General features: G+C 57.5%; 52 protein-coding genes (2 of these 52 cut by a window edge). 34 read left to right on the top strand and 18 right to left on the bottom strand.

Annotated features, from left to right (window positions below; translation table 11 throughout):
• The 11 genes from ACLI1M_RS06410 to whiA form a co-directional block, all read left to right on the top strand.
• Window positions 1–1,179, top strand: partial view of an RsmB/NOP family class I SAM-dependent RNA methyltransferase gene (locus ACLI1M_RS06410; protein ID WP_023021484.1) — the 3' portion only. It extends 375 nt beyond the left edge of the window; only the last 1,179 of its 1,554 coding nucleotides appear in the window; its start codon lies beyond the left edge, outside the window; its stop codon occupies window positions 1,177–1,179.
• Between the two features lie 19 nt (window positions 1,180–1,198).
• The gene (gene rpe, locus ACLI1M_RS06405) at window positions 1,199–1,867 is read left to right on the top strand and encodes a ribulose-phosphate 3-epimerase (protein ID WP_034655367.1); all 669 of its coding nucleotides are present in this window, start codon (window positions 1,199–1,201) and stop codon (window positions 1,865–1,867) included.
• Entirely contained in the window at window positions 1,867–2,889 is a 1,023-nt protein-coding gene (gene ribD, locus ACLI1M_RS06400) for a bifunctional diaminohydroxyphosphoribosylaminopyrimidine deaminase/5-amino-6-(5-phosphoribosylamino)uracil reductase RibD (protein ID WP_248098436.1), read from the top strand. Before rpe ends, ribD begins: the two co-directional genes overlap by 1 nt.
• 35 nt (window positions 2,890–2,924) lie before the next feature.
• Entirely contained in the window at window positions 2,925–3,539 is a 615-nt protein-coding gene (locus tag ACLI1M_RS06395; RefSeq protein WP_248098433.1) for a riboflavin synthase, read from the top strand.
• Window positions 3,540–3,550: 11 nt separating this feature from the next.
• Window positions 3,551–4,813 (top strand): bifunctional 3,4-dihydroxy-2-butanone-4-phosphate synthase/GTP cyclohydrolase II, encoded by a 1,263-nt coding sequence (locus ACLI1M_RS06390; protein ID WP_023021488.1) that lies wholly within the window; start codon window positions 3,551–3,553, stop codon window positions 4,811–4,813.
• Window positions 4,814–4,853: 40 nt separating this feature from the next.
• Window positions 4,854–5,333, top strand: coding sequence for a 6,7-dimethyl-8-ribityllumazine synthase (ribH, locus tag ACLI1M_RS06385; protein ID WP_248098429.1), 480 nt, complete (start codon window positions 4,854–4,856; stop codon window positions 5,331–5,333).
• Window positions 5,334–5,406: 73 nt separating this feature from the next.
• The gene (locus tag ACLI1M_RS06380) at window positions 5,407–5,955 is read left to right on the top strand and encodes a PH domain-containing protein (protein WP_023021490.1); all 549 of its coding nucleotides are present in this window, start codon (window positions 5,407–5,409) and stop codon (window positions 5,953–5,955) included.
• 3 nt (window positions 5,956–5,958) lie between these two features.
• Window positions 5,959–8,034, top strand: a complete 2,076-nt coding sequence (uvrC, locus tag ACLI1M_RS06375; protein ID WP_248098419.1) for an excinuclease ABC subunit UvrC — start codon at window positions 5,959–5,961, stop codon at window positions 8,032–8,034.
• A gap of 40 nt (window positions 8,035–8,074) precedes the next feature.
• Window positions 8,075–8,956 (top strand): RNase adapter RapZ, encoded by an 882-nt coding sequence (gene rapZ, locus ACLI1M_RS06370; RefSeq protein ID WP_248098834.1) that lies wholly within the window; start codon window positions 8,075–8,077, stop codon window positions 8,954–8,956.
• A gap of 23 nt (window positions 8,957–8,979) precedes the next feature.
• The gene (locus ACLI1M_RS06365; RefSeq protein WP_200287481.1) at window positions 8,980–9,975 is read left to right on the top strand and encodes a uridine diphosphate-N-acetylglucosamine-binding protein YvcK; all 996 of its coding nucleotides are present in this window, start codon (window positions 8,980–8,982) and stop codon (window positions 9,973–9,975) included.
• A 171-nt stretch (window positions 9,976–10,146) separates the two neighbouring features.
• Window positions 10,147–11,136: a DNA-binding protein WhiA gene (gene whiA / locus ACLI1M_RS06360; protein ID WP_023021494.1), complete on the top strand. Its 990-nt coding sequence runs from the start codon at window positions 10,147–10,149 to the stop codon at window positions 11,134–11,136.
• A 130-nt stretch (window positions 11,137–11,266) separates the two neighbouring features.
• Here whiA and ACLI1M_RS06355 read toward each other — a convergent pair whose 3' ends face one another.
• Window positions 11,267–12,913: an L-lactate permease gene (locus ACLI1M_RS06355; protein WP_200287483.1), complete on the bottom strand. Its 1,647-nt coding sequence runs from the start codon at window positions 12,911–12,913 to the stop codon at window positions 11,267–11,269.
• Between the two features lie 541 nt (window positions 12,914–13,454).
• Between ACLI1M_RS06355 and gap the strand changes: the two genes are divergently transcribed.
• From gap to secG, 4 genes are all read left to right on the top strand, one after another.
• The gene (gene gap / locus ACLI1M_RS06350; protein WP_200287485.1) at window positions 13,455–14,462 is read left to right on the top strand and encodes a type I glyceraldehyde-3-phosphate dehydrogenase; all 1,008 of its coding nucleotides are present in this window, start codon (window positions 13,455–13,457) and stop codon (window positions 14,460–14,462) included.
• A 130-nt stretch (window positions 14,463–14,592) separates the two neighbouring features.
• On the top strand, window positions 14,593–15,810 hold the full coding sequence (locus tag ACLI1M_RS06345; RefSeq protein ID WP_411706473.1) for a phosphoglycerate kinase: 1,218 nt from the start codon (window positions 14,593–14,595) through the stop codon (window positions 15,808–15,810).
• Between the two features lie 37 nt (window positions 15,811–15,847).
• Window positions 15,848–16,630 carry a triose-phosphate isomerase gene (gene tpiA / locus ACLI1M_RS06340; RefSeq protein ID WP_411706472.1) on the top strand — a complete coding sequence of 261 codons (783 nt, stop codon included), beginning with the start codon at window positions 15,848–15,850 and terminating at the stop codon, window positions 16,628–16,630.
• Between the two features lie 183 nt (window positions 16,631–16,813).
• Window positions 16,814–17,047 (top strand): preprotein translocase subunit SecG, encoded by a 234-nt coding sequence (gene secG, locus ACLI1M_RS06335; RefSeq protein ID WP_005324856.1) that lies wholly within the window; start codon window positions 16,814–16,816, stop codon window positions 17,045–17,047.
• Between the two features lie 151 nt (window positions 17,048–17,198).
• On the opposite strand, the gene pgl is transcribed toward secG, so the two are convergent.
• The 5 genes from pgl to tkt all read right to left on the bottom strand — a co-directional run bounded on the left by pgl (window position 17,199) and on the right by tkt (window position 23,771).
• Complete coding sequence (pgl, locus tag ACLI1M_RS06330) at window positions 17,199–17,960, bottom strand: 6-phosphogluconolactonase (protein WP_023021499.1); 762 nt, start codon at window positions 17,958–17,960, stop codon at window positions 17,199–17,201.
• Between the two features lie 41 nt (window positions 17,961–18,001).
• Window positions 18,002–18,937, bottom strand: a complete 936-nt coding sequence (locus tag ACLI1M_RS06325) for a glucose-6-phosphate dehydrogenase assembly protein OpcA (RefSeq protein WP_023021500.1) — start codon at window positions 18,935–18,937, stop codon at window positions 18,002–18,004.
• 14 nt (window positions 18,938–18,951) lie between these two features.
• Window positions 18,952–20,484: a glucose-6-phosphate dehydrogenase gene (zwf, locus tag ACLI1M_RS06320; protein WP_023021501.1), complete on the bottom strand. Its 1,533-nt coding sequence runs from the start codon at window positions 20,482–20,484 to the stop codon at window positions 18,952–18,954.
• Between the two features lie 99 nt (window positions 20,485–20,583).
• Window positions 20,584–21,669, bottom strand: a complete 1,086-nt coding sequence (tal, locus tag ACLI1M_RS06315) for a transaldolase (protein WP_411706471.1) — start codon at window positions 21,667–21,669, stop codon at window positions 20,584–20,586.
• Between the two features lie 29 nt (window positions 21,670–21,698).
• Window positions 21,699–23,771, bottom strand: coding sequence for a transketolase (gene tkt / locus ACLI1M_RS06310; RefSeq protein ID WP_248098833.1), 2,073 nt, complete (start codon window positions 23,769–23,771; stop codon window positions 21,699–21,701).
• Window positions 23,772–24,118: 347 nt separating this feature from the next.
• On the opposite strand from tkt, the gene ACLI1M_RS06305 reads away from it, so the two are divergent.
• Window positions 24,119–25,063: a heme o synthase gene (locus tag ACLI1M_RS06305; RefSeq protein ID WP_248098407.1), complete on the top strand. Its 945-nt coding sequence runs from the start codon at window positions 24,119–24,121 to the stop codon at window positions 25,061–25,063.
• Window positions 25,064–25,153: 90 nt separating this feature from the next.
• On the opposite strand, the gene ACLI1M_RS06300 is transcribed toward ACLI1M_RS06305, so the two are convergent.
• The 5 genes from ACLI1M_RS06300 to mptB all read right to left on the bottom strand — a co-directional run bounded on the left by ACLI1M_RS06300 (window position 25,154) and on the right by mptB (window position 30,788).
• Window positions 25,154–26,143 (bottom strand): quinone oxidoreductase family protein, encoded by a 990-nt coding sequence (locus ACLI1M_RS06300; protein ID WP_248098391.1) that lies wholly within the window; start codon window positions 26,141–26,143, stop codon window positions 25,154–25,156.
• 64 nt (window positions 26,144–26,207) lie between these two features.
• On the bottom strand, window positions 26,208–27,236 hold the full coding sequence (locus ACLI1M_RS06295; RefSeq protein ID WP_248098379.1) for a COX15/CtaA family protein: 1,029 nt from the start codon (window positions 27,234–27,236) through the stop codon (window positions 26,208–26,210).
• A 69-nt stretch (window positions 27,237–27,305) separates the two neighbouring features.
• Entirely contained in the window at window positions 27,306–28,070 is a 765-nt protein-coding gene (locus tag ACLI1M_RS06290; protein ID WP_248098376.1) for an ABC transporter permease, read from the bottom strand.
• Window positions 28,071–28,127: 57 nt separating this feature from the next.
• Window positions 28,128–29,057 carry an ABC transporter ATP-binding protein gene (locus ACLI1M_RS06285; protein ID WP_248098373.1) on the bottom strand — a complete coding sequence of 310 codons (930 nt, stop codon included), beginning with the start codon at window positions 29,055–29,057 and terminating at the stop codon, window positions 28,128–28,130.
• A 6-nt stretch (window positions 29,058–29,063) separates the two neighbouring features.
• Window positions 29,064–30,788 (bottom strand): polyprenol phosphomannose-dependent alpha 1,6 mannosyltransferase MptB, encoded by a 1,725-nt coding sequence (gene mptB, locus ACLI1M_RS06280; RefSeq protein WP_411706470.1) that lies wholly within the window; start codon window positions 30,786–30,788, stop codon window positions 29,064–29,066.
• A gap of 268 nt (window positions 30,789–31,056) precedes the next feature.
• On the opposite strand from mptB, the gene ACLI1M_RS06275 reads away from it, so the two are divergent.
• The 9 genes from ACLI1M_RS06275 to ACLI1M_RS06235 all read left to right on the top strand — a co-directional run bounded on the left by ACLI1M_RS06275 (window position 31,057) and on the right by ACLI1M_RS06235 (window position 40,402).
• Entirely contained in the window at window positions 31,057–31,794 is a 738-nt protein-coding gene (locus ACLI1M_RS06275; protein WP_239203998.1) for a helix-turn-helix transcriptional regulator, read from the top strand.
• Complete coding sequence (gene sufB / locus ACLI1M_RS06270) at window positions 31,791–33,230, top strand: Fe-S cluster assembly protein SufB (RefSeq protein ID WP_282439125.1); 1,440 nt, start codon at window positions 31,791–31,793, stop codon at window positions 33,228–33,230. Before ACLI1M_RS06275 ends, sufB begins: the two co-directional genes overlap by 4 nt.
• Before the next feature lie 5 nt (window positions 33,231–33,235).
• The gene (gene sufD, locus ACLI1M_RS06265) at window positions 33,236–34,390 is read left to right on the top strand and encodes a Fe-S cluster assembly protein SufD (protein WP_023021512.1); all 1,155 of its coding nucleotides are present in this window, start codon (window positions 33,236–33,238) and stop codon (window positions 34,388–34,390) included.
• Between the two features lie 29 nt (window positions 34,391–34,419).
• Window positions 34,420–35,178: a Fe-S cluster assembly ATPase SufC gene (gene sufC, locus ACLI1M_RS06260; RefSeq protein ID WP_023021513.1), complete on the top strand. Its 759-nt coding sequence runs from the start codon at window positions 34,420–34,422 to the stop codon at window positions 35,176–35,178.
• A gap of 45 nt (window positions 35,179–35,223) precedes the next feature.
• Window positions 35,224–36,471 (top strand): cysteine desulfurase, encoded by a 1,248-nt coding sequence (locus ACLI1M_RS06255; protein WP_248098359.1) that lies wholly within the window; start codon window positions 35,224–35,226, stop codon window positions 36,469–36,471.
• Complete coding sequence (sufU, locus tag ACLI1M_RS06250) at window positions 36,468–36,920, top strand: Fe-S cluster assembly sulfur transfer protein SufU (RefSeq protein WP_023021515.1); 453 nt, start codon at window positions 36,468–36,470, stop codon at window positions 36,918–36,920. The genes ACLI1M_RS06255 and sufU overlap by 4 nt, the downstream gene beginning before the upstream one ends.
• Window positions 36,921–37,328, top strand: coding sequence for a metal-sulfur cluster assembly factor (locus ACLI1M_RS06245; protein ID WP_023021516.1), 408 nt, complete (start codon window positions 36,921–36,923; stop codon window positions 37,326–37,328).
• Window positions 37,329–37,441: 113 nt separating this feature from the next.
• Entirely contained in the window at window positions 37,442–39,073 is a 1,632-nt protein-coding gene (locus tag ACLI1M_RS06240) for an ABC-F family ATP-binding cassette domain-containing protein (RefSeq protein ID WP_023021517.1), read from the top strand.
• A 6-nt stretch (window positions 39,074–39,079) separates the two neighbouring features.
• Window positions 39,080–40,402 (top strand): DUF2254 domain-containing protein, encoded by a 1,323-nt coding sequence (locus ACLI1M_RS06235; RefSeq protein WP_248098357.1) that lies wholly within the window; start codon window positions 39,080–39,082, stop codon window positions 40,400–40,402.
• Window positions 40,403–40,426: 24 nt separating this feature from the next.
• Here ACLI1M_RS06235 and ACLI1M_RS06230 read toward each other — a convergent pair whose 3' ends face one another.
• Window positions 40,427–41,791, bottom strand: coding sequence for a PFL family protein (locus ACLI1M_RS06230; protein ID WP_248098354.1), 1,365 nt, complete (start codon window positions 41,789–41,791; stop codon window positions 40,427–40,429).
• Window positions 41,792–42,061 (bottom strand): ACT domain-containing protein, encoded by a 270-nt coding sequence (locus tag ACLI1M_RS06225; protein ID WP_023021520.1) that lies wholly within the window; start codon window positions 42,059–42,061, stop codon window positions 41,792–41,794.
• Window positions 42,062–42,164: 103 nt separating this feature from the next.
• Between ACLI1M_RS06225 and ACLI1M_RS06220 the strand changes: the two genes are divergently transcribed.
• The 5 genes from ACLI1M_RS06220 to ACLI1M_RS06200 all read left to right on the top strand — a co-directional run bounded on the left by ACLI1M_RS06220 (window position 42,165) and on the right by ACLI1M_RS06200 (window position 46,538).
• Window positions 42,165–42,839, top strand: coding sequence for an NAD(P)H-binding protein (locus tag ACLI1M_RS06220; RefSeq protein ID WP_023021521.1), 675 nt, complete (start codon window positions 42,165–42,167; stop codon window positions 42,837–42,839).
• 21 nt (window positions 42,840–42,860) lie between these two features.
• Window positions 42,861–43,826: a nucleoside hydrolase gene (locus ACLI1M_RS06215; RefSeq protein ID WP_248098352.1), complete on the top strand. Its 966-nt coding sequence runs from the start codon at window positions 42,861–42,863 to the stop codon at window positions 43,824–43,826.
• 146 nt (window positions 43,827–43,972) lie between these two features.
• On the top strand, window positions 43,973–44,719 hold the full coding sequence (locus ACLI1M_RS06210) for an ECF transporter S component (RefSeq protein ID WP_396335104.1): 747 nt from the start codon (window positions 43,973–43,975) through the stop codon (window positions 44,717–44,719).
• Complete coding sequence (locus ACLI1M_RS06205; RefSeq protein WP_248098350.1) at window positions 44,719–45,411, top strand: energy-coupling factor transporter transmembrane component T family protein; 693 nt, start codon at window positions 44,719–44,721, stop codon at window positions 45,409–45,411. The genes ACLI1M_RS06210 and ACLI1M_RS06205 overlap by 1 nt, the downstream gene beginning before the upstream one ends.
• A complete protein-coding gene (locus tag ACLI1M_RS06200) occupies window positions 45,402–46,538 on the top strand; it encodes an ABC transporter (protein WP_248098347.1) in 1,137 nt (378 codons plus the stop codon). The genes ACLI1M_RS06205 and ACLI1M_RS06200 overlap by 10 nt, the downstream gene beginning before the upstream one ends.
• 74 nt (window positions 46,539–46,612) lie before the next feature.
• On the opposite strand, the gene ACLI1M_RS06195 is transcribed toward ACLI1M_RS06200, so the two are convergent.
• Both ACLI1M_RS06195 and can read right to left on the bottom strand, forming a co-directional pair.
• A complete protein-coding gene (locus ACLI1M_RS06195) occupies window positions 46,613–47,188 on the bottom strand; it encodes a TetR/AcrR family transcriptional regulator (RefSeq protein WP_049378160.1) in 576 nt (191 codons plus the stop codon).
• 190 nt (window positions 47,189–47,378) lie between these two features.
• A complete protein-coding gene (gene can, locus ACLI1M_RS06190) occupies window positions 47,379–50,192 on the bottom strand; it encodes an aconitate hydratase (protein WP_248098344.1) in 2,814 nt (937 codons plus the stop codon).
• 327 nt (window positions 50,193–50,519) lie between these two features.
• Here can and ACLI1M_RS06185 point away from each other — a divergent pair, with 327 nt between their 5' ends.
• The 3 genes from ACLI1M_RS06185 (at window position 50,520) to ACLI1M_RS06175 (ending at window position 55,266) form a co-directional block, all read left to right on the top strand.
• On the top strand, window positions 50,520–50,993 hold the full coding sequence (locus tag ACLI1M_RS06185) for a DUF6676 family protein (protein WP_345791522.1): 474 nt from the start codon (window positions 50,520–50,522) through the stop codon (window positions 50,991–50,993).
• Window positions 50,994–52,706: 1,713 nt separating this feature from the next.
• Window positions 52,707–54,161 carry an NlpC/P60 family protein gene (locus ACLI1M_RS06180; RefSeq protein ID WP_248098324.1) on the top strand — a complete coding sequence of 485 codons (1,455 nt, stop codon included), beginning with the start codon at window positions 52,707–52,709 and terminating at the stop codon, window positions 54,159–54,161.
• A 31-nt stretch (window positions 54,162–54,192) separates the two neighbouring features.
• The gene (locus ACLI1M_RS06175) at window positions 54,193–55,266 is read left to right on the top strand and encodes a ferrochelatase (RefSeq protein ID WP_248098322.1); all 1,074 of its coding nucleotides are present in this window, start codon (window positions 54,193–54,195) and stop codon (window positions 55,264–55,266) included.
• On the opposite strand, the gene ACLI1M_RS06170 is transcribed toward ACLI1M_RS06175, so the two are convergent.
• Window positions 55,263–56,036 (bottom strand): hypothetical protein, encoded by a 774-nt coding sequence (locus ACLI1M_RS06170; protein WP_248098320.1) that lies wholly within the window; start codon window positions 56,034–56,036, stop codon window positions 55,263–55,265. The genes ACLI1M_RS06175 and ACLI1M_RS06170 overlap by 4 nt on opposite strands.
• Before the next feature lie 33 nt (window positions 56,037–56,069).
• Between ACLI1M_RS06170 and ACLI1M_RS06165 the strand changes: the two genes are divergently transcribed.
• Window positions 56,070–56,909, top strand: a complete 840-nt coding sequence (locus ACLI1M_RS06165) for a DUF3097 domain-containing protein (protein WP_248098312.1) — start codon at window positions 56,070–56,072, stop codon at window positions 56,907–56,909.
• Here ACLI1M_RS06165 and ACLI1M_RS06160 read toward each other — a convergent pair.
• Complete coding sequence (locus tag ACLI1M_RS06160; protein ID WP_023021534.1) at window positions 56,906–57,484, bottom strand: hypothetical protein; 579 nt, start codon at window positions 57,482–57,484, stop codon at window positions 56,906–56,908. The genes ACLI1M_RS06165 and ACLI1M_RS06160 overlap by 4 nt on opposite strands.
• Window positions 57,485–57,538: 54 nt before the next feature.
• Window positions 57,539–57,671, bottom strand: the final stretch of a protein-coding gene (locus ACLI1M_RS06155; RefSeq protein WP_248098308.1) for a TVP38/TMEM64 family protein. The gene runs 584 nt beyond the window's last position; only the last 133 of its 717 coding nucleotides appear in the window; the start codon falls outside the window, past its right edge — the gene reads right to left on this strand; the stop codon is at window positions 57,539–57,541.

Here is a 57,671-nt window from a genome sequence, read left to right as displayed (position 1 = left end):
ACCCTCCGCACCCTCGGCGTAGTAGATGCCGTCATCGCAGAATGCTCCTCGCGCAGCCTCGAAGCCATTTCTCCAGCTGTGGTTGATGCCTTGCGCTTGGGCGCGTATCAGGTTCTCTATACCCGCGTGGAGGCCCATGCGGCGGTTGATACCACCGTGCGCTTGGTGGAAGCCAGCGGTGAGGTCAAGGCCAAGGGTTTTGCCAATGGCATTATGCGCACCATTACCCGCACGTCGGCCAAGGCGTGGCTGGACAAGCTTGCCCCGGAGGGAGAAATCGCCGGCATTGCCTTCAAACATGCCCATCCCACCTGGATCGCGGAATCGTTTAGTCGTGTGCTGGGGCTGGGCGAGCTAGAGGCCGCCCTGGCTGCGGACTCCGATAGGCCTGCGGTGCATCTGGTGGCCCGTCCCGGGGAAATCTCGGCCGAAGAATTAGCACTTGTGACCGGCAATGAGGAAGGGCGCTTTTCCCCCTACGCCGTGTATATGGAGTCCGGCGATCCCGGCCAATTGGAGCCGGTACGTCAGGGTTTGGCTGCAGTCCAAGATGAAGGCTCGCAGCTTATCGCCCGCGCGGTATGTGAAGCGCCGGTGGAGGGCGAAGACACTGGTCGGTGGCTGGATCTCTGCGCCGGTCCCGGCGGTAAAGCGGCCTTAATGGGTGCGCTTGCCCGCATCGACTCCGCGCACGTGGACGCGGTGGAGGTATCCCCGCACCGTGCGGCTCTGATTGAAAAAACGGTAAGTGATTTACCTGTGGACGTTCATGTGGCAGATGGACGCAATCCGGGCGTGGGTCAGGGGTTTGACCGAGTGCTTGTCGATGCCCCGTGTTCCGGACTCGGCGCACTCCGTCGCCGCCCCGAGGCGCGGTGGCGCAAGTCTGAGTCCGACATTGCCGAGCTTACTCAGCTGCAATTTGAGCTTTTATCCTCGGCCTTAAACCTGGTGCGCCCAGGCGGTGTGGTCATTTATTCCACGTGTTCGCCAGACTTGCGCGAGACTCGTGGCATCGTCGACCGCGCCGTACGCGAGCTCGGTGCCACAGAGCTAGACGCACATGGGCTCATTCCTGATATGGGCGATGTGGGGCACGAAAAATCCGTGCAAATGTGGCCACATCGGCACGGTACCGATGCTATGTTCTTTGCGGCTCTGCGCCGCGCTGCTGACTAATCGCGATAGACTAGTGGGCATGTCCGCACCGATTATTTCCCCTTCCATCTTGGCCGCTGATTTTTCTCGCTTGGGCGAGGAATTAGCGGCGATTGAAACCGCAGACTGGGTCCATGTGGACATTATGGACGGGCACTTCGTGCCCAACCTGTCCTTCGGCCCGGATATCACGGCAACGGTCCATCGGCTTACCAATAAACCATTGGATGTCCACCTCATGATCGAGGAACCCGAGCAATGGGTGGAGACCTATGCCAAGGCGGGTGCGCATACCATTATCTTCCACGTGGAGGCTGTCGCCGATGAGCAGGCGGCGGTGGATGTGGCGCAGAGCATTCGAGAACTAGGGGTGCGTGCTGCCTTTTCCATTAAGCCGGGTACGGCTATCGAACCGTGGCTGGATAAATTGCATCACTTTGATGAGGTGCTCGTGATGTCCGTGGAGCCTGGTTTTGGCGGGCAGAAATTCATGCCAGAGATGCTGGAAAAGGTCCGGGTGCTGCGCCAAAGCATTGATGAGCAGGGGCTCGACACCGTCATCGAGATTGATGGCGGAATTTCGCCAGACACCATCGCCCAAGCCGCCGCGGCTGGGTGCGATGCTTTTGTAGCTGGCTCGGCCGTATTCAAGGCAGAAGATCCCGCCGGGATCGTACATCAGCTGCGTGAATTGGCGGCTGGTGCCTAGTGGGCGCGGAGCTAGAGGAGAGTACCCTTTCCGCAGCGCTGTCTCGGGCAATGGCCGCGGGAGCTGAGGTGCGTGGAACCACGAGCCCCAACCCGCCAGTGGGCGCGGTCATCGTGTCCACTGCCGGTGACATCGTGGGCGTCGGTGCTACGCAGCCCGTGGGAGGCGCGCATGCCGAGGTCATGGCGTTGCGCGAGGCTGGCGATAGGGCGCGAGGAGCCACCGCCGTGGTCACCTTGGAGCCGTGTGCGCATACCGGTCGCACGGGTCCGTGCGCACAGGCGTTTATCGATGCCGGCGTGGCTCGCGTGTACTACCTTCATGCAGACCCCACTCCGCAGGCCGCCGGTGGAGCGCGCGTGTTGGCGGAGGCTGGGGTGGACGTCGCCAAGCTGGAAAAGCCCCCGCACGCCGATGATGCGCTCGTGCCTTGGCTCTTTGCCATGAAAGCACGCAGGCCGCACGTAACCTTAAAGTTCGCCCAGACGCTGGATGGCTTTACTGCCGCAGCGGATGGGTCAAGCCAGTGGATTACGGGCGAAGCGGCGCGCGATTGGGTGCATGCAGATAGGGCTCACCGCGACGCCATCATCGTCGGCACCGGCACTGCGCTTGCTGATAACCCGTCACTTACCGCGCGGTTTAGCGACGGCAGTTTGCGGGAACACCAGCCGCGCCGCGTGATTATTGGCAAGCGAGATTTGGAATCGGCAGGCGATGCGGCAAGCAACCTACGCGAGTTGGGATATGAGCACTACGACAGCATCGAGGAAGCGTTATACGAGCTCTACGCCAGCGGGGCACGCGACGTCCTTGTAGAAGGTGGCGCTGGGCTCGCCAGTAGCTTCCTCAAGGCCGACTTGGTCGATGCCATCTCTGCCTATATTGCTCCGCTGCTGCTGGGGGAAGGCCGTGGTGTGCTCGCCCATCCCGTGACCCAGACTCTGGCAGGGGCCACCCGATTCCAGCGCGTGGGAATGAAGGCGCTGGGTGATGACGTTCTAATTGAATATGTGCGCTAGGCGCTCGGATTAGCAGATAACGAGAAAGGCTGGATGTGTTTACTGGGCTAGTACAAGAGTTGGGCACCGTAGCCGGTATGGAACCGCACGCGGACGCCTTGCGCTTGAGCATTCGCGCCCCGCGCACCGTCGCGGAGGCGGCACTGGGGGATTCCATTGCTATCGATGGCGTATGCCTCACCGTGGCGGATTTATCTGGAGATATATTTTGCGCAGATGTGATGCAGGAGTCCCTTGACCGGACAGCTTTGGGCCGCCTAGCTGAGGGCGATTCGGTCAATGTGGAACCGGCATTGCTGCCTACCACCCGGCTAGGCGGTCACATCATGCAAGGACACGTGGATGGCACCGCGACGCTGCAGAGCCGGACTACCTCCGAGAACTGGGATATCCTCCGGTTTAGCTTGCCCGCCGAGCTTGCCCGGTACGTCGTAGAAAAAGGCTCAATTGCCGTTAGCGGCACCTCGCTGACTGTTAGCGCCGTGGGGCCGGACTGGTTCGAAGTATCCCTTATCCCCACCACTTTGCGGGACACTATTCACGGTGCATTGCCAGTTGGAGGAGAAGTCAACCTCGAGGTGGATGTGCTGGCCAAGTACGTAGAAAAGATGCTTCACCCCGAAGCGCTAACCCCCGAGGGCAAGGACTAGACTGCTACCTTATGAGCGCGAGTGATAATTGTATCCGTCTTGATTCCATTGAGCAGGCCATAGCGGATATCGCCGCTGGTAAGCCGGTAGTTGTTATCGATGACGAGGATCGCGAAAATGAAGGCGACCTGATTTTCGCCGCTGAGCTAGCCACCCCGGAACTGGTGGCCTTTATGGTGCGCTACTCTTCTGGATATATCTGCGCACCATTGTTGCCAGAAGATTGTAACCGCCTGAATCTACCGCCGATGTTGGCGGTCAACGAGGATGTGCGCGGCACCGCTTATACGGTGACGGTGGACGCAGCTACGGGTAGTACCGGTATTTCTGCGACCTCGCGGGCAGCAACTATTCGCCGGCTAGCAAACCCTGATACCACGCCGGGCGAATTCACCCGCCCGGGTCACGTGGTGCCGTTGTGCGCGCGCCCTGGTGGTGTTCTAGAGCGTGATGGCCATACGGAGGCTTCCATTGACCTTGCCCGATTGGCGGGCCTGCGCCCAGCCGGTGTGCTGTGTGAGATCGTTTCTGAGGATGACCCCACGGACATGGCACGGTCGCCAGAGCTGCGCCGCTTCGCAGATAAGCACGGCCTGTCCATGATCTCTATTGCACAGCTCATCGAGTGGCGCCGCCATAATGAGAACCAGGTCATTCGCCAGGTAAGCACCCAGCTTCCCACCGAGTATGGTCATTTCACCGCCATTGGCTATCGCCATGAAATAGATGGACAGGAGCATGTCGCGTTGGTGGCAGGCGATCCCGCCGAACTGCGCGGCGCGCGTGAGGTCATGGTGCGAGTCCATTCGGAATGCCTGACCGGTGATGCCTTCGGCTCGCGGCGCTGCGATTGCGGTCCGCAACTACATGAGTCCATGCGCCGTATCAGTCAGGAAGGCAACGGCGTGGTTATCTACTTGCGCGGTCAGGAAGGCCGTGGCATTGGTCTGTTGCATAAGTTGGAGGCATACCGGCTGCAGGATTCTGGCATGGACACCGTCGATGCCAACCTAGAACAGGGCCTGCCCGAAGACGCACGCGAGTATTCCGTAGCCGGCCAGATCCTGCGTGATCTTGGCATAGAGTCCGCGAACCTGCTGACTAATAACCCACATAAGGGCGAAGGCCTGAGCGGTTTTGGTGTGGATGCAGGTCATCACACCCCGCTAGCAACCCCGGCGCATGCGGATAATATTGAATATCTGCGTACGAAGCGCGACCGCATGGGCCACGATCTTCCGCAGGTTGCCCAGTGGGATGAGGCGCATAAGTAGATCTTTAGTAGCTCTGTGGAGATCACGCGAAAGGAAAGAAATGAGTAAAGAAGGCCTACCCGAAATTGCTCAGGTAGATGGCAGTGGACTGCGCGTTGCCGTGGTGACTGCGACATGGAACGCGGAGATCTGCGATCAGCTCCACGCCCAAGCGGTAGAGACCGCTACGGAAAATGGCGCCGAGGTTGCCGAGTACCGCGTAGTTGGCGCCTTGGAACTTGGCGTTGTTGTCCAGGCGGCCGCCCGCGCATACGATGCGGTGGTGGCATTGGGCTGTGTTATCCGTGGGGGAACACCGCATTTTGACTACGTCTGTGACTCGGTTACCCAGGCGCTTACCCGCATCGCGCTCGATGAATCCACCCCGGTAGCGAACGGCGTCCTTACCGTCAATGATCAGCAACAGGCCATTGATCGCGCCGGCTTTGCAGACTCGGCAGAAAACAAGGGCGCCGAGGCAATGATGGCGGCTTTAGATACCGCCCTGCAGTTGCGTAGACTAAACGCAGCAGAAAAGTAACCTTTAGCAATGCGTCAGCGCCCCACGCTAGACCACCTCGGTGGACTATGGGGCGTTCCAGAGGAGTATGCACATGAACGAGGCGCAGGCCCCAAAGAATCCGCAGCGAAGCCGGCAGCTTAGCGACGCCGAAGTATTGGCCTATACCAGTGCCGATCCCTTTGCCCAAACAACGTCTAAGCCGTGGGAGTTTAAGGCGACCTCGCCCTTTTTGCGTAAGGTGGCAATCGGCTGGGTGATCCTCGTTATGGCTATCCATATCTTCATGGGAATCACCTTGGATGTGTCTTTTACCGGCGCGCATGTCACCACCATTGATAAATTCGCCTTTCCCGGCGTGGGCCTCCTTATTTCCATTTTGTCGTGGGTTGCCCTTAACCGGCCACGGCTGCGCGCCAATGAGGATGGGGTAGAGGTCCGCAATATTGTGGGGACCCGCTTTTATCCCTGGCAGGTAGTCTATGGGCTGTCCTTCCCCGTGGGCCAACGTATGGCGCGCCTTGAGCTGCCCGAGTTCGAGTTCGTTCCCGTCTGGGCTTTGCAGTCTGGTGATAAAGACACCGTCATCGACAACGTCCGCCGCTTCCGCGACGTGGAAGCTAAGTACATGCCACAGGATTAACAATTGGCTGACCCCACTACCTACCGCCCGGCTCCGGGAACCATTCCCACTGACCCGGGCGTCTATAAGTTCCGCGATGAAAACCGCCGCGTAATCTACGTGGGCAAAGCCAAGAATCTGCGCGCGAGACTATCGAACTATTTTCAGGACATTACTCAGCTGCACCCGCGCACACGCCAAATGGTGCTCACGGCCAATTCCGTGGAATGGACGGTAGTGGCCAGCGAGGTAGAAGCCTTGCAGTTGGAGTACACGTGGATCAAGCGCTTTGATCCCCACTTCAACGTCATGTACCGCGACGATAAAACCTATCCTATGCTCGCGGTTTCGGTCGGAGAAACAGTTCCTCGCGCCTTTTTCTACCGCGGCCCTCGCCGCAAGGGCGTGCGCTACTTCGGCCCGTATTCCCATGCTTGGGCCGTGCGCGAAAGCCTAGACCTGCTCACCCGCGTCTTTCCCATGCGCACCTGTTCCAAGGGCGTTTATAACAGGCACGAGCGCCTTGGGCGACCGTGTCTATTGGGCTATATCGGCAAATGCGATGCGCCCTGCATCGGCCGGGTAAGCAAGGAAGAACACCGGGATACCGTCAATGAACTCGTTTCATTCATGAATGGAAACACCGGTGCAGTCCGCCGCAAACTCACCCATGACATGGAGCAGGCCGCCGAGAATCTAGAGTTCGAACGCGCCGCACGCCTGCGCGATGACTTGGGCGCTATTGACAAGATCATGGAGCAACAGGCCGTGGTTTTCACTGACGGTACAGATGCCGATCTCATTGCTTTTAACTCTGATGAACTCGAAGCAGCGGTGCAGATCTTCCATGTGCGTGACGGACGCATTCGCGGGCAGCGCGGGTGGGTAGTAGAACGCGCCGGTGACCAAGCTAGCTCTGAGCCCTTGGAAGAAGGCCAGCCTGATCCCGCGCTGCCGGCATTGGTACAAAATTTCCTCATCCAGTTTTATTCGGATGCAGTGGAGCGCGAGAAGCAGGAGGCGCGCGAGGACGCCGCGCTTGCTGCGGACGTAAAACGGCGCGGGGTGGACCAGGAATCGCACATGAAGTCCCGCCGTGTCCAAGTCATCCCACGCCAAATTTTGGTGCAGGCCCTGCCGGATGAACCTGATCAGGTCGTCGCCCTTTTAGAGGAACTGCGCGGTGCCCAGGTGGACCTGCGCGTTCCCCAGCGCGGCGATAAAAAACAGCTCATGGCCACGGTGGAGAAAAACGCCAAGGAGCAGTTGCGCCAGCACAAGCTCAAGCGGGTGGGAGACCTCACCGCCCGGTCGGCGGCTTTGCAAGATATTCAAGAGGCTTTGGGCATGGAGCAAGCCCCATTGCGCATCGAATGTACCGATATCTCCCATATTCAGGGCACAGATGTGGTTGCTTCTTTGGTGGTTTTTGAAGATGGCTTGCCCAAAAAGTCGGACTATAGGCGCTACCGCATTAAAGAGGCAGCGGGCGATGGCCGCTCTGATGACGTCGGATCTATCGCAGAAGTCACTCGCCGTCGGTTTAAGCGCCACAAACAAGATAAGTTGGCGCATCCGGATGAGGAAGTAGAAGAGTCCTCCTTCGCGGAAGAAAAAGTGGCGGAAGAGTTTGCCGAGGCAGGCCGTCGCTTTGCGTATCCACCGCAGCTTTTCATCGTGGATGGCGGCGCACCCCAGGTTGCCGCAGCTCAAGAGGTATTCGATGAGTTAGGCATTGTGGATGTGACCTTGGTGGGCCTGGCCAAGCGCCTCGAGGAAATTTGGGTTCCCGGCGATGATGAACCGGTCATTTTGCCGCGAAACTCGCAAGCTCTTTTTCTCCTGCAGCAAATTCGCGATGAAGCGCACCGTTTTGCCATCACTTATCACCGGCAACAGCGCTCTAAGCGAATGCGCTCTTCAGTACTCGACTCCGTTCCGGGCTTAGGTCCGCAGCGGCGCACCGACTTGGTGAAACATTTTGGCTCGGTGAAAAAGCTCAAGGCCGCCACGGTGGAAGAGATCTGTGAGGTAGATGGCTTTGGGCCAAAGCTAGCCCAGACCGTGTACGAGAATTTGCACGATTCTACGGGTAAATAAGGGGCATACTCCTAGAGACGGCGAATCTTGAAGCGCTAGACTGAGGGGCATGACGCATTTCGAAACTCCACCCATTTTGATAACCGGCATGTCCGGCGGCGGGTTGAGTTCCGCTGCCAAAGTATTTGAGGATAAGGGCTACTATGTGGCCCATAATATTCCGCCTCGCGCCATTGTGGATCTGCTTAAGCTGTGCAACCAGGAAGAAACTCCGGTGGGTAAGGTTGCTGCCGTAACGGATGTGCGCTCGCGCATGTTTCCAGGGTCTTTGCTAGAGATTATGGAAGAACTCACGGAATTGCATATGAAGCCCACTGTGCTCTTTTTGGATGCGCGTGATGATGTGCTCATTCGTCGTTTTGATTCAGTACGGCGCACCCACCCATTGCAGGAGGGCGACACCCTCAAGGTAGGCATTCAACGCGAGCGTCAAGCAGTAGCAGACGTGCGTGCTCATGCGGACATCATTATTGACACCACCAACCTATCCATTCATGATCTCCGGCGTGCTATTGAGGCGGCGTTTGGTGAGATGCAAAATGAAAAGCAGCATGTGACCGTTGAATCCTTTGGTTTTAAAAATGGTTCACCCCGCGATGCAGACTTGGTGGTTGATGTGCGTTTCCTACCCAATCCCTATTGGGTACCAGAGCTGCGTAGATACCGTGGCACGGATGAGCCGGTTGCTCAGTATGTGCTCTCACAGCCAGCGGCACAGGAATTCGTGGATAATTTCATAAGGATGTTTTCCACCATGCTGGATGGTTACCGGCACGAAGGGAAGAATTTCATAACTTTAGGCGTGGGCTGTACGGGTGGCCATCACCGCTCCGTTGCCGTAGCAGAGGCTATTGCGGCACGGTTGCGGGACAATGACACTTTGGACGTCAGCACCTTGCACAGGGATATTGCTCGAGGCTAGAGCGCAGGAGTTTTAACGCTTTTATGACCAATCCTTCACACATGGTCTGCCTAGGCGGCGGCCATGGACTTTATCAGACTCTTTTGTCCGCCCGATTGAGCGGAGCAGGCGACATTTCCGCCATTGTTACTGTTGCAGATGATGGTGGCTCCTCCGGCCGATTGCGCCGCGAGCTAGAAATAATCCCGCCTGGAGATCTGCGCATGGCGCTAGCTGCGTTGGCTAATAGTGACCCGGTGGGTGACCTCTGGGCGCGTACCTTGCAGCACCGTTTTAGAGGCACCGGTGCAATGGCGGGGCATGCGGTGGGCAATCTAATGATTGCAGGGTTGACCGAGGTGCTCGGTGATTACCAGGCCGCGTTAGATACCATCGCAGAGCTTACTAATTCCCAGGGCCGGGTATTCCCTGTGGTCAACCAAGCCTTAGAGATTGAGGCGGAAGTAGCCGGGCTTGACGACGACCCCCGTGTCATGCGCCAAGTCCGGGGGCAGGTCGCGGTTGCCTCCACACCGGGGCAAGTCCGGCGTGTGCGTATCGTGCCGGAAAACCCCAAAGCAAATCCGGATGTCCTCGATGCCATTGAGCGCGCGGACCTAATTACTATTGGCCCGGGTTCTTGGTTTAGTTCGGTATTGCCACATACTCTCGTGCCTGAGGTCGTGGAAGCCATTTCTGCGTCTGATGCGCTGCGCGTAGTTGTTTTAAACCTTTCCGCCGAGCCGGGCGAAACGCATGGTTTTTCCGCAGAGCGCCATTTGCATGTGCTTTCTCAGCACGCCCCGGATTTGCGCATTGATCGCATTCTGGTGGACGGGGCGGCTTTGCCTACTGATAGTGAGCGCGTGTATATCCAGCGCGCCGCCCAGTCCCTTGGTGCCCGTGCCACGTTCGCGGATGTGAGCGAAGTTGATGACAATGGCCGGAGCATCAATAAACACGATCCGGAGAAGCTGTCTGCGGCACTCCTCGACCTGTATTCGGACTATCGCAACACTGGCGATCCCAACCGGAGCTGATACATCTCGGCAAAGTCCCATCGCTCGCGTCGTTCGGGTTCGGCCGACTGCGCGGTGCCTGAGCGCGCGCGGTATGATGGCAGAAATCCTTTCACCGCACCGGGCCTTGCATAGTGGCCCTGGCCTGTGCGTATATCTTGTGACTGTGAGAAAAGAAATGGGGCGAACTAGGTGACCACACCATTGACCGACCAGGTCAAAGAAGAATTGACGGCTGTCGTTGTGCCACGCCAGTCCGCTCGCGCTGCCGAACTAGCCGCGATGCTGCGATTCGCCGGCGAGCTAGATATTTCCGGCGACAACATGGCCTATGAGTTGGAATTAGAAAGCCACGCTATTGCGCGGCGCGTGATCGCTGCACTCGATGAGCTTTATGGGATTTCCGCTGATAGTCACGTAGCGGGCCCAGCAGGAACCACGAAGAAATCCCGAGTTACGGTGCGCATTTCCACCGGGGCGAAGGAACTTACGCGCCGTCTCGGCCTTATTACCCGCTCCGGCCATGCGGTAGTGGGGCTTCCTCCGCAGGTTATTTCCGGCACCGTCGCTGATAGCGAAGCAGCGTGGCGCGGAGCCTTCCTAGCCCATGGCAGCCTCACGGAGCCGGGTCGTTCTTCTGCGCTTGAAGTTACGTGCCCGTGCCAGGAGGCGGCATTGGCCCTAGTGGGTTGCGCCCGCCGCTTGGGCATTTCTGCCAAAACTAAGGAGACCCGCGGGGAAGACCGCGTCGTTGTCCGCGATGGCGATGCCATTGGGGCACTGTTGACCCGTATGGGCGCGCAAGAAACGCGATTAAGCTGGGAAAAGAAGCGCGTCAAGCGAGAGGCGCACGATACGTCCCGGCGCTTGGACAATTTCGATGATGCAAATCTCCGTCGCTCGGCTCGTGCTGCAGTCACCGCGGCGGCCCGCGTTGACCGAGCGATGGAGATCCTTGGTGATGACGTCCCCGAGCACCTTGCTGATGCAGGACGCCTGCGCGTGCAGCACCGTGAGGCCTCGCTGGAAGAATTGGGCCGCTTGGCTGAGCCTCCCATGACTAAAGATGCGGTAGCCGGGCGTATTCGCCGCTTGCTTTCTATGGCCGATAAGCGAGCGGAAGAGCTTGATATCCCCGATACTAACCAAGCGATCACCGACGACCTCTTCAAAGAGTCCTAAACGCCGCAATCACCGGCACATACACAACTCCCCGCAGCGCGGATACCTGAGCGGTAGCCGTCACTGTGGGGAGTTTTCTCTGTGATAGCTAGCTGGTGGGGAAACCAGCTAGCCAGGGAGAGCTAGATGCCTAGGGAACGAGGAATCCTAGGGCGTTGGTCATCAAGAATACGATGATGCACACAACGGCCAAGAAGACCACGGAGTAGCCCACTACGTTTTTCAGGATGACAGACTCCTTGCCTTCCATCTTTACAGCGGTGGCCGCAATAGCGAGGGACTGCGGGGAGATCATCTTGCCCACAACGCCGCCTGCGGTATTGGCGGCCAGCATGAGGTCCGGGTTCACGCTGATACGCTCGGCCGCTGCTACCTGCAGGTTGGCGAAGAGGGCATTGGCAGAGGTATCGGAGCCGGTGACCGCGGTACCAATCCAGCCCAGTACCGGAGCGAAGAGTGCGAAGATGCCGCCTGCAGAAGAGACGAACTCACCAATAGCAATCGTTTGGCCGGAGTAGTTCATCGTATAAGCCAATGCCAGCACCAGAATGATGGTGAGGGCCGAGAACTTCATGCGGCTGGCGACGTCCCCAAAAGCGCTGACCGGCTGCCCGAAGCTGAGACTGTAGCGGCCATTTTCATTAAAGAAGTGGTAGACAACCGCAACGATAATGCCCGAGAGCAGCAGGAGCGTACCTGGGTTACCAAAGACATTGAAGCTGAAGCTAGTGTCCATAAGGTTGCCGTCGGCGTCGATAATCGCGTCATCCAGCAAAGGCCAAGCAAAGTGGAGCTTGAGGAAACCAAAGATGGCTGGGGCCGCAGTAGCAACAGCAAAAACAATAGTTACTACAGCGTAGGGAAGTAGCGCCATCCAAATGCGGCGACCATTCAGGTCAGTGGTCGACTCAGCGGCGGGCAGCTCGAGGCGCTCGCGCAGCTCCTTAACACCCTTAGGCTTCCACACTCGGAGGAAGGCAAAGGCACAGCCCAGGGAAACGATGCAGGCGATAACATTGGTGAGCTGGTAAGCAAAGAACGTTGCGGCCAGCCACTGTGCCAAGGCAAAGGAAACGCCAATCACTGCGGCTGCCGGCGCAGTTTCCTTGACGCCGCGGACACCGTCCAAAATAAAGGCGATCAAGAAAGGCACGACGGCGGCGATGATGAGCACCTGCAAAGAGATAAGTGCGGCAATATCATGGGTTTGTTCAGCGCTGCGTCCAGCGACCTCGCCAGCGGTGGTCACTGGGATGCCCACCGCGCCGAAAGCAACCGGGGCCGTATTAGCAATGAGCACTACGATTGCTGCGCGTAGGGGCTTTACACCGAGTGCCATAATCATGGTCGCGGTAATGGCTACGGGTGCGCCGAAGCCGGCGAGGGCCTCTAGCAAGCCGCCAAAGCAAAAGGCGATAAGAATTGCTTGGATGCGAATATCGCCATCGCCTAGAAGGTCGAAGGTTTTACGAAGGTCCTCGAAGCGTCCTGAAGCGACGGTGATTTCATAAAACCAGATTGCGGTAATGATTACCCAGACAATGGGAAGTAGTCCGAAAAGGCCGCCGCGCACGGCGGAGGACAAGGCCATATCTACCGGCATAGAAAAGCCGACGATGGCGATAAGAAGGGATACTGCGAGGGCGACGGCGCCAGAAGTGTGTGCGCGCGCTTTGACGCCGAGCAGCATGATAAAGAATGCGATGAGAGGGAGAATCGCCACCAGGGCGGTAAGCCCGAGGCTGTCACCCACAGCAGAGGTATTAATTTCGAACAAGAGACGTCCTTGGGTTCTACGGTGGTCCTGCCCGTTGAAGAATAACGAGCACCTGAAGCATTCTCACGGTGACCAACGATTGCGCTGGAACAGATGTAGTGGACTGAAACGCGAATGTGAGCCAGTGAGTATTGAAAGCATATCGTGTGATGGTCGAGGCGAAAACAATTCGGTCGACTTGATTGCCATCAGGACTGAGGCTCGGAAATGTCCGACCGGACAGAGGCGGGCGTAACCCTGGAAGCTATACAGTGATATATTTCACGTTAACAGCGTCAAGGCCACATAAACCCACGCGTTCGGGCGTATCCAGCGGGTTTATGGCGGAGAAATAAAAAGGATCGGCAAAGTGTACGCTCTTTTGGATAATCTGTCATCCGATAGTTCTCAAGGCTGCTAGGGCACTGCACTGTTAAAAAACGCTCGGTAGTATCGGCACTGTAAGGGAAAACGCTCGGGCGCTTCTCAAGCACCGAATATATCGAAGGGCCCGCGCACATACCCATACGCACATTTACTCGACTCTTTGAGGAGAAATACAGTGACTATCCGCGTAGGTATCAATGGCTTTGGCCGTATCGGCCGCAACTTTTTCCGTGCAGTCGCTCAGGGCGACAACAACCTCGAAGTTGTTGCAGTAAACGACCTGACCGATAACGGTACGTTGGCTAACCTGCTCAAGTACGACTCCGTACTGGGCCGCTTCGATGGCGAGATTACCCATGATGATGAATCCATTACGGTTAATGGTCACCGCATCGTGGTCACCGCGGAGAAGGACCCGAAGCAGCTCAAGTGGGGCGAATACGACGTAGACCTCGTGATCGAGTCCACCGGCCGTTTCACCAATGGCAATGACGCCAAGGCTCACCTCGAGGCTGGCGCCAAGAAGGTCATCATCTCTGCTCCGGGCAAGGAAGTAGACGGAACCTTCGTCTATGGCGTTAACTCTGACACCTACGATCCGGCAAACCACAATGTTATTTCCGCAGCATCCTGCACCACCAACTGCCTGGCGCCGATGGCAAAGGTCCTCAATGACAAGTTCGGCATCGAAAAGGGCTTGATGACCACCGTCCACGCCTACACCGGCGACCAGCGCATCCAAGACGCACCGCACAAGGATCCGCGCCGCGCCCGCGCCGCTGCTGTAAATATGGTGCCTACCTCCACCGGCGCAGCTAAGGCTGTCTCCCTGGTACTGCCTGAGCTGGAAGGCAAGCTGGATGGCTACGCCATGCGTGTTCCAGTTATCACCGGCTCTGCTACCGACCTGACGTTTACCGCTTCCCGCGACGTAACCGTTGAAGAGATTAACGCCGCCCTGAAGGAAGCTGCTGAAGGCGAGCTCAAGGACACCCTCGCTTATACCGAGGACCCGCTGGTTTCCACCGATATCGTAACCTCCCCGCACGGCTGCATTTTTGACTCCGGCATGACCAAGGTCTCCAACGGCAACCTCGTTAAGGTTCTGGGCTGGTACGACAATGAGTGGGGATACACCTCCCAGCTTGTACGTATGACTTGCCTGGTGGCAGACAAGCTCTAAACTTAGAGCTTTAATAGAGCTTTAATAATGAGAGTCCGGCCCCGATGCAAGCCTAAACGGCATTGTGTCGCGGTCGGTATTCTTATATCTACAGCCTTGTGAACAATCCGAATTTAAGAAGGAGAAAATAATGGCTTTCCAGACTCTGGATGATCTTCTCAAGGAAGGCGTCGAATCTCGTCACGTCCTTGTTCGTTCTGATTTCAATGTTCCCCTTGATGAAGAAGGAAACATTACTGACCCGGGTCGCATTAACGCTTCTCTTCCCACCATCAAGGCTTTGGTGGAAGGCGGCGCTAAGGTCATTCTGTCCGCGCACCTTGGCCGCCCCAAGGGAGAGGTAAACGCTAAGTACTCCTTGGCCCCAGTCGCTGAAGCTCTGTCCGAGGCTCTTGGCCAGTACGTTGCCTTGGCCGGCGATGTCACCGGCGAGGACGCTCATGAGCGTGCGAACGGGCTCAACGATGGCGATGTCATGTTGGTGGAAAATGTCCGCTTCGACTCTCGCGAGACCTCCAAGGATGAAGCGGAGCGCGGCGCATTTGCTGATGAGCTCGTTGCTTTGGCAGCCGATAATGGCGCTTTCGTCTCCGATGGCTTTGGCGTTGTCCACCGTGCCCAGGCATCTGTGTATGACGTCGCAAAGCGCCTGCCGGCTTACGCAGGCAAGCTCGTAGAAAAGGAACTCTCCGTCCTTTCCACCGTGGCCCAGAAGCCGGAGCACCCATACGTAGTAGTACTTGGCGGCGCCAAGGTCTCGGATAAGCTCGGCGCAATTGAGGCGTTAGCAGATAAGGCAGACAAGGTCATTATCGGTGGCGGCATGTGCTACACCCTTCTGGCCGCCAAGGGCTACAACGTCCAGGAGTCCCTCCTGCAAGAAGACCAGATTGATAACTGCAAGGAGCTGCTCGAACGCTTCGGTGACAAGCTGGTCCTTCCTGTGGATCTCATTGCCGCAAGCAAGTTCGCAGCGGATGCGGAACACCAGGTTGTCGAGCTCGACGGCATCCCAGAGGGCTGGATGTCCCTAGACATCGGGCCAAAGTCTGTGGAGCACTTCGCAGAGGTGCTTGCTTCTTCCAAGACCGTCTTCTGGAACGGTCCGATGGGTGTCTTCGAAATGGAGGCCTTCTCCAAGGGTACTGCGGGCGTCGCGCAGGCTATTATCGACGCCACCGAAAACAACGGCTCCTTCTCGGTTGTCGGTGGCGGCGATTCCGCGGCCTCCGTGCGCATGCTCGGCCTGGACGAGGATGGCTTTAGCCACATCTCCACCGGTGGCGGCGCCTCCCTTGAGTACCTAGAGGGCAAGGAGCTTCCGGGCGTCTCCGTCCTTGAAGCCTAAAATCTGCTGAGTCACTTGCTAAAAGAGAGGAAAAATCATGGCACGTACGCCACTTATCGCAGGTAACTGGAAGATGAACCTCGACCACGTCGAGGCTATCGGTTCCGTTCAAAAGTTTGCGTTCTCCCTGCCTAAGGACTACTACGAAAAGGTCGAAGTGGCCTATATGGTCCCGTTTACCGATATTCGCACCATCCAGACGCTGGTAGAAGGCGACAAGTTGCAGATCACCTACGGCGCGCAGGACATCTCTAAGCATGAGTCTGGCGCCTTCACCGGCGAGGTATCTGGTCAAATGCTAGCCAAGCTCGGCTGCAGCTGGGTAGTCGTGGGACACTCGGAGCGCCGTCAGTATCATGGCGAGACCGATAAGCTCGTCGCAGAAAAGGCCGCCGCAGCCTTGGATAATGACATTAGCCCCATCGTGTGCGTAGGCGAGCCACTGGCCGTTCGCGAGGCCGGTACTCACGTGGACTACGTGGTTAACCAGACCCGTAATTCTTTGGCTGGCCTTAGCGCTGAGCAGCTTGCCAAGACCGTCATTGCTTATGAGCCGGTCTGGGCCATTGGTACCGGCAAGGTAGCCTCCGCAGACGACGCACAAGAGGTTTGTGCCGCCATCCGCGAGCTCGTGAAAGAGCTCGCCGGTGACGAGGTAGCGGAAGGCATTCGTATTCTCTACGGCGGTTCCGTCAAGGTTGATTCCGTTGCGGAGATCGTCAGCAAGCCAGACGTAGACGGCGGCCTCATCGGTGGCGCCTCCCTGGTGGGCGAAGAGTTTGCCAAGTTGGCTGCCAACGCAGCTAATGCCCTGAACTAACAGGAGATATCACCTGTCACAGGTTCGCGTTCGGCGCGGGTTGGAATGGTTCCGGCCCGCGCCATCGTGTACAGTGGGCCGGTGTGACTGCTTTGCTGGACGCAAAGCCTAAAAGTACGATTCCGCGCTAGTGGGTGGCAAGAGTCAACCACAAGGCGCATGTTAGAAATAAGGATTATCCTCATGGTCTTGGCACTGGAAATCATCTTGGTCATCGCAGCTATTTTGATGTCCATCTTCGTGCTGCTGCACAAAGGTAAAGGCGGCGGCCTGTCCAGCCTCTTCGGCGGTGGCGTGCAGTCGAACCTTTCCGGCTCGACCGTCGTGGAAAAGAACTTGGATCGCTACACCGTGGTGATGGTTATCATCTGGCTGGCCTGCATTGTGGGCCTAAACCTGATCCAAGCCTTCGCTTAAGCGAAAAGCCAGGATAGCGAAAGCGCCGGCACTAGCTTCCTACCACTAATTTTCCTAGGGGATCTGAAAGTGGGGAAGCGGTGCCGGCGCTTTTCGATTGGCGTCAGGCGCTAAAAGCAATGTGCCCGAACGCACACTGCGGATTGCCTGCTTATATCTCGGAAGCAGCGTCATCGGCAAGGAAGAGAACGGTTTCCTTCCTACCGTGTACGCCGGCTGCCGGCCATTCCTCGGCCGCAGCGCCCTCTACCACGTGCTTGGCCGCTTCCGACTTGGCTTCGCCGGCCACAAGGAGCCAAATGCGATCGGATTTATTGACCGCCGGAAGGGTGAGGGTAATGCGCTCGCTGGGCGGCTTTGGGGAATCGTGGACGGGAACAGCTAGTTCTTCTTGCTCCCGAATAGCGGAGGAATGCGGGAACAAGGAATTAATATGGCCCTCCTCACCCATGCCTAGTAGGTGTAGGTCGAAACCATGAGGGGCAAATTCCTTCAACTCTGGTTCGTATGCGCTTGCCGCTGCTTCCATAGACACCGCGCCCAGATCAAAACCGTGAATATTTTGGTTTGGGATATCTACGTGGTTGAGCAACGCATTGCGCGCCTGGCCCTCATTAGAATCTGCGTCGGAAACGGGTACATTGCGTTCGTCGCCGAAGAAAACGTGAACACGCGACCAATCGATGCGCTGAGCAGGAAAATTTTCACCTTGCTGCTGTGCGGCGAAATCCAAACGGGCCAACTCGTGGAGAACGCCAATTCCGGCTCCGCCGCCAGTGAGGACAACACGCGCGACACCATCGTCGTGGAGGCCGCCACCCGATGCTTGGATACGCGCTACGGTATCCACGAATTTCAGTGCGGCCTGGGAGATAAGGTCATCCACATCGCTCACGCGGTGAAGAGTTACCATTACGTATCGCTATCCTTTACAAAGATTCAGATTAAAGCCGTTTACTGATTACTGTAGTCTACCTGGGCTAGTGCACGGAGCGCTTGTGCATAGGTTTTATCGGCATCCAAATGGCGCAGTTCTTCAGAAAGCACCTCAGCTTGTGAGCGCTTATTGAGGCTCACCAAGGATTCCGGCGAACCCGGAACACACACACGCACCGTGCGCTCGTCAATGACATCGACGTCTACGTGGGTTGTCTCCCGATTGAACCGCAAATGAGTCACTGGGAAGTGGTCCTCCTCGGAGTCGGCCACTGTGCGATGTACGGGAACTGCCAGGCGGTCGAGCAACCATCCAGCGGCGAAATCCGGGGCTGGGTGGCCGGCCGGACCTGCTACCTCTACCGACTTCACCGGCTCGTGGGGATGACGGTCCAAGGCGGAGGCAACGACACCGCGCCACAAGGTGATGGCAGCCCAAGACATATCGGAATCACCCGGCGTGTACCCGGCAGATAGGGTGCGAAGATCTTCGCCGGTCACGCGTCCGTCAAAGGCAACGTTAGTTATGCGGCGCTGCGCCAACTTTCCCACCGAGCTGGAGGCAGGGTCCGGTGGGCACAGAGTAGGCCACCAAGCGACCAGCGGGGTATCAGGTAGTAGCAGCGGCGTGACTACTGCTTCGTCTTGGTTTGCCAAAGCACCGTGCAACTTCATGATGACCATCTCGGAGGCACCTGCTTCGCCGCCCACGCGTAGCTGTGCATCAAGGTGGGTTTCGACCTGCGGGTCTCCCGTTACTACGACCAACACACGTGACGGGTGCTCGTGGGAGGCATCGCGCACGGAAGCGAGAATGCTTTCAAGGTCATCATCCTCACGGGCCGCCACGATTAGAGTGAGCACTCGGCCGGTAGTCAGGGTGTAATGTTCTTGCGCCTCTACTAACTTCTTGGAGATTTCACGCGTAGTGGTATTGGGCAATGGAATAATCATTGTCTGCGTCCCTCCTATGGGCGGCGCCAGGAGTGACCCCGGCGACGCAGTATTTTATCGGCGGATTCTGGTCCCCAGGTGCCAGCGCGGTACTCCTCGGGCTGTCCTGCTTCGGCCCAGTAGTCGATGATGGGGTCCAAAATCGACCAGGAAAGTTCTACCTCTTCATTGGTGGGGAATAGCGAAGACTCGTCCAAGAGGGCATCCAAGATCAATCGCTCATAGGCCTCCGGGGATTCCTCGGTAAAGGCCTCAGCGTAGGCAAAGTCCATATTGACGTCGCGCACCTCCATAGTGGAGCCGGGCACCTTGGAACCAAAGCGCATGGTGACACCCTCATCCGGCTGCACGCGGATAACGACCGCGTTTCTGCCCAGCGCATCGGTTTGACCATCCACGAATGGCTGGTTAGGAGCCGCCTTGAAAACTAGCGCAATCTCGGTCACTCTGCGGCCTAAGCGCTTGCCCGTTCGCAGGTAGAAAGGTACTCCTCCCCAGCGGCGGGAGTTGACTTCCAAGGTGCAGGCAGCGTAGGTCTCCGTTGTGGATTCCGGATCGAAGCCTTCTTCCTCGCGCAACCCTTTGACAAACTCGGAGCCTTGCCACCCCGCGGAATATTGGCCGCGAGCAGTGGTCTTATTCAGAGGGTGAACGGCGTGGGTAGCGCGCAAGACCTTTACCTTTTCAGCCCGCAATTCCTCCGGCTCGAAGGACGACGGTTCTTCCATCGCGACGAGGGCCAAGAGCTGCAAAAGATGGTTTTGGATGACGTCTCGAGCCGCGCCGATGCCATCATAGTAGCCAGCGCGACCGCCTAGGCCGATGTCTTCAGCCATGGTGATTTGGACGTGATCGATATAGTGGGCATTCCACATAGGCTCAAAAATCTGATTTGCAAAGCGCAAAGCCAAGATATTTTGTACCGTTTCTTTGCCCAGATAGTGGTCGATGCGGAACACCGCGGACTCAGGAAAGACAGCGTTGACAATCTCATTGAGCTTGCGCGCAGATTCCTGGTCATGGCCGAAAGGCTTTTCAATGATGACGCGGCGCCATGAGTCTGCAACGGAGTTGGCCATGCCCACCCGCTCCAGCTGGTGGCAGATATTGGAGAAAAACTCCGGTGGAACGGAAAGGTAATATGCCCAGTTGCTGCCGGTTCCTCGCTCTCGGTCTAGCTCGCCCAAGCGGGCGGAGAGGCGATCGAAGCCGGCATCATCGAAGGAACCTTGGACAAATTCGATGCCCTGCGACAGGTGCTGCCAGACATCTTCATTAAATTCGGTGCGCGAGCCCGCCACTACAGCTGACCGAACGTAGTCACAAAATGCGACTTTGTCCCAGTCTCGGCGACCATAACCCACCAGGGTAAAACCAGCGGGCAAGAGACCTCGGCTCGCTAGGTCGTAGATTGCGGGCAGAAGCTTTTTATATGCTAGGTCACCGGTAACGCCGAAGATGACCATGCCCGCGGGTCCTGCGATTCGCGGCAATCGCTTGTCGCTGGCATTGCGCAAGGGGTTGACCCAAGCGGCTGAGTCGGTCACGAAGAATCCTTCCTGAGTTTATGGGCTTTTAGCTCGCTAATATTCTAGCGGCAGAATGCCCCGCCGAATTTTCGGCGGGGCACAAGTCACACGGCTAGTTTACGCGAGTCGTTCCTCGATGGAAGCAAGTAGTTCATTCCAAGCGGCAACAAACTTTTCTACTCCCTCGCGCTCTAGCACGGCAAAGACATCGTCGAAATCAATGCCAACCTCGTTTAGCTGGGCAAAGACGCCTTCTGCCGTCTCGCGGCTGTCCGATAGGGCATCTCCGTGAAGATTGCCTTGGTCGAGAACCGCATCGATGGTCTTTTCCGGCATAGTGTTGACCGTATGCGGACCGGCCAGCTCAGATACGTACAAGGTGGCTGGGTAATCGGGATTTTTCACACCGGTCGAAGCCCACAATGGACGCTGAAGGTGGGAGCCTTCTGGCAAGTCGGCGTCGTCAAGCAAAGTGTCCTGGAAGAGGGCATAGGCGCGCCGTGCATTGGCGACGCCCGCCTTGCCCCGCAGCGCTAGGGCTTGCTCGCTGCCAATGGCCTCCAAGCGCTTGTCTACTTCGGTATCCAAACGGGAAACGAAGAAGGACGCTACGGAGTGGATAGTTGCGACGTCCTTTCCGGACTCGGCGGCACGCTTGAGACCGGTACGGAAGGCCTCGATGACAGCGCGGTAGCGTTCCACAGAGAAAATGAGGGTGACATTGACGCTGATACCTTCCGCCAGGGCATCCTCAATTGCTGGGAGGGAGCCGGTGGTGGCTGGAATCTTGATCATGACATTAGGGCGATCTACCTTCGACCACAGCTCACGGGCCTGTTCGAGTGTGGCGGTAGGGTCATCCGAAATTCGCGGATCGACCTCTATGGATACACGGCCATCTGCCCCATCAGTGGAGGAGTAAATATCCGCAAAGAGGTCACACGCATTTTGAACGTCTTCAATGGCAAGGGCGTATACCGCTTCATCGGCGCTGGCCTTTGACTCCTTTAGCGTTGCCAGCTCGGCGTCGTAGGCGGTGCCATTGGTCATCGCCGCAGCGAAAATCGCTGGGTTGGTGGTCACGCCCACAATGGACTTGGTCGAAATGATTTCCTTGAGGTTGCCGGAAACGAGACGCTCGCGAGAAAGATCATCTAGCCAGGTCGAGGTTCCCAGCTGGGCAAGTTCCGAGATGTGGTTCATGCTTTATCCTTATCCAGTCCTGTTAGGGGTTACTTATTCGCGGCGGCTAGGGACTCCTGTGCCGCCTTAACTACCGCTGCAGTGGTGAATCCAAACTTTTCAAAGAGCTCGCCTGCAGGAGCAGATGCGCCGTAGTGCTCAATGGAGATGCTGCGGCCAAAGGAACCGGTGTACTTATGCCATGGCATTGCAATACCGGCCTCAATAGAAACGCGCGCCTGCACCTTGCTGGGGAGCACAGATTCGCGGTAAGCGTCATCCTGCTCATCAAACCACTCGAGGCAGGGTGCGGACACAACGCGGGTCGCCGTTCCAGCTGCCTCTAGCTCCTTCGCGGCAGCGACAGCGAGCTGCACCTCAGAGCCTGTAGCAAGAAGGATGACCTCTGGTGTTTCCTTGGACTCTTCCACCAGAACATAAGCACCGCGGCGGACGCCGTCATGGGCCTTTTCCTTGGTGCCTTCCAGCACTGGTAGGCCTTGGCGGCTCAGCGCCAGGCCCTTAGGGGCGGCCTTGTACTCAAGGGCTGCCGCCCATGCCTGTGCAGTCTCGTTGGCATCCGCAGGGCGGATAACGGAAAGGTTGGGAATGGCACGCAGCGCAGAAAGAGTCTCTACTGGCTGGTGGGTAGGGCCATCTTCGCCCAAACCGATGGAGTCATGGGTCCACACGTAGTAGGTATCGGTCGACATCAATGAACCCAAGCGCACAGCCGGGTACTGGTACTCGGAGAAGATAAGGAAGGTGCCGCCGTAGACACGGGTATTACCGTGCAGAGCAATACCGTTCATAATCGCAGACATTGCGTGCTCGCGAATACCGAAGTGCAGGTTGCGGCCAAAGGGTTGAGCCGACCACATATCGGTAGTAATGGCCGCGGGGCCGAAGGAATCCGCGCCCTTGATCACGGTGTTATTAGAACCAGCAAGGTCGGCAGAACCGCCCCACATCTCCGGCAGAGAAGCAGCCAAGGCCTGGATGGCGGCTTCAGAAGCCTTGCGGGTGGCCAAAGTTTCGCCTGGTTCCCATTCCGGTAGATCAGCACCGAAGTCTTGTGGCAATTCGCGCGCATTCATGCGGTCAAAAAGTGCCTTATTCTCCGGATTAGCTGCAGCCCATGCGTCGAACTTTTCTTGCCACGCAGAGTGTTTTTCTGCGCCGCGCTCGCGCAACAAGCGGGTGTGCGCAATGACCTCATCATCGATGTGGAAGCTGCGCTCCGGATCAAAGCCCAAGACTTCCTTGGTGGCAGCTACCTCGTCATCGCCCAACGCAGCACCGTGGACACCGCCGGTATTCATCTTATTCGGGGCAGGGTAGCCGATAACCGTCTTTACGCGGATGAAGGACGGACGATCGGTTTCTGCTTGAGCAGCCTTGACAGCAGCCTCAATGGCAACGACATCTTCTCCGGATTTCACCGTTTGGACGTGCCAGCCGTAGGCCTCATATCGGGCCACCACATCTTCATTGAAGGCAATATTCGTATCGTCTTCAATAGAGATTCGGTTATCGTCCCAGAAAACGATCAGGTTGCCCAGCTTTTGCGTGCCGGCCAGGGAAGAAGCCTCCGCGGTAACGCCTTCTTGTAGGTCGCCATCGGAGGCGATGGTGTAGATGTAGTGATCGAAGGGGGATTCACCAGCGGGGGCTTCTGGATCGAAAAGGCCGCGCTCCTTACGCGCCGCCATGGCCATGCCAACGGAGGATGCTAGACCTTGGCCGAGGGGGCCAGTGGTGATTTCAACACCGTCGGTGTGGTGGACCTCGGGGTGGCCTGGGGTGCGTGACCCCCACGTGCGCAGCTGCTCGAGGTCTTCCATTTCCAAGCCAAAGCCGCCCAAGTAGAGCTGGATGTACTGGGTAAGGGAAGAGTGGCCGACCGAAAGTACGAAGCGGTCACGGCCGGCCCAGTGCACGTCAGCGGGATCGTGGTTAATGACGCGCTGGTAGAGCGTGTAGGCGAGGGGAGCGAGTGACATTGCCGTGCCGGGGTGACCGGAACCGCACTTTTGTACCGCGTCGGCGGCTAGTACTCGCACGGTGTCGATAGCGCGGGTGTCAAGCTCCGACCAATCCTCCGGGTAACGGCGCTCAACCATAGTTTGGAGCTCTGGGGACAACTTATCTTTCGACACGAAAAGCCTCGCTTACGTCTAGGCAAAAAGTACTTAACTTTATTCAGTCTAGTAACTTTTTAACCGGCGGTGCGCAATTATAGAAAGCCAGGCATAACCGGTATGCTGGCATGGCTAAGCGGTGCACGCGAGCACGCAAGAGCGTGTGCCAAATCTAGCGGACATGGGTCTGTAACCTCTCGCGCCTGCGCCGAAAAATGTGAGTGAGAGAACTGGAACTTTTTCACGGGCATGTGCGACCGCTAGGGGTGACCGCGCGCAGGATACGCGCGAGGCACAGTTCACCAACGTTCAGATAGTGGAGGAATTCCTTGGAGACCATCAAGGCCTATTTTGCGCTAACGAAACCGAGGATCATTGAGCTCCTCCTCGTGGCCGCAATCCCGGCGATGCTCCAAGCGCAGCGCGGCGTGGAGGCTGTGTCAGACAATATTTGGCTCATCGTGTCGACCATTTTCGGCGGCTGGTTGGGCGCTGGCGCCGCCCACACGTTCAATAACGTCGTGGACTACGAGTTGGATCAAAAGATGCAGCGCACCAGGGCCCGTCCGCTCGTAAGAGCGAAGATTTCGAAGCGGAACGCAGCCATCTTTGCCTGGGTAATGCTTATTATTTCCGTGCTGTGGCTGGGCCTCCTTGCCCATTCTTGGCTCGCAGCTTTCTTCGTCGTGTTGACGAACTTGTTCTATGTCTTCGTCTACACCAAGTTTTTGAAGATGCGCAATGCGCAAAACATCGTCTGGGGCGGCCTCGCAGGCTGTATGCCGGCCATGGTTGGCTGGGCCGTAATTCGGGATAATGCCCCAGCCGGAGAGCCTGACCGCTGGTGGCAGGCAGTGGTGCTCTTCCTCATCATCTTCTTCTGGACCCCGCCGCACACGTGGGCGCTGGCCATGAAGTACAAAGAAGACTACCGAAAAGCCGGCGTGCCGATGCTGCCTGTGGTGGCGGGCGAAGCAGAAGTCACTCGCCAGATCGTGTGGTACACCGTTGGAACGGTTATCGTGACCCTACTCATCGTCCCCGCAGCTTCGTGGATCTACTTGGTCGCAGCGGTTGCTTCGGGCGCTGTATTTCTGTGGATGGCTATCCGTTTGCATAAGGGAGTTAAAAATGGTGCCAAGGTCAAGCCGATGCGCTTGTTCATTTACTCCAATAACTACCTTTCGGTGCTCTTTATCGGTTTGTCCATTGACGCAGTCTTAGGCTGGGAGCCCTTAGGCCGGATGCTGGGCTGGTCGGCCACGTTATTCTAACTGTGCCCCATTCCCAGAGCGGGGCAAAAAGAGCGCGGGAGAAGCAATGCTGCTTTTCTCCCGCGCTCTAGGTGTGTAGGTGGGTGGAACCTAGTCCTTGTTCCCGTCTCCGTCGCCGTCTTGGACGCGCAGAACGATGGAGCCGGTAGTCTTGCGCTCCTGCAGGTCGCGGTGAGCCGCAGCGGTTTCTGCCAAAGGATAGGAGGCCGTGACGTTAAAGCGTAGGTCGCCGTCCATGACAGCTTGGACGACTGCCTGGGCGCGCATTTGAAACTCGCCTTCTTGTGCCGTCCATGCGCCGATGGAAGGCCGCGTCAGGAAGATGGACCCATGCTTGTTCAGCAGCTGTGGGTCGATAGGCTCAACCGGACCAGAGGCGGCACCAAAAAGCGCGACGGTGCCGCGTGGACGTACTGCCTCTAGCGATTCCTGGAAGGTAGCTTTGCCGACGCCGTCATAAACCACGTCGACGCCCTTGTCACCGTTGTAGCGGCGAACTTGCTCGGCGAGTCCCTCGCCGTAGCGAAAAACCTTATCCGCCCCGGCCGCGTAGGATAGTTCTTCCTTTTCGTCCGTGGACACGACCGTATAAACGGTAGCGCCTAGCGACGATGCCATCTGGGTGAGGATTTGCCCCACGCCGCCGGCACCGGCGGTAATCAGGCAAGAAGCACCTTCGCCCAATTGATAGACCCCGTGCGCTAGATAGTGCGCGGTAATGCCTTGGAGCAACATGGATGCTGCGACCTCAGGTTGGAAATCGTCTGGGACTGCCACCAGCCCCTCGCGCGGGACGCAGACCTTCTCGGCGTAGGAGCCGAAGGCCTGGTTCCACGCCACCATTGTGCCTTCAGCAATTTCTCCCTTTGGGTCGTGGACGACTCGCCCGGTACCTTCGAATCCGGGAATGAATGGGGTGGCCGCGTTGTAAATGCCCTCACGGTAGTAGGTATCGATGTAGTTGACGCCGGCCATGATGACGTCCACCAATACCTCATCGTCATTCGGGGTGGGGGCGGGAACTTCGGTATAGCGAAGTACTTCTGGTCCGCCGGTTTCTGTGACCTGAATTGCGTGCATATAGCCAGGCTAGCGCAAAAAGCCGGCCGAGTGCAGGACTTCGGCCGGCTGGTTGCGCTGCGCGTTAAGCCGTCGCGCGTGCTGCTTCTAGCGAGGCTTGGCGTGCGGCGTACTTTTCATCGCCGCTAGGGGAGCCGGTGATGAGATCTGCGGTGCCATCGGTACGGCGTACGCCGTGTGCCCACAGTAGTGCGGTATAGGCCGTGACAAAGGAGGATAGCCCAATGTGGAAAGGAACAGTCCAGCGCGGAATGCTCATATAGAACTGGTAGACGCCTACGGCCCACTGGATAAGGATGCAGGCGATGAGGACCCAGCCCGCCTTCTTCGCGTCCTGTGGGGCACGGTTCTTATAGAGCAGGAAGATGGTAATCACGGTAAGCGTCAGGTAGGCGTACATGCACATGGCGTGGGTGACGGCCATGGCTTCGGTATCCACCTGCAAGCGGCCTTCCATTCCGACCCCGGAATCGCCAGAGTGGACGCCCGAACCGGTAACCATAGTGCCGGTGATAAGGACAATGCTGAGGGCAACTGTAGCGACTGCAGCGAGTAAGCGAATCGCCTGGGGGAATCGTGCTCGTGGCGTTCCGTCATCGGGTTCCAAGATGCGGGAATAGAGCATTGCCGCCAGCCATACCAAGAGCATTGATGGCAGGAAGTGCAGTGCTACAGACCACCAGCGCAGGTCGAGATGGACAGAAATCCCGCCAATGACTGCCTGTAGCACAATGCCAGCGACATTGAGCCATGCATACACCTTAAGCTCTGTGCGCCGACGTGCCATGCGCATGGCGATGACGGCGGCTACCGCCGCAGCGGAGACGACGAACGTGAGCAGGCGGTTACCAAACTCGATGGCCTGGTGCAGTGCAGGAGCGGCGCCTTCCATGGGGACAAGGGAGCCAGGCTGGCACTCGGGCCAGGTAGGGCAGCCGAGTCCCGAGCCGGTCACGCGGACAATGGACCCAGACACGGTAATGCCACCCTGGCACAAGAGAAGGATGAGCGCGATGAGGCGCTGTTGCTGCAGCGTAGGGGCGGCCTCTTTAAAGAAGCGCTTGATTTTTGTCCAGTAATTCACGCATAGCATCCTACTAGTCGGGAGATTTTGGGCATAAAAATTCCTCTTGTTTCGGGCGGAACCGGACAAAAGTCACATTTAGCCCTCGAAGCGGAACCAACGGACCGCTGCGAACGACGCCACGGCGAGCCAGGCGGCCAAGGACACGAGTTCCAGACCGGGGAAGGTGGAGTTGGAGGCGTCGGTAAGTGCGCCTGCCAGAGCGACGGTGGGGACCACGTTGAGGATGCCATTATCGCCCAATCCCTGGGAGTACAGGGTCCACCCGACCACGCCGAGGAGCACGAACCAGATGAGGTTGGCCAGCGCGAGCACCATCTCTGAACTAAGCGTGCCGCCAAGCAGTAGCCCCATGGCGGTAAAAGCCGCGACGCCAAAGCAAAGGGAGAGGAGCATGAGCAACACCCCACCCGCGCTGATACGCAGACCCAAAATGAAGGCGGCTATACCCAGGACAATGATTTGGAATACCACCATCGTGAGCACGCCGAGGATTTTGCCGCCGATAATGGCCCACGCCGGCACCCCGGATGCCCCGGTGCGCTTGAGGGCCCCGTACCGTCGGTCAAAGGCAAGTGAAATAGCTTGACCGGTAAAGCCCGCAGAGGTGGCCGCAACTGCAAGCACCATGGGGAAAACCTCGTGCAGGCCGTGCTTGGTAACGGACTCCAAGTGGGCCGCACCAATGAGGATGGCCAGTGGAATGATGACGCTGAGCAGTTGCTGCTCGCCGTGGCGGAGCATGAGCTTAGCTTCCATCGTGCCTTGCGCGAGCAGCATAGCGCCGGCGCTGGTCCGCTTGGGGGCGGGAGTAAAGGTCCCGGGTTTAAAGGTAGTGCTCATAAATGGCTTCTTTCCTCGACGCAATAAATTGAATATTTTCCCAAGACGGGATTGCAGCTAGCTGCGCAAGTGGCGGCCCGTGAGGTCAAGGAATACCTCTTCCAGATTGCGGTGGGCCGCATCTAAGTACCGCAGTAAGACTCCTTGGCGGGCGAGCTCAGCGCTGAGCGTGGCGATGGTCTCGGGAGTGCCGGCTTGGCTCAAGCGGTAATGCAGGGGACGGGATTTGGTGGCATTAATCCCCGCCGCAGCTAGGGCCTCCATATCTACGTCGATGTCGGTGCTGAAATTAAGCCCTGCCGATTCTGTCTGGGCGGTAAGTTCTGCGGGGGTGCCGTGAGCTACCAGCTGACCATGATCCATGATGGCCAAGCGGTCTGCCAGCGACTCCGCCTCATCCATCAGGTGGGTGGTTAGAACGATGGTTACGCCATCACGCTGCAAAGCTCGGACTAGGTCCCAGACCGCCAACCGGGATTGTGCATCCATGCCTGCAGTAGGTTCATCCAGAAAAACCAACTCGGGTCGTCCGATGATAGCCAAGGCGAGGGACAAGCGTTGCTGTTGTCCTCCAGATAGCCTGCGATAAGGGGTGCGGGCCACCCCCTCGAGTCCCAACGTTTCTAGTAACCACTGCGGGGAGAGAGGCTGGGCGCTGTATCGGGCAGAAAGCTCCAGCATTTCTAGCACGCGGATGCCGGAATAGGAACCGCCGCCTTGGAGCATGATGCCGACCTTTTCTCGCACCCTATCTGGTTCGGTACTTGGGTTTAGCCCTAGGACGTCGATGGTGCCGCTGGTGGGATGGAGAAAGCCCTCTGACATTTCAATCGTCGTGGACTTTCCGGCGCCATTGGGGCCAAGGAGACAAAAGACCTCGCCCTGGGCAACGCTGAGGTTAAGGCCATTTACGGCAGTGGTGGAGCCAAACTTCTTCACCACGTTGTCCAAGGTTAGGGCTGGGCGGTCGGCTGAAATGGAATTCACGTGGCATTAGTTTAGGACACGGATTCCGCTGCGCCGCACTGCAACCCACCACAGGGTGGCGATAGCAGTGAAGGCACAGGCGGCTGACACGTAGACCACAATGATGGTGCTGGGGGGAAGGCCGAGACCGCGCGGCAGCACAAAGAAGCTCATCGCTGCGGAATAGGCTACGACGCTGAAGCGGAAAATGAGCCTATTAGCCCACGCGGCCAAAGGTAGTACGGCCCATAGGATGTACCACGGATGGACGACGGGGAAAAAGATAACCAGTACTAAAGAGGCGATGCCGAGTCCTCCCACGGGGTGGATGTGGCCGCGCAAGGTGGCAAAGAGCATGCGGGCCATGAAGGCTACCGCCACGAGAACACCAAAGGTGCGGGTGACTGTGAGAATGGCTTCGGTGTGGTCGCCAAGGCCTAGGAGCATTCCGATAAAACCGGTACCTACGCCTACGGCGGTGGACGTAGAAAGCCACGAGCGAATGGACGCCGCCCCGCCTTGCCCGGTAATCCACCCCAAGCTAATGCCGGTGCAGACGCTAATAAGAGCAACGGTTGCTACTAAAACGATTATTTGCAAAGCGATGGCGTAGGCCAGGGCCTTCCAGCGTGCCGTACCGTGTGCGTTGATGAGGCGGCGAGCGTAGGCCATGCCCACAAAGCCCAGCCCAATAAAGCCAGTAACCTTGACCATTCCGGCACAGGAAAGGCAAAAACCGGAAGCTACCAGGGCTAGGTAGGCACTGCGTCGGGAGGCATCCAGCTTGTCGACGCCGCGGAGACCCAGTTCCATGCCCACCAATAGCAAACCCAACATGATGGACTCATTATGGATTCCGCCCACTAGATGCAAGATGGTCAGCGGGTTGAGGATGCCGAGCCACAGTGCAGATTCTGGAGATACCCGGCAGCGCCGCGCGAGACAGCTTATGGCCCAACCAGCAACAATAATCCCGGCGATGGACAATAGGCGATGGGTGATAACGCCCAAGAGGATGGAGTTAGAAGTAACCGCGCTGACCACAGCTGCTAGGCCGAGTGCTACCGGGCCATAAGGGGAAGGGGAATTAGCCCAGATAAACGGCACGGAGCGGGCGAGCTTATTACCTGCCCCTAGCAATTGAACGGGCCCGGCAGAATATGGATCCATGCCCTGTGCCACGATGGAACCATTAGCCAAGTAGGAGTAGATATCTTGGGTGAATAGCGGGGCGGTAAAAATCAACGGGATGACCCACCCCGCCCAGGTTTGCCACAGTTGATGCGTGGTCACCAGACGGCGAGCACCCGCTGGGGCGGTGGCCTTGTCCTGAGGTTGGCGCAAGGGGGTTCCGACAAAGGGGGCGAGGAACACCCAAGCGGAGACCAATAGGCCTACTCCCACCATTACTATGGCGGAGGAAGTTTGCAGCATGCGGGACATCAAGGAGCCGAAGGGCACGTTGTCGTAGGGATTGCCCACCACGGGGAGTGCGCCGGCGCCTAGGGCGCCGAACGCAATGAGCAGGGAGCCTACCGTGCCTACCCAGCGCAGAATGAAAAATGTCCGCCACTGTGCTGTGGTGGTGCGCTTGAGGCCATCCGCATTGGCGGGGACAAAATCAAACCGAGAATCAGGTTCGGCGGCCCCCGTGTCTTCGGCGTGTAACCGTGCCGACCCGGAACCAGCGGTACCCAGCTGCGGCAGCTCTGCCTTCACGCCAGAAAATAAGCCGCGGATTTTGCCTGTCATGGCATATGACTTTACGCGAATCAATTGCTTAAACCCCAGCGGGCCCGCCCACATCGTGGGCAGCACGGTCGAGTCGGGCCGTTAGGGGAGTGTTGCCACCCCCGTGCCACGCCGAAGTTTAGCCAATGGTGGCATTCCGGAATGAATTAAGGAACACTAGTGTTGTCTAATATTGAAGGCGCTGTTGAACTGCGGCGAGCATCCCGGAGCTACGGGAGGACGTTGCGGGGCGGCAGTAAGTGTCTGAAGCGCGAAGGGAGGTCCCAGCATGAGCAGTCCGCAACGTAGTGTGGCTACGCCGAAGCCGGCGAAGGAATCCCGCACCACGGATGGTGATACCCGCCGTCAAGTCATGCTGTTGCTGTTGAAAGACGGGCCCGTTACCGCTTCCCACTTGGGTGAACGCCTTGGCCTTTCTGCTGCCGGAATTCGCCGGCACTTAGACAACTTGGTGGAAGAGGAACTGACGGAGGTCGTGCGCCGCCGCCCCGCTCCCCGCGGCTCTGCGGTCAGCGGTTCTGGTCGCGGGCGGCCAGCCAAATACTTCCGCCTCACCGATCGTGGCCGCGCACAATTCGGTCACGCTTATGATGATCTGGCCTCAGAGGCCCTGACAGCTTTACGCGCGGTCGGCGGGTCCGAGGCCGTCAAACACTTTGCCAAAGTCCGCTTTGAGCGCCTCGTGGCAGATGTTCGGCCTCTGATAGAAGAGGGCGAGTCTGTTGAAGACGTGGCTCGCAAGCTGGCCGAGGTCTTGGATGAGCACGGGTACGCCGCCACGGTGGACCGCGCCGGCCAAGGAGTGCAGATCTGTCAACACCATTGTCCGGTCTCCCACGTGGCGGCCGAGCATCCAGAGCTGTGTGAGGCGGAACAGGAAGTCTTTTCTGCTTTATTAGGCAAACACGTACAGCCTTTGGCTTCCATTGCTGGAGGTCACGGAATCTGTACCACTAACATCCCCTTGACACCCGTTAATACAAATACTGAAAGGAGCGAGTCATGACCCAGGCACAATCGGCACCCGACAACAAGATGACCGATGATGAAATCATTGATTCCATTGGTGCATATGAGTACGGCTGGCACGACTCGGACGCGGCTGGTGCTTCTGCTCGCCGCGGCTTAAACGAAGATGTAGTACGCGATATTTCCGCCAAGAAGGGCGAGCCAGAATGGATGCTTAACCAGCGCCTAAAGGCTCTCAATATCTTTGATAAAAAGCCCATCCCCACGTGGGGTGCGGACCTATCTGGCATCGACTTTGACCAGATCAAGTACTACGTGAAGTCCACCGAGGAGCAGGCCCAGACGTGGGAAGACCTCCCGGATGACATTAAGGCCACCTACGATAAGTTGGGCATTCCAGAGGCCGAAAAGCAGCGCCTCGTTGCAGGTGTGGCAGCCCAGTACGAGTCTGAGGTTGTCTACCACCAGATTCGTGAGGACCTAGAAAGCCAGGGCGTTATCTTCGTCGATACCGACACCGCGCTGCGTGATTACCCAGAGCTCTTCAAGGAGTATTTCGGTACCGTCATTCCCGCGGGCGATAATAAGTTCTCCGCGCTGAACTCCGCCGTGTGGTCGGGTGGCTCCTTCATTTACGTGCCAAAGGGAGTGCACGTGGATATTCCGCTGCAGGCTTATTTCCGCATCAACACGGAAAACATGGGTCAGTTTGAGCGCACCCTCATCATCGTTGACGAGGACGCCTATGTGCACTACGTCGAGGGCTGTACCGCACCTATCTATAAATCCGACTCTTTGCACTCTGCAGTAGTAGAGATCATCGTGAAGAAGGGCGGCCGTTGCCGCTACACCACCATTCAGAACTGGTCCAGCAACGTCTACAACTTGGTGACCAAGCGCACCAAGGTAGAAGAGGGTGGCACCATGGAATGGGTCGACGGCAATATTGGTTCCAAGGTCACGATGAAGTACCCGGCAGTGTGGATGACCGGACCATATGCAAAGGGCGAGGTCCTCTCCGTTGCCTTTGCTGGTGAGGACCAGTTCCAAGACACCGGTGCCAAGATGACCCACATGGCCCCGCACACCTCTTCCAATATCGTTTCCAAGTCGGTGGCTCGTGCCGGCGGTCGCGCCGCTTACCGCGGCTTGGTGCAGGTCAATCGGAACGCGCACCATTCCACGTCGAATGTCGAATGCGATGCACTGTTGGTCGACAATATCTCGCGTTCGGATACATACCCGTATAACGACATCCGCAATGACCACGTCACGCTGGGCCATGAGGCAACCGTTTCCCAGGTTTCTGAGGAGCAGCTGTTCTACTTGATGTCCCGCGGCATTGCGGAAGAAGAAGCAATGGCGATGATCGTGCGTGGCTTCGTTGAGCCGATTGCTAAGGAGTTGCCGATGGAGTACGCCCTCGAGCTCAACCGCCTCATCGAACTGCAAATGGAAGGATCGGTCGGCTAAAGAAAATGGTCGCTTCGAACGAATTCAATCCGGATAAGATCACCAAGGGTGATGTCTTTACCTCCACCAACGTGGAGGACTTCCCGGTGCCACACGGCCGTGACGAGGTCTGGCGCTTTGTTTCCCTGCGCAAGCTCCGTGGCCTGCATAATGGCGAGTTTGCTGAGGCTGTAGCCCAGGATGTCACCGTGAGCGAGCACCCGGGCGTAAGCTCCGAGACCGTCGCTCGTGATGATGAACGATTGGGCCGTGTAGGTACCCCGTCTGATCGTGTCGCGGCACAGGCATGGACCTCCATGCCAGAAGGCCAGGTTGTCACCATCGATGCAGAGGCTCAGGTCGAAGAACCCGTCGTCATTACCTATACCGGCAAGGGCGAGGGCGTAACGTCCTTTGGCGCCACCTCCATCGAGGTAGGCCACCACGCTGAAGCTACCGTCATTTTGAAGTATGTCGGCTCCGGCACCCACGCGGATAACGTCGAGTTCATCGTGGGCGATGGTGCTCACTTGACCGTTGTCGTTGACGTTGACTGGGAAGACGATGCGGTTCACCTGTCCAACCACGTTGCCCAGCTCGGCCGCGATTCCGTGCTACGCCATAACTCCGCCATCTTTGGCGGCGAAGTAGTACGCATCGTGCCGCGCGTGAACTTCACCGAGCAAGGTGGCGACGCAGAGCTATTGGGCGTGTACTTCGCGGACGAAGGCCAGTACTTTGAGAACCGCATGCTCGTGGATCACTCCGTTCCTAACTGCCGTTCCCATGTTCTTTATAAGGGCGCGCTGCAGGGTACTAAGCAAAATGAGGCCCGCACCTGCTGGGTGGGCGATGTTCTCATTCGCTCCAATGCACAGGGCACTGATACCTACGAGACCAATAACAACCTGATCCTGACCGAGGGCGCTCGCGCGGATGCAATCCCTAACCTGGAGATTGAGACTGGTGAAATTACCGGCGCCGGCCACGCAGCCACCGTTGGTCGCTTCGATGACATTGAGTTGTTCTACCTCATGTCTCGCGGCATTCCAGAGGCTGAAGCCCGCCGCCTCATCATCCGTGGCTTCTTCAATGAGGTCATCCACCGCATCCCGGTGCAGTCCCTGTCTGAGGAATTGGAAGACCGCATTTCCGAAGAACTGGAAAAGATCTCCGCCTAAAGCTTTCATAGAAGGAAACCACACACATTATGTCTACTCTGGAAATTAAGAACCTCCACGCTCAAGTGCTGCCGACGGAAGAAGGCGGCGAGCCGAAGGAAATTCTCAAGGGCGTCAACCTGACGATCAACTCTGGCGAGATCCACGCCATCATGGGCCCGAACGGCTCCGGCAAGTCCACCTTGTCCTACACCATCGCCGGCCACCCAAAGTATGAGGTTACCGAGGGCGAGGTGCTGCTCGACGGCGAAAACCTACTGGACATGCCCGTCGATGAGCGCGCTCGTGCCGGCCTTTTCCTGGCAATGCAGTACCCCACTGAGGTCCCGGGCGTAAAGGTCTCCCAGTTCATGCGTTCCGCCGTCACCTCCATCCGCGGTGAGGCACCGAAGCTGCGTGAATGGAATAAGGAGCTTACCCAGGCCCGCGAGAACCTGAAGATCGATAAGTCCTTCATCTCTCGCTCCGTTAACGAGGGATTTTCCGGTGGCGAGAAGAAGCGCCATGAGGTTATGCAGCTGGATATCCTCAAGCCAAAGTTCGCAGTGATGGATGAGACGGACTCCGGCTTGGACGTTGACGCCTTGCGCATCGTTTCTGAGGGCATCAACAGCTACCAGAAGGAAACCAATGGTGGCATTTTGATGATTACCCACTATAAGCGCATCCTGAACTACGTGAAGCCGGACTTTGTCCACGTCTTCGCTGATGGCCACGTCATCAAGACCGGTGGCGCCGAATTGGCCGATCAGCTCGAGTCTGACGGCTACGACCAGTTCCTCAAGTAAGGACCGGCCACCGGCCGGTCAACCGAGACTATCCTAAGAAGATTCATGTCTGGATTTGATGTAAACGCAATCAGGGAGCAGTTCCCGATTCTCCAGCGCACCGTCCGAGGCGATAAGCCTCTGGTGTATCTGGATTCAGGCGCTACCTCCCAGCGCCCGCTGTCGGTGTGGAAGGCGGAAGAGGAGTTTGTGTTGCATACGAACGCCCCTGTTCACCGCGGTTCCTACCAGTTGGCGGAAGAAGCCGATGATGCCTATGAGTCCGCACGGCAGGCTATCGCCGCGTTCGTAGGCGCGGACCGCGATGAAATCGCCTTTAGCAAAAACGCCACCGAGGCCCTGAACGAGGTTGCTTATGTGCTTAGCGACGAACGCGCGGGGGACCTCTACGTAGGCGAGGGCGATACCGTTGTGATCACCGAACTGGAGCATCACGCTAACTTGGTGCCGTGGCAGGAGCTTTGCGCTCGTACCGGCGCTACGTTGAAGTGGTACTCCACGACCGAAGACGGTCGCATCGATCTCGATTCGCTCGAACTCGATGAATCCGTCAAGGTCGTTGCGTTTACCCATCAGTCCAATGTGACCGGTGCTGTGGCGGATGTCGATGAGCTGGTACGCCGCGCCCGCGCGGTTGACGCCATGGTTGTACTCGACGCCTGCCAGTCGGTGCCGCACATGGCGGTAGATTTCCACGCCTTGGATGTGGACTTCGCGGCGTTTTCCGGTCACAAGATGTGTGGCCCCAGCGGCGTTGGTGTCCTCTACGGCAAGGAGGAGCTGCTCAAAAAGCTGCCGCCTTTCTTGACCGGTGGCTCCATGATTGAGATTGTCAAGATGGAACAGACAACCTTTGCCGAGCCGCCGACACGCTTTGAGGCAGGCACGCAGATGACCAGCCAGGTAGTAGGCCTCGGCGCCGCGGTGAAGTTTTTGGAAGAAGTGGGCATGGATAATATCCACGCGCACGAAAAGAAACTTACGGAGCGCGCACTGCGCCAGCTGAAGGAAATCCCGGGCCTGCGCATCATCGGCCCGGAAACCACTGAAAACCGCGGCGGTGCCATTTCTTTCACCGTGGACGGCGTTCACCCGCATGACTTGGGCCAGGTCCTCGATGACCACGGCGTGTCCATTCGCGTTGGCCACCACTGCGCGTGGCCATTGCACCGCGCCTGCGGGGCACAGTCCACCGCCCGAGCCAGCTTCTACCTCTATAACACCGAGGAAGAAGTAGATAAGCTGGTGGAAGCAATCAAGGCCGCCCGCGAATTCTTTGGAGTTGCCTCATGAACCTAGATTCCATGTACCAGGACGTCATCCTGGACCACTACAAGAACCCGCAGCACGCCGGACTGAGGGAGCCTTATCAGGCTGAGGTTCACCATGTGAACCCGTCCTGCGGAGATGAGCTGACCCTGCGCGTGCGTCTTTCCGATGACGGCAAGACCGTTGAGGACGTCTCCTATGACGCGGAAGGCTGTTCCATCTCGCAAGCTTCTACCTCGGTTATGGCTGAAGAAATCGTTGGGCTACCGCTCGCGCAAGCCAATGAGAAGCTGGCCGAGTTTGAAAAGATGATCACCTCTCGCGGCCAGGACGAGGGCGATGAAGACCTCATCGGTGATGGCGTAGCCTTCGCCGGAGTGTCCCAGTACCCAGCGCGCGTAAAGTGTGCGCTCCTCGGATGGAAGGCCTTCCAGGCTGCTTCCGCCGATGCACTAACAGAAGTGGAGAGCTAGATGACTGATCCCGTAGATCCTTATCAGAACGAGAATTCCTCTTTCTCCGGCAGCGGCGAGCGACCGGAGCAAACCGAAGAGCAGATTTCCAAAGCCTTTGACGTCACCGAATTTATGCGAGACGTCATTGACCCTGAGCTCGGGATCAACGTTGTTGACTTGGGCCTTGTCTATGATCTGTGGTTCGAAGAGGACAATGGCAAGGAGATCGTCATGATTAATATGACGTTGACCTCGCCGGCCTGCCCATTGACCGATGTCATTGCTGAGCAGGTGGAAGACATCGTCAAGGCCAATAAATTGGCCGATGCCGTCCGTATCAACTGGGTATGGATGCCACCATGGGGTCCGCAGATGATTACGGAAGAGGGCCGCGAGCAACTTCAGGCCCTCGGCTTCGCGGTTTAAATCGCGTCCTACGCACACGCCTCCAGCAGCGCATTTCCCGGTCTAGGGAGACAGTTGTTGGGGGCGTTAGCGCGTCTTAGCGTCGGCAGCGTCAATTGCTAGACTGTTTCTTCGTGATTGTAACCAATGATTTCGAAGTCAGGGTAGGAGCGCGCACGCTTCTCGAAGCCCCAGGGCAGCACTTGCGTGTGCAACCCGGTGACCGCATCGGGCTTATCGGCCGCAACGGCGCGGGCAAGACGACGACTATGCGCATTTTGGCAGGGGAGACCGAGCCCTATGGCGGCTCAGTTACTCGTTCGGGCCCCATTGGTTATTTGCCCCAGGATTCCCGCGAAGGAAATATTGAACAGACCGCGCGAGAGCGCGTTCTCTCCGCCCGCGGTTTGGATGATCTCAAGCGCCGCATGGCCAAGCAACAAGAGCTTATGGAATCGGCCACTGACGATAAGTTCCGGGATAAGGCCATCCGGAAATACTCCCGCTTGGAGGAGCAATTCGAGTCGCTTGGCGGCTATGAAGCCGACTCCGAGTGCGCGCAAATATGCGATAATTTGGGTCTGCCGCAGCGCGTCCTAGACCAGCAACTCAAAACTCTCTCGGGTGGTCAGCGCCGCCGCGTGGAGCTAGCGCAAATTCTCTTTGCCGCTACCGAGGGGTCCGGAAAATCCCAGACCACCCTGCTCCTCGATGAGCCGACGAACCACTTGGACGCGGATTCTATTACGTGGCTCCGCCAATTCCTGTCCAAACATGAGGGCGGGCTCATTATGATTTCTCACGACGTCGAGCTGCTTGAGGCCGTGTGTAATAAGGTGTGGTTCCTCGATGCGGTTCGCGGCGAGGCCGATGTATACAACATGGGGTATAAGAAATACCTCGATGCTCGTGCTACCGATGAAGCGCGCCGTCGCCGAGAGCGGGCCAATGCGGAAAAGAAGGCATCCGCCCTGCAAAAGCAGGCTGCTAAGTTGGGTGCTAAGGCAACAAAGGCCGCTGCGGCCAAGCAAATGCTCCACCGCGCTGAGCGCATGATGAGCCAGCTCGATGAGGTGCGGGTGGCCGATAAGGTGGCCAATATTAAGTTCCCCGAGCCGGCACCGTGCGGTAAGACACCCATGAATGCCAAGGGGCTGACCAAGATGTACGGCTCCCTAGAGGTCTTCGCCGGGGTGGATTTGGCCATCGATAAAGGGTCAAGAGTAGTGGTGCTGGGCTATAACGGCGCGGGTAAGACCACGCTGTTGAAATTGCTGGCCGGAGTGGAGCGCACCGACGGTGAAGGTGGCATCGTCAGCGGCCACGGCTTGCGGATCGGCTATTTTGCGCAGGAACACGACACCATCGATCCGGATAAGTCTGTATGGCAAAACACCATTGACGCCTGCCCAGACGCGGATCAGCAGGAACTGCGTAGTCTGCTTGGTGCCTTCATGTTCTCCGGCGAGAAGTTGGAACAACCCGCGGGCACTCTATCCGGCGGTGAGAAGACGCGCCTAGCCTTGGCCGCGCTGGTCTCTAGCCGCGCGAATGTGCTGCTGCTGGATGAGCCGACGAATAACCTGGATCCAATCTCGCGCGAGCAGGTACTCGATGCGCTAAAAACCTATACGGGGGCCGTGGTGCTGGTTACGCACGATCCGGGCGCGGTCAAGGCTTTGGACCCGGAACGCGTAATCATCATGCCCGATGGTGACGAAGATTTGTGGTCCGATGACTACATGGAAATCGTGGAGCTAGCTTAGGAAAACATGAAGACGCTACTGGAGAGGATGCCTGCCTGGCGGGAAAAGTTTTGGCTAATCCCTGCAGTGGCGGTGGCCGTTGCCGCCGTCAGCGCAGAGTTGCTCATCGCGGTCGGTAGCCGTTTTCGCGTGGCAGCCACCCCCTTTTATGATGGCAGCGCCGATAGTGCCCAAGGGATTCTAAGCGCGGTAGCTACCTCGTCGCTGTCCCTTGCTGGCACCCTTTTCTTCATCACGCTGACCGCACTTTCTGGTGTTGTCACAGTAATGGGGCCGCGCCTGCTGCATGAGTTTCTAAAAGATCGCTCTATACAATCGACCCTGGCGATCTATCTTGCAACCTTCATTTTTGCCCTTCTTTCTTTACGTGCGGTGCAAACGGGCGGTAATGGGAAAGAAGAATATGTTCCTTCCTTGAACGTAGCAGTAACGGTGCTGTTGGCCATCGCCTGCGTAATCTTCCTCATTTATTTCATCGTCCATATTGCCCAATCGATCAGTATGTCTCACGTAGTTCACGTGGTGGCCGAAGACGTAGAGGACCACATGCGCCGGCTCATCCGGCGGGGCGAAGAGGAAAAAGCGGCCAAGGCTCCTGGGCCAGAATTTTACGTGGATGCGGAAAAGCGGCGCAGCAGTGGAACTGGCTACCTCAAGTTCGTCGACTATGACGCCATTGCGCAGGCAGCGGCACGGGAGAATTGCGCGGTGCACCTCGGCGTGGCGCCGGGTGACTTGGTACTGGAAGGCGAGGTTATCGCGCACGGTGTGCCGCGCCTGCCGGAAAATGTTGAGCGCCATATCGTGCTCACCCAGTACAGGGAGCATGCCTCAGCTCACGACCCTCGTTTTACCGCCCGGCACCTGGCGGAGATTGCTGCCCGCGCATTGAGTACTGGTGTCAATGATCCGTACACGGTCATCGATATCATTGACCGCTTTACCCAGATCCTCACCGTCATCGGGGATAAGCGGCTTCCGCAGGGCATTGTGCACGTTAACGGCGAGTTTCGCCTCGATTACCAAACGTTCAGCTATGAGGAAATTGTGGAGGCGATGTTCGCGCAGATTCGGCGGGACGCCGCCGATAACGCGGAGATTTACCTCAGTTTGCTGGATAACCTGGCCAAGGTAGTGGCCCTTTTGCGCACTGCTGAGCGCCGGAGCGTGCTTGCCGACGCCGCCCGGGCCATCTACTCTGATGCCCGCCGCCAAGTTGGCGGCGAGGTGGAATTAAAACAGCTGGAATCTTCCTACCAGCATTTCCAGGACAACCTCGCCGAAAGGGCGGAGTCGGAGAAACCCGGCGAAGAGCACGCCGCGGACTAGGCAGCGGCGCAGTTGCCGCTCTCCTTAGTTGCGGAATCCATGCACTGGAGCGGGGATGAAGCCGCCGCGGTTAATGAACTGCGCGTTGCCTACTTCATTGACCGGGATCACCGGTGCGTAGCCCAGCAGGCCGCCGAAGCTCACCTCGTCGCCCACCTGGGCGCCAGGAACCGGGATCACGCGTACCGCCGTGGTCTTATGATTCATCACGCCGATGGCGGCCTCGTCAGCAATCATGCCCGAAATCGTCGCGGCCGAGGTATCGCCCGGCAGCGCAATCATGTCAAAGCCCACCGAGCAAATGGCGGTCATGGCCTCCAGCTTGTCCATGGAGATAGAGCCAGACTTAACCGCATCGATCATCCCCTTATCCTCGGAGACCGGGATGAAGGAGCCAGACAAACCGCCGACGCGGGAGCAGGCCATCATGCCGCCCTTCTTTACGGCGTCGTTAAGCAGAGCCAAAGCAGCAGTTGTGCCGTGCGTGCCTACTTGGTCCAATCCCATATGCTCAAGGATGTGGGCCACCGAATCTCCCAATTCGGCAGTAGGGGCAAGCGAAAGGTCGATGATGCCGAAGGGTACGCCAAGGCGCTCGGAGGCCATGGTGCCCACTAGTTGCCCGGCGCGGGTGATCTTGAAAGCGGCCTTCTTGACTTCTTCCGCTACCTGGTCCAGGCTGGCCCCTTCGAGCGATCCCAAGGCGCGGTCGACAACACCTGGGCCAGAAACGCCGACGGAGACTACGCAATCGGGTTCTTCGATGCCGTGGAACGCGCCGGCCATAAATGGGTTGTCACCCACAGAGTTAGCAAAGACCACCAGCTTGGCGCAGGCAATGGCGGAATTGTCCTTGGTCAGCTCGGCAGCTTCCTTGATAACCTCGCCCATCTTCCTTGCCGCATCCATGTTGATACCGGCGCGGGAACTGGCGATATTGACGGAGGAACACACGACGTCAGTCGTAGCCAGCGCTTCTGGAATGGAACTTATGAGCTTTTGTTCCGCGGTGGTAGCGCCCTTTTCGACCAGAGCGGAATAGCCGCCCACGAAGTTGACTCCTACCTCTTTGGCTGCCTTGTCCAGTGCCTTTGCGGCGTCGACGGGGTTTCCTTCTACACCGGCTACCACCAAGGATATTGGGGTCACGGAGATACGCTTATTTACGATGGGGATACCCAGCTCGCCTTCGATGCCTTCGCATACCTCCACTAGGCGCCCGGCCTGCTGCGTGACGCGGTCATAGATGGCCTGGCAGGTAGCGTCCATGGTGGATCGGGTGCATCCAAGGAGGGAGATGCCCATGGTTACGGTGCGGATATCGAGACGATAGTTCTCAATCATCTCGATGGTGTCCAAGATATTAGTGGTATTAAAACGCGTGCTCATTTAAATCTCATTCATGGCGGTGAAGAGGTCTTCGGACTGAATGCGGATGGACTGGTGCTTTTCTTCCGCCACGGGGCGCATATGCTCCTTGATGGTCTGGATGGAGACCTTATCCGCATCAAATTCGACGCGGAGGATCATGGTGAAGTAACCGCCCATGAGTGTTTGGGACACGTCAATGACGTTGATATCGAGTTGGGCAAGGGTAGTGGTCACCGCGGCGATAATGCCGGTGCTATCGGCTCCGGTGACGGTCATAATGGCATACATGCAAGCAATTCTATCTGCTCGCTGCAGCCACCGCCGCCATTTTGCCACCGGTACTGGCCGGGGTCGCTGCGGGCAAGAGGCGTCGTTGTTACGGTGGGGAGGTATGACTGATAAAAAGAAGATTCTGTACATCGGTGGACATGGCAAGGTCGGCCTGTTGGCCGCCCCAAAGCTGGTGGAGGCCGGACACGAGGTCCACTCCCTTATCCGCAACCCTGAGCAGAAGTCTGAGATTGAAAAGCTCGGCGCGACCCCGGTATTGGCCGATATTACCGAGCAGACCGTTGCGCAGTGGGCGGAGCTTTTCGCCGCTTATGACGCCGTAGTGTGGGGCGCTGGCAACGGCGGCCGCGGTGGGGCAGACCTTACGTGGGCCGTTGACCGCGATGGTGCCCTCGCCACCCTCGACGCTATGGAGACGCTGCAGCAGGAGGGAAAGAACCTGCCTGCCTACCTCATGATTTCCTATGTCGGTTCCCAGGAAGCCACCACGGATCCCGCCGACGAGAAGTGGTATGCCTACGTTGAGTCCAAGAAGGAAGTGGACAATCGCCTTGCTCAGGCAGAGTTTCCGCACCTTATCCTCAAGCCAGCAATGCTGACCGAGGAACCAGCACAGGGGCTGGAGCAGATCGAGGATAAGGCGCTACAGGAGTCCATGACTTCTTCGCGCGAGCTGGTCGCCGATGTCATTGTCGAGGCCCTCGGCCGCGAAACCCTGCCGGAATCCCCGCTCGCCTTTGTAGATGGCGACAATCCGGTGAGCTCCATCAAGTAAGGCGTTAGACTGGCTGGCACTATGATTGCCACGCCTCCAGCTATTTTAATTGATTGTGACCCCGGCATAGATGATTGCCTCGCCCTGATGTATTTGGCGGGCCTTCATCAGGCCGGGGAAATTGAGCTGGTGGGCGTTACCACTACAGCCGGCAACGTCGAGGCCTATCAGACTGCGGCCAATGCCCGCTGGATCCTGGATTTGTGCTCGCTTGCCGATGTCCCCGTAGCCCCCGGTTTGACCCGCCCTTTGAAGGTGGATCTCACCACAACCCCTGAGACCCATGGTTCGACGGGATTGGGCTATGCCACTGCACCTACTACCACGCTGCACCACAGCGATTGGCAGCGTCTATGGAAAGAAGCACTAGCCGCTCATCACGATCTGCAGTTGATTGTTACCGGGCCGGTCACCAATCTTGCAGCATTTGAAAAAGCCCATAGTGAAGCCGTCGCGCAGTTTGGCGCCATTACCATCATGGGCGGCGCGGTTAACTACCGGGGAAATACCACCCCGACCGCGGAATGGAACTTTTGGGTTGATCCGCACGCCGCCGCCCAGCACTTTCATTCATCTGCCCCGCGCGTTCCCACCACACTATGTTCGCTTGAGCTAACAGAGCAGTTTCTCATTACCCCACAGCGCCTAGAAGCGGTCATGGAATTATTGCACGGACACCCTATGGCACAAATCCTGCCGGATGTGTTGCGCTACTATTTTGAATTCCACCAAGCGCAGGGGGAAGGCTATCAGGCCCAAATCCACGACCTTTTGACGTGCATGATCGCCTTAGAGCAGATCGACTTCGAGGTTGTAGAAACTACCGTTGATGTCGAAGCGGAATCGCCGCTACTGCGGGGGACGAGCGTTGCGGACTTGCGAAACCACTGGGGCCGAGCCCACAACGCACGACTGGTTACGAGCGCAGATATGGAAGCCGCGCATCAAGAATGTCTGCGGGGGTTTACACTATTGGCTTCACGCTAGTGGCTTTTAAAGAGCAGAACCTCTACTATTATCCGCGGCGCACGTGCCGTGCGGGATCGCTTTCCGAGGTGACATAGGAAAGCAGCACCATCCGCGGTCGGCGTTTTTCTATGCCCTTTTTCTATTTATGGATTTGGACTTTTATTGTGTCACAGCTTTCTCTCACCCCCGCCCGCAAGGCCATGGTCATCGCGGGTGCATTAATCGTTGCCGCGACTTGGATTTACCTGGTGCTTTTGCGCCCCACGGACTGGCATTCTGTTGCTGGTTCGACTGAAGCGCTCGTTACCCTGAGCGGCTATCTTATCGGCGCCGCGCTCCTGCTTGCTGGCACCGTGCCGGCTTTACCAGCGCGAACCATCGCCATCATCCCGGTGGCGCTGGTCCTTAATATTGTCGTTGGTGAAATCATTGGTTCAATCGGCATACCTCTCTATATCGATTCCGTGGGAACTATCCTGGTAGCCGCGCTTGCCGGTCCCATTGCTGGCTTGGCTACCGGCACGCTGTCTTCTGTCGTCTGGGGCTTGCTCAACCCCGCTGCTTTGCCTTTCGCTGCAGTGTCCGCCGCCACGGGATTCCTATCCGGATTCGTCATCAAGAAGGGCGCATTTACCAAGGTATGGTGGGTCATTCTCAGTGGCGCCGTCATTGGCATTGTCTCCGGCATGCTCGCCGCCCCTGTCGCTGCCTTTGTTTATGGCGGTACTGCGGGTCTTGGTACGGGCGCGGTTGTCTCGCTCTTTCGCGAGCTGGGCAATTCCCTTATCGCCTCGGTTACCCTGCAGTCCTTCATCTCAGATCCCCTGGATAAAACGCTGGTTTTCCTCATCGTCTGGGCAGCGGTAAAAGCTTTGCCGCAACGCACCCGTGAATCGCTGCAACCACGCTGATGAGCCGCCTTCATCCTGCCACCGTAGTCACCATTGCGGCCTGCGGCTGGCTTCTTACCTTGGCGCTAAACACCCCAGTGGCGTCGGCAAGCGTCATGCTCGTTGCCCTTGCCTGCGGTACTGTATCTACCCGCAACGCCTCCGTGATTTTGACTACGATTGCACTGAGCGTGCCAGCGGCCCTTTCCATGCTGGTCATTCATGCTCCCTACGGTCACACCCCAGTTGCGCCTCTGCTTACTGCCGACGGCCTGATGCTCGCCGGTAGCCTCAGCCTCCGCTTCTGTGCGCTCATGGCCTGCTTCATCGCAGCAATGGCGGCGCTGCGCATCGCGGATATCGCCAAATGGCTGCAAGTCTCCCGCGCCGGACACAAGGTGGCGTATGTGGTTGGTTCCTCCCTACAGACCTTGCCCCAAGGTGCGCATGCCTGGCGATGCGTCCGTGAAGCCAACCAATTAGCCGGAATCACCATAACCTGGCGCAATACCATCTCTCGCGTCATTATTCCTGTCATCGCTCGCCTCCTCATCCAAGGAACTCAACGCGGCCAAGCCCTGGCCGCTATCGGGTTCGACCAGGAAGGGCAACGCAGCTTATTGCGGCCCGTTGCCGATTCCAGGTTGTCCCGAGTCTTACGCTTCCTCATCCCGCTAGTGTGCCTTGCGGTGGTGATTGCTAGATGGATCTAGCCCACCTTCGCCCCACCCCTGGGGCCATCATCCAGGTACTCGTCGATCCTGATAAAGCAGTAGAAGATGTTGCGGCGCAGCTAGCGGAATCTTTATCCACCGCAGCAATCGTCGGCACGGATGCTTCCGCACAAATTAGTTTCCTGCGCGAGACCTGTATTGAAGAAGTAGTACTTGGCCTGGAAAACGCGGGTGTGCCTGCGGAGGAGATGCAAGTCCGCGGGGAGCATATGCTTAGCGCAGTGGGCCTTTCTGCCTACTGTGAACATGACCCCGCGCAGCTGTCTGGCGGCCAAACTCGCAGATTAGCCGCAGCCTGTGTGGCCATCCGCGAGCCCGTGATCATGATCATTTGTGAACCCGCAGCTGGCCTCGATTCAGAGTCGCGCGCACAAGTGATTAACCTTCTGCAGGCAATGCCGCATACCTGCGTTATTGCCGTATCGAGTACTACCTGGCCAGAGCTAGGCGGAGAAATCATAGGAACAGAACCACTCGTAGCACCCCTCAACCTGCCGCGGGTATATGCGCGCGGGAGGCAGGGGAGCATAGGCCCGCTAATTGCCCAGCGAGGACCAAAGAAGAAAAGGTGGTGGCAATTTTCCCAGCCCACCGGAACAACCTTTAGCGTCGGACCCGTAGAAATCCCCACCGTGGAAGCCGGGGTGACGTGGTTGCGCGGTGATAATGGTAGCGGTAAAACGTCGCTCTTGCGCGCCGCCGCCGGGCTTGATGGCGGGGGAGTTGTACGAAATCTTCCCGCCCTTGCTATGCAGTCGCCGTTTGACCAGGCGGCATTTTCCACAGTGGAGGAATTTGTACCCAATGAAGCTTTGCGCAACCTGTTGGGATTAAATCCTGCTGATCATCCCTTAGATTTGTCATCATCACGCCTGCGGCTTGCGCAAGTGGCCCACGTTATTGGGCAGCACCGCCAGAAGGTGCTGCTCGACGAGCCAGATACCTTGCTTTCCGCCGCGGACCGATGGCTCATGCACCAACTAATCCACTACGGCCTACAGTCCGGCAGTGCCTTAGTGGTTACCTGCCATGATCCGCAGTTTGTGGCGGAAATATCGACCTACGCCCAAGTCACGGAAAAGAAATTACCGTCACCGCGCCGCTGAGCCCATGCTAAAAGCTCCCGGCTATTGCGTGTTTCAAGTAACAAGCAGCCGGGAGCAGGACTGTTCAGACGGGATTAAGACAGATCCGCCTGACCGCCACGGATAGATTGCTCTACTAAGTCAAGGACTTTTTCCAGCTCTGCGGTTTCGCCCAAGGCGAGCCGGTTGATGAACCCATCCATAAACACCTCTAGATAGATAGCCAAGGTGTCGATTTCAACATCATCGCGCAGGCGGCCCTTGTCCGCATTGGACGCCAAGCGTGCGCGCACGGCCTCGCCACGAACCGACTGGTTTTCCTTCCACCTAGCGGCGAAGGAAGGATCAGTGCGGAGGAGGGATGTGATTTCCAAGCGAGTGGCTAGCCAATCGTGACGCTCAGGATGTTGGAGCATCTCACGCATTACTTCAACCAAGCCATTGTGGGCAACGACCTCGGCCTGACGAGCGGCATCTTCTTGCGCCAAGGCAAGAAAGAGAGACTCTTTGTCACCGAAGTGGTGAAAGATTGCGCCGCGGGACTTGCCCGTTGCCTGTTCTAGTAGACGAACTGTAGCTCCCTCGTACCCGTGCTCTGCAAAACACCGGCGAGCGCCTACGAGAATGTCGTGCCGACGGCGGCTGAGTTCAGATTCGCTGACGATTGGCATAGTAGGCAACTCTCCTTCATGGGGAACGTCTAAAGAATAATAAATCAGTAATTTTGAATAAGAATAAAATCTATGCGACGAAACGCGGGGCCGCAGCGCCCTCTACGGGGGAGGGCGGTGCAACCCCGCGTTATCGACCGAACCTAAGCCCTTAGCCCCTTCAGGGGCCTAAGGAGTGTGCGGAAAGCGCCTAGCTCTTGACCATCTGACGTAGGACGTACTGCAGGATGCCGCCGTGGCGGAAGTAGTCAGCCTCACCCGGGGTGTCAATGCGGACGTCAGCGTCAAACTCGACGGTTTCGCCGGACTCCTTGGTGGCGGTGACGTGGACGGTCTTCGGGATGGAGCCTTCATTGAAGGCGGTGATGCCCTCAATATCGAAGGTTTCAGTGCCATCCAGTCCCAAGGACTCGTGGGACTCGCCCTGTGGGAACTGCAGTGGGATAACGCCCATGCCGATCAGGTTGGAACGGTGGATGCGCTCGAAGGACTCAGTGATTACAGCCTTTACGCCAAGCAGGTTGGTGCCCTTTGCAGCCCAGTCACGGGAGGAACCAGTGCCGTACTCCTTACCAGCGATGACTACCAGCGGAATGCCGGCTTCCTTATAGTTCTGGCAAGCATCGAAGATGAAGGCCTGTGGGCCGCCTTCCTGGGTAAAGTCACGGGTGTAGCCACCAGTGACATCGACCAGCTGGTTAGCCAGGCGAATATTCGCAAAGGTACCGCGCATCATGACCTCGTGGTTACCACGGCGAGAGCCCAGGGAGTTGTAGTCCTTGCGTGCAACGCCGTTTTCATCAAGGTACTGCGCAGCCGGGGTACCCGGCTTAATAGCGGAAGCGGGGGAGATGTGGTCGGTAGTGACGGAATCGCCGAGCTTCGCCAGAACGCGCGCCCCCTTGATGTCTTCAAGCGGGTTTGGCTCGGTAGGCATGCCATCGAAGTAAGGAGCCTTGCGGATGTAGGTGGAATCCTCATCCCACTTGAAGGTCTCGCCTTCCGGCACATCCAAGTTGCGCCAGGCATCGTCGCCCTTGAAGACGTCGGCGTAGTCAGCCTCGTACATCTCACGAGAGATGGCAGACTGAATGGTGTCCTCGATCTCCTGCGGGGATGGCCAGATGTCCTTCAGGTAGACATCGTTGCCTTCCTTATCCTGACCCAGGGGCTGTGCATCAAAGTCAAAGTCCATGGTGCCGGCAATGGCGTAGGCAATGACCATGATTGGGGATGCCAAGTAGTTCATCTTGACGTCCGGAGAGATGCGGCCCTCGAAGTTGCGGTTACCGGAAAGTACCGCGGTGGCGGCAAGGTCATTTTCGTTGATGGCTGCGGATACCTCATCCGGCAATGGGCCGGAGTTACCGATACAGGTGGTGCAACCGAAACCGGAGAGGTAGAAGCCCATTGCCTCGAGGTCCTTCCAGAGATCTGCACGCTGGAAGTAACCATCAACAACCTGGGAACCAGGGGCACAGATGGTCTTAACCCACGGCTTGGACTGGAGGCCCTTTTCTGCTGCCTTGCGAGCAATAAGACCTGCGCCCACCATCACGGATGGGTTAGAGGTGTTGGTACAGGAAGTGATGGAGGCGATAGCGACCATGCCGTGGTCCAAGGTGAACTCGCCACCATTCTGGGACTCAACGGTAATCGGGTTGGAGTGACGGCCCTTTGCACCAAGAGCGGAGGACTCGCCGTGGCCTTCGCGGGCCTTGTTCAAACCGCCGGTGACGTCTTCCATGGCCGGAGCGCCGCCTTCTGCGGACATGCGCTTTGCCTCAACAGAGGTTTCGTCGACGCAAACCTCGTCGGTGGTGTAGTTAGCCAAATCCTTGCGGAACTGCTCCTTGGCCTCGGTCAGCAGGATACGGTCCTGCGGGCGCTTTGGACCAGCAATGGAAGGAACGACGGTGGACAGGTCCAGCTCGAGGTACTCGGAGTACTTTGCCTCCGGGGCATCCTCTTCCAGCCACATTCCCTGCGCCTTGGCGTATGCTTCAACGCGGTCAATCTGCTCCTGTGGGCGTCCGGTGAGCTCGAGGTACTTGGTGGTCTCCTCATCAATTGGGAAGATTGCCGCGGTGGAACCGAACTCAGGGGACATGTTGCCGATGGTGGCGCGGTTAGCCAGCGGAACGGACTTGACGCCGTTGCCGTAGAATTCTACGAACTTCTGGACAACGCCGTGCTCGCGCAGCATCTCAGTGATGGTAAGTACGACGTCGGTTGCGGTAACGCCGGTGGGAATCTCACCGGTCAGCTTGAAGCCGACGACCTTCGGGATGAGCATGGATACCGGCTGTCCAAGCATCGCAGCCTCTGCCTCGATGCCGCCAACGCCCCAGCCAAGAATGCCCAGGCCGTTTTCCATGGTGGTGTGGGAGTCGGTACCGATACAGGTATCAGGGTAAGCAAGGCCCTCGTTGTCGAATACAACGCGGGACAGGTACTCGATATTTACCTGGTGGACGATGCCGGTTCCTGGAGGTACAACGCGGAAGTTGGAGAAGTTCTCAGCACCCCAGCGAAGGAACTGGTAGCGCTCTTCGTTGCGCTGGTACTCAATTTCAACGTTCTTTTCCAGTGCATCGGTGGAGCCGAAGGCCTCAACGATGACGGAGTGGTCAATAACCATCTCAGCTGGGTTGAGCGGGTTGACCTGATCCGGAGTACCACCCAAGGCAGAGACAGCCTCACGCATGGTAGCAAGGTCAACAACGCAAGGAACGCCGGTGAAGTCCTGCATGAGGACGCGTGCTGGGGTGAACTGGATTTCGGTGTCTGGCTCTGCTTCCGGGTCCCAGTTTGCCAGGGCGTTGATGTGGTCCTTGGTTACGTTCTTGCCGTCCTCATGGCGCAGCAGATTCTCTGCTAACACCTTGAGGGAGTAAGGCAACTTCTCCAAGCCGGAGACGGAGTTGATGTCAAAGTAGTCATAAGACTTGCCGTTGACGTCAAGGGTCTTCTTGGCCTCGAAGGAGTTCAAGCTTTCAGTCACAGGGAGCTCCATTCCTTGTTGATAAACAGTGTGTTCTGTTTGGTACTCGTCGTCTGTCGTTACCGCGGGGCGGTGCTCTGCGTCTTCGGTCACTAATGTGACAGGACGCGACCATGGGGCCCGCAGTGCTGAAGGCGACAAAGAACGCGATGGTTCACCTAGATATTGTAGAGGCTAAAACCTTCGGTCGCTGCCATTGTAACAGTACAAGCGTTCTGTTTCACCTTTTTGGGAAAACAGGCGAGTTGAGGAGTTGGGTCGCTTCTAGCTGCCCGTATCTTGGGGGAGAAGTAGTTTAGGGGCCCTATATATAAGGAAGGGATTCGCATGGTTCCCGCAGGGGTAGATATATCTGACTTGGCGAATCAGCTCAAAGACGATGGCGTGGCCTATACGGCCACGGCGCTTAGCCACAATGCCACACTCAATGCGGATGTGAGCAAGGGGTTGCGGGACGGTGACGGTGTTGCCGTAGTTGATGTGATCGATGTTCGGGCCCCCGACGTCCGCGACATCGCCCAAGAGCTTCAAGATGCGACGGGATTGAACACAGTCATTGTTCAGACCCCACAGCATGTCTCTTCGGTCAGTGATACTTATAGTCGAGCCGATATTGAGTCAGTACAGGCGCAACTGGCGCCCGGGCTTGACCAGGTGGACCTACTGGCTAAGTACTACGGGGGACTAGACCAAATCAGCTTCCCGGTGGCAACAATTGTGGGTGCGGTTGCTGTGATTGCTGTGTTTGTCTTGGTTAGCTCTTTCATGGTGGCAAACCGACGCAAGTCTGAAGGGCTGTAAGCGGACCCCAGGGGCATGAAAGGCAGGGCGCCTCGACATTGAGCGCTGGATCCGAGATTCCAAGTAACGCCTCTTGAACAAGGTGGAGACTGTAGGAAAATAGGTTTGTTCGAAAAAGTTTCAGATAAGTAGCTGAAACTTTTGCGAACCGTTTTAGGAGGAAAGTAATTTACGTAAAGACCGCCAGGGGATGGGGTAGAGGTGCCGGGCGGCGATGAACAAGTTGCTGTCTCGTTTATCCGTAGGGGTGATGAAGGTGTCTAAAAGTTGGGCGCCGAAGCAGGGGCCCGTATCCGATGACAAAACGATTAGGGGTGTCGGTGAAAGGTGCGGGAAGGGCAGGGGAGGGGACAAAGTCAACTCTTAGGGGTTGACTCGGGGTGGGGGAGTGGTCGATTTGCTTCCATACTGTCCACAGGGGGGCGGTTTGACGCGCGTGTCCATCCAGTTCGTGCGTGATTAAAATCACAATAACGGGGTGGTAACAAAATCATTGCAGGTTAGGTGCTCATGTTGAGTCATGTGAATTAACTTGACTCACGTGAATTGCGGGAAAGTTGTGCGAAGCGGGCGTGTCGTGACGTAAGGTTCGGATGTCGACTCAGGGGACATTTCTTGCTTCCTGGGTTCATGGGCTTAGCCTTGACTGTCACGAGAGAACTCGCACGGGTATGTGGGGAAGCACGCCTCGAGCGAATGATGGAACATCGAGTGGCCGTTCTTGGAAGTCAATGAACCGGGCTCCATCGAAAGAGATTGGGGATGCAAGTTAAAAACTTGAGCGATTGCAATGTTCGAAAAAATTAAACATCAACCCACCTTCCGTTTATGAGGTGAGACGGGTTCATTAGAACTCCACCGTGTGGAACTTTTGGTGCGAATCTTTCGATAGAGCAGAGCGCGAAGCTCAGAGCCACGAAAGGGGTGCACGGATAGGTCCATAGGGTTTGGGTCTAGGAATTCCTGTTCACTCCGCCAGGACCAGCTTCGTGTGGCCTGTTCATGGTTTGTGGCTGCTTGCCCTCGACGGCTCAGGATTGTTAAAGGGCTAGACCTTTTAGCAAAGCCAGCCGGCGCCGCGGCGAGTTATGCCAGAACCCGTAGAGCAGTTCTCACGGCGCTCAGTGCAATAGAACGTGATCGGGGCATGCGGAATCTTGGGTTGTAAAACGCATCCTGGAACGTATGTCGCAAATACCGCGAACGAGTAAGTGGACTTCGCAGTCATGGAAACTTCTGCTGTGAACAAAGGATATGTGTAGACCTTTTGCGCCAGCCTGTTGATTTTGGGCGAGTAGGCTTTTAACAAATTCAGCCGGATCCAAAGGTGTCTGATTTTCGCTGTTGTGGGGAAACAGTAGCGATTTAAGGCAGTCGGCTGGAATGCGATAAAGGTCAGGTTTTCCAGTTACAGCACGAAAAGTCCCTGGACTGTTGGGTGGTCCATAGAAACAACACGCCCGGAGTGAAGTCTCAGCCAATTGAGGCAGTCCATAACCATTTACCCCTCTAGTGTCTACGGGCGCTTGAGAATAGCTTCGCGTACCTATCTTTATCATCTCGAGGCGATTTTCTAGTTACCCCGGTTAGACATGCGATAACGCCTGCGTTTGTGCGAAATAGGCAGGCGGGGAGCCCGGGCATTCCTATGCCCGGAAGCGGTGATGGGCACTTCTTAAAGGAACTGTGTGGGTCCAATCTAGGAGTATTTCAGTGGCCACCATTCGCCTTCCGCGCATTCGACATGTTCGCGCTTTCCTTGCTGCAGTAGTAGGTACCGCAGCCGTATCAACTCTTTCTACCGTAGCGCCAGCAGGCGCCGATGATTCACCGGCGGACAATGCTGGTGTAATCCAAGCACACGACTCAGAGCGTGCGGCAATCGACCGCGCGGTTAACAACGCAGACTCTTTGCAGGGGGCTGTTGAGGCTTCGCGTGCAGAGCTAAGTCGAGCGGAAGCTGATGTCGCTGAAGCCGAGGATCGTATCGCTCGGATCCAGAGCCAAATGGAACAAGTTAGCGACGATCCAGGGGCGAATGAAGAGTACCTTGCTAGCCTGCAGGGCGAGTTGGATCAGGCAGACAAAGACAAGCGAGACACCGAGAATCGTGTGGTGCAAGAGCGTCGAGAGTTAGCACAAAATGAGGCTCGACTGAACGCTACCCAACGGTTTGCGGAGGCAACTTCTGCTCGCCAGCAGGGAGCGCAATCCCAGGCGGCGAACGAAAGTGGTCTTCAGCTCTCTCAGCAGGACACGCTTGATACCGGCCTAAATCCAGTTAATGAGCTTGACAATCAAAAGACTTCCGACGCAGTGACGGTCAGCCCTGAAAACTTGACCGAAGAAATCAAGTCAGAAAACTTTACCGATGAGGTTGTTGGAGAGGGTGCCCCGCAGGTTTCTGCTGACCCGAACGTGTCCAATAATTCGGCAGAGCTAGGTGCTATCAACCAGGGCGGTACCGCTCCGGAAGCTGAATTTGGAAACGCCCTCAATCAGGCTGCTACACCAACGTTCCAGAACGTTGACTTCGCAACTGGGTCCTCTGCAAATGATGCGCTCGGACTTGCGAATGATATCGCTGCTGCAGTTGATGAGGACGATGTGCGCACCCTCATGCAAGGCTCATCTGACTTGCTTGGATTGGGAAGCCCGAACACTGCACCCGCTGCTAGCGCTGATGCGCCTGAGGTGGATGAGGTGACGGAGTCTGACGATGCTATTGCGGGCGCAGATGCTGGGCGTGATGCTCAGATTGAGGCCGTCATTTCCCGTGCTGAATCTCAGGTTGGTGTGCCTTATGTTTGGGGCGGCGGCGATAACAATGGTCCTACCGGTGGGCTCCGAGATGGCGGAGTGGCTGACTCTTTCGGTGATTTCAACCAGTCGGGCTTCGATTGCTCTGGCCTCGTAAAGTACGCCTACGCGGCAGCTGGCCTGGACCTGCCTCACTACACTGGCGCACAGTACCAGCAGGGCAAGAAGGTTCCTCGCGACAACGCGAAGCGCGGTGACCTTATCTTCTACGGTCCTGGTGGCAACCAGCACGTAGCTATCTACCTAGGTGATGGGCAAATGATTGAGGCGCCACAGTCTGGTCAGACTGTTTCAGTAGTTCCAGTTCGCTGGGGTGGTGCTACTCCCGACGTCGTGCGCCTTCTCTAATCTCCAACTTTTGGTTGGTATTGTTTAGGGCATGACTGACGCACAACAGAATGCCCAAAACTTCGACGCCCTCCTCGTCCTTTCTTTCGGTGGCCCGGAAGGAAACGAGGAGGTCGTTCCGTTTTTGGAGAACGTTACCCGTGGTCGAGGAATTCCTCGCGAACGGCTTGAAGTGGTGGGTGAGCACTATTATCACTTCGGAGGCGTAAGTCCGCTCAATGCGCTCAACCGTGAAATTATCGAGCATGTCCACGGTGAGCTGAAGAAACGCGGACATAATCTACCGGTTTATTTCGGCAACCGGAATTGGCATCCCTTTGCCAACGAGACCGCGGAACAGATGTCTCGGGACGGTATCCGTAAAGTGGCTGTGTTTGCCACCTCCGCATGGGGTGGGTACTCCGCGTGCCGGCAATATGACGAAGATATTCAGCGTATGCGCGAGCATCTGGCGCAGCAAGGCCTGCCGGAGATTGAATTTACGAAGATTCGTCAATTCTTTGATCATCCGAAATTTGTGGCCGAAATGGCCACTGCCGTAACGGAGGTCTGGGAACAAGTTTCAGCTGATAAGAAGGGGACTACCCGGCTTTTGTTCACAGCGCATTCGGTCCCCGTTGCGCACGATAACGTTGGCGGCGCGGAAGGCGATAAAAACCTCTACTCCCGCCAGGTGGCCGAGGCGGCGCGGTTGGTGGCGTTGCAGGCTGGCATTTCCGATTATGACCTTGTATGGCAGTCACGCTCAGGCAATCCACGCACTCCGTGGCTAGAGCCCGACATTGTTGATCACACCACTGATATTCACCACAACGAAGGTGTCGACACGGTTGTGGTATGCCCAATTGGTTTCATCTCCGACCATATGGAGGTTATTTGGGATCTCGATTCCGAGCTGCAGAAGGCGGCCGAGGATATGGGGGTCAGGGTCGTGCGTACCCGTACTGCAGGCCCGACCCCTCGGTTTGCAGAAATGGTGGTTGACCTTATAGAAGAGCTGGAGCATGGCCGCGAGCAGGAAACCAGCGGGCAGGTGACCGTGCAAGGGTGCACGATCAATGGTGCGCCGTGTGCGGCGGGATGTTGCGATATTTGGTCTCTTTAACGCGCGAACTCTCCGAGTGCATAGGCAACGCCCGTCATGCGGGCCTGCCGGATGTGGCGCCACAAGCGAAGTAATTGCGGGTCAAGGCTGTGATCGTTGATGCGGTCGGTAACCGTTTCGATGATTGCGGCCACTCGGTCGGCGCGGGCGAAGAGTTTGGCTGCTCGGGCCGGCGTTGATTGGGGAAGGCCGGGGATGTCATAAAAGTCGCTTAAAGTTCCCACGGTGAGGCGGGGGTTGGGCAGTGCTTCAGTGCTATACCCAGTTGCGGCGATAAGGTCAGCGGATTCACTGGTTGCTTGAGCAAGCAGTGCGTCGGCTTCCCCAGGGCTCAGCCAGGCGGGGGCAGGGAGCTGCTGCTTTTCGACGATCACCTGCCACGCGGTGTGGCTGCTATGGATATGAGGTATGAGGACTAAGTTGCGCGTGGGATTATTGGTGCGAACTATGATTGCTCCGGCTGAACTTTGGATAGCTGCGTGATAGGACTCCGATCCTGCGGGTAGGGCAGGGGGCTCTCCCGGCCCGGAAAGCGCGAGGCGTACAACGGGTTCCGCGCGCTCACCGCGCTTCGCGGTAAGTTCAGCGGTCTCTGCGCGCAGCATCGCCAGCATATCGACGAACGGTGCTTCATCCACACTCTCCGGACGCCCGCCTAGTTCCGTAAGAGCATCTAGTAAATCATCGGTGGTTTCGTGTCCCCACAGCCACGAGCCCAGCCAGACAGCGGTGTTTTGTAAAGGTGACCATACTTCGGCGCGCATATCCATGACGAGCCAGTCTAATAGATAGACTAACTGGCCATGAGTTTTGATCCTTATGGCGGAGACATATTTGCTGGCCACTCGCGGTCGAAGCCGCGTCAATATCCTGAGGTGCCAGCTGAGCCCGGAATGGTAGTGGAAGTACGTGGTGACGACTTTGTGGGTGCTGTCATGGGGGTGGATAAGACCGTTTTCGGTGAGGTAGTTCGCCTTGAGGATCGCCACGGTGTGGAACGCGTTTTTAATTTGGTCAAAGGGGGGTTCCTAGTGGAGGGTAAGCCGGTTACGCTTACCCGGTACGTCGAAAAGCAGGCACCCCGCAAGTCCAACTCCGGTTCCCGCCGCGTAGAAAACGTGGAGGCTAAGGTCGCCGCGCCCTCGCGCATTTGGGTGGAAGGCGTCCACGACGCCGCTATTGTGGAAAAGGTGTGGGGCCACGACCTACGCGTGGAAGGCGTAGTGGTGGAATACCTTGAAGGCCTAGACAATTTGGAAGACCGCTTGGCGGAATTTCAGCCCGGACCCGGCCGCAGGGTAGGTGTGTTGGCTGACCATCTCGTCCAAGGTTCCAAGGAAACCCGGTTAACGGAAACCGTGGGAGAGCATGTCCTAGTCACTGGTCATCCATTCATCGATATTTGGGCAGCGGTGAAGCCGCAGCGCGTGGGATTGCGTGCATGGCCAGAAGTACCTTATGGCGAGGACTGGAAGACCGGAATCTGCAGGCGGGTGGGTTGGAGCGACCCTAAGGACGGCTGGCGTAATGTGTATAACGCCGTGCATTCTTTCCGTGACTTAGATTCCAGTCTGATTGGCGCGGTAGAGCGGCTCGTGGACTTCGTTACGACGCCCGAACTGAGTAAGTCTGATTTGCTCTAAGGCTGGGTAAGATTGGCGCGTTCAATCAGGTTGACGGCCAACTGCCATCCAGCCAACTCCGCGCTCCAGCCGGCCGCCTGGAGGCGCTGCGACATGGCTTGTTTAGAAATCCCTAGCTCTTCGGCGGCCTCATTTTGGTTCAGCCCAGCACGCACGAGTGAGGTAGCCTCGCGCCCCTCGATGGTGCGCTTGTGCAAAACATATCCCAGCAGGGCAAAGGTGGCCGCGATATCGCTTGCCTCGGAAGCGCGGCCACGCTTGTTGATCTTGGCGTAGACCTGGCCCATACGGGCGGACTTCCGCAACGCGGCGGTAGCTATTTGGCGTGCCCCCTCCTCATCTTCTTGGTTGCCGGGGCTTATACCGATGCCGATGGCCCAGTCGCCGTCGGCAAGCAAGGCCATGACGACGTCGCAGACGGCCGTTGCTGAATCAACTACGGCGCAAATATCTTCCACGCCAAGCACATGGAACTCTCCAACGCCAGAAAGAGTTGATAGGGCCGACGCAGAACGCTGGACCAACTCTGCACGACGCACGGAGCGGCCCCGGTAGCGGGCGTGGACAGCAAGCATGGAAAACCTCCCTTTAAGAACCTAATGCGGAATAGTCTACCGCTCGAACTTGACCTAAGGGCGAGTGGGAAGTCGCGAATCCATATAAAGCCCTCCCGCTCCAATCGCAGCGAAAACCACCATAGCGAGGACGATGCCGGGTGAGGTATGTCCGGTGAGGGTATCGCCGAAGAACACGCCCAAAGCC

Origin of the sequence: Corynebacterium sp. LaCa54, assembly GCF_046717495.1 — a bacterium.
GTDB classification, from domain to species: domain Bacteria; phylum Actinomycetota; class Actinomycetes; order Mycobacteriales; family Mycobacteriaceae; genus Corynebacterium; species Corynebacterium kefirresidentii.
This window is presented reverse-complemented; position numbering and strand designations above follow the sequence as displayed.

Bases quoted from the DNA above. Each gene is read 5' to 3' on its own strand.
- rpe (WP_034655367.1), top strand. From the start codon at position 1,199: ATGTCCGCACCGATTATTTCCCCTTCCATCTTGGCCGCTGATTTTTCT.
- ACLI1M_RS06390 (WP_023021488.1), top strand. From the start codon at position 3,551: ATGAGCGCGAGTGATAATTGTATCCGTCTTGATTCCATTGAGCAGGCC.
- ribH (WP_248098429.1), top strand. From the start codon at position 4,854: ATGAGTAAAGAAGGCCTACCCGAAATTGCTCAGGTAGATGGCAGTGGA.
- ACLI1M_RS06380 (WP_023021490.1), top strand. From the start codon at position 5,407: ATGAACGAGGCGCAGGCCCCAAAGAATCCGCAGCGAAGCCGGCAGCTT.
- ACLI1M_RS06365 (WP_200287481.1), top strand. From the start codon at position 8,980: ATGACCAATCCTTCACACATGGTCTGCCTAGGCGGCGGCCATGGACTT.
- ACLI1M_RS06345 (WP_411706473.1), top strand. From the start codon at position 14,593: ATGGCTTTCCAGACTCTGGATGATCTTCTCAAGGAAGGCGTCGAATCT.
- tpiA (WP_411706472.1), top strand. From the start codon at position 15,848: ATGGCACGTACGCCACTTATCGCAGGTAACTGGAAGATGAACCTCGAC.
- secG (WP_005324856.1), top strand. From the start codon at position 16,814: ATGGTCTTGGCACTGGAAATCATCTTGGTCATCGCAGCTATTTTGATG.
- pgl (WP_023021499.1), bottom strand. From the start codon at position 17,960: ATGGTAACTCTTCACCGCGTGAGCGATGTGGATGACCTTATCTCCCAG.
- ACLI1M_RS06325 (WP_023021500.1), bottom strand. From the start codon at position 18,937: ATGATTATTCCATTGCCCAATACCACTACGCGTGAAATCTCCAAGAAG.
- tal (WP_411706471.1), bottom strand. From the start codon at position 21,669: ATGAACCACATCTCGGAACTTGCCCAGCTGGGAACCTCGACCTGGCTA.
- tkt (WP_248098833.1), bottom strand. From the start codon at position 23,771: ATGGTTGAGCGCCGTTACCCGGAGGATTGGTCGGAGCTTGACACCCGC.
- ACLI1M_RS06300 (WP_248098391.1), bottom strand. From the start codon at position 26,143: ATGCACGCAATTCAGGTCACAGAAACCGGCGGACCAGAAGTACTTCGC.
- ACLI1M_RS06295 (WP_248098379.1), bottom strand. From the start codon at position 27,236: ATGCTATGCGTGAATTACTGGACAAAAATCAAGCGCTTCTTTAAAGAG.
- ACLI1M_RS06290 (WP_248098376.1), bottom strand. From the start codon at position 28,070: ATGAGCACTACCTTTAAACCCGGGACCTTTACTCCCGCCCCCAAGCGG.
- mptB (WP_411706470.1), bottom strand. From the start codon at position 30,788: ATGACAGGCAAAATCCGCGGCTTATTTTCTGGCGTGAAGGCAGAGCTG.
- ACLI1M_RS06275 (WP_239203998.1), top strand. From the start codon at position 31,057: ATGAGCAGTCCGCAACGTAGTGTGGCTACGCCGAAGCCGGCGAAGGAA.
- sufB (WP_282439125.1), top strand. From the start codon at position 31,791: ATGACCCAGGCACAATCGGCACCCGACAACAAGATGACCGATGATGAA.
- sufD (WP_023021512.1), top strand. From the start codon at position 33,236: ATGGTCGCTTCGAACGAATTCAATCCGGATAAGATCACCAAGGGTGAT.
- sufC (WP_023021513.1), top strand. From the start codon at position 34,420: ATGTCTACTCTGGAAATTAAGAACCTCCACGCTCAAGTGCTGCCGACG.
- ACLI1M_RS06255 (WP_248098359.1), top strand. From the start codon at position 35,224: ATGTCTGGATTTGATGTAAACGCAATCAGGGAGCAGTTCCCGATTCTC.
- sufU (WP_023021515.1), top strand. From the start codon at position 36,468: ATGAACCTAGATTCCATGTACCAGGACGTCATCCTGGACCACTACAAG.
- ACLI1M_RS06245 (WP_023021516.1), top strand. From the start codon at position 36,921: ATGACTGATCCCGTAGATCCTTATCAGAACGAGAATTCCTCTTTCTCC.
- ACLI1M_RS06235 (WP_248098357.1), top strand. From the start codon at position 39,080: ATGAAGACGCTACTGGAGAGGATGCCTGCCTGGCGGGAAAAGTTTTGG.
- ACLI1M_RS06230 (WP_248098354.1), bottom strand. From the start codon at position 41,791: ATGAGCACGCGTTTTAATACCACTAATATCTTGGACACCATCGAGATG.
- ACLI1M_RS06225 (WP_023021520.1), bottom strand. From the start codon at position 42,061: ATGTATGCCATTATGACCGTCACCGGAGCCGATAGCACCGGCATTATC.
- ACLI1M_RS06220 (WP_023021521.1), top strand. From the start codon at position 42,165: ATGACTGATAAAAAGAAGATTCTGTACATCGGTGGACATGGCAAGGTC.
- ACLI1M_RS06215 (WP_248098352.1), top strand. From the start codon at position 42,861: ATGATTGCCACGCCTCCAGCTATTTTAATTGATTGTGACCCCGGCATA.
- ACLI1M_RS06205 (WP_248098350.1), top strand. From the start codon at position 44,719: ATGAGCCGCCTTCATCCTGCCACCGTAGTCACCATTGCGGCCTGCGGC.
- ACLI1M_RS06200 (WP_248098347.1), top strand. From the start codon at position 45,402: ATGGATCTAGCCCACCTTCGCCCCACCCCTGGGGCCATCATCCAGGTA.
- ACLI1M_RS06195 (WP_049378160.1), bottom strand. From the start codon at position 47,188: ATGCCAATCGTCAGCGAATCTGAACTCAGCCGCCGTCGGCACGACATT.
- ACLI1M_RS06185 (WP_345791522.1), top strand. From the start codon at position 50,520: ATGGTTCCCGCAGGGGTAGATATATCTGACTTGGCGAATCAGCTCAAA.
- ACLI1M_RS06175 (WP_248098322.1), top strand. From the start codon at position 54,193: ATGACTGACGCACAACAGAATGCCCAAAACTTCGACGCCCTCCTCGTC.
- ACLI1M_RS06170 (WP_248098320.1), bottom strand. From the start codon at position 56,036: ATGGATATGCGCGCCGAAGTATGGTCACCTTTACAAAACACCGCTGTC.
- ACLI1M_RS06165 (WP_248098312.1), top strand. From the start codon at position 56,070: ATGAGTTTTGATCCTTATGGCGGAGACATATTTGCTGGCCACTCGCGG.
- ACLI1M_RS06160 (WP_023021534.1), bottom strand. From the start codon at position 57,484: ATGCTTGCTGTCCACGCCCGCTACCGGGGCCGCTCCGTGCGTCGTGCA.